The 57671-nt window shown below is 44.1% G+C and carries 41 protein-coding genes, 2 rRNA genes and 4 pseudogenes (2 of these 47 cut by a window edge); 22 read left to right on the top strand and 25 right to left on the bottom strand.

Annotated elements, in window-relative coordinates:
* The 4 genes from serA to FM037_RS04050 form a co-directional block, all read left to right on the top strand.
* Positions 1 to 1126, top strand: partial view of a phosphoglycerate dehydrogenase gene (serA, locus tag FM037_RS04065; protein WP_144044952.1) — the 3' portion only. Its footprint begins 104 nt before the window's first position; only the last 1126 of its 1230 coding nucleotides appear in the window; its start codon lies beyond the left edge, outside the window; it ends in the stop codon at positions 1124 to 1126.
* 131 nt (positions 1127 to 1257) lie between these two features.
* Positions 1258 to 2238, top strand: a complete 981-nt coding sequence (gene ygfZ / locus FM037_RS04060; protein ID WP_144044951.1) for a tRNA-modifying protein YgfZ — start codon at positions 1258 to 1260, stop codon at positions 2236 to 2238.
* 232 nt (positions 2239 to 2470) lie between these two features.
* The gene (locus FM037_RS04055; protein WP_144044950.1) at positions 2471 to 2830 is read left to right on the top strand and encodes a TraR/DksA C4-type zinc finger protein; all 360 of its coding nucleotides are present in this window, start codon (positions 2471 to 2473) and stop codon (positions 2828 to 2830) included.
* A gap of 798 nt (positions 2831 to 3628) precedes the next feature.
* On the top strand, positions 3629 to 4042 hold the full coding sequence (locus FM037_RS04050; protein WP_144044949.1) for a group II truncated hemoglobin: 414 nt from the start codon (positions 3629 to 3631) through the stop codon (positions 4040 to 4042).
* 487 nt (positions 4043 to 4529) lie between these two features.
* On the opposite strand, the gene FM037_RS04040 is transcribed toward FM037_RS04050, so the two are convergent.
* On the bottom strand, positions 4530 to 4736 hold the full coding sequence (locus tag FM037_RS04040) for a hypothetical protein (protein ID WP_144044948.1): 207 nt from the start codon (positions 4734 to 4736) through the stop codon (positions 4530 to 4532).
* A gap of 216 nt (positions 4737 to 4952) precedes the next feature.
* Positions 4953 to 5711 (bottom strand): sulfite exporter TauE/SafE family protein, encoded by a 759-nt coding sequence (locus FM037_RS04035; RefSeq protein WP_144044947.1) that lies wholly within the window; start codon positions 5709 to 5711, stop codon positions 4953 to 4955.
* Between the two features lie 282 nt (positions 5712 to 5993).
* Between FM037_RS04035 and FM037_RS04030 the strand changes: the two genes are divergently transcribed.
* From FM037_RS04030 to FM037_RS04005, 6 genes and pseudogenes are all read left to right on the top strand, one after another.
* Positions 5994 to 6662: an ABC transporter ATP-binding protein gene (locus FM037_RS04030; RefSeq protein ID WP_144044946.1), complete on the top strand. Its 669-nt coding sequence runs from the start codon at positions 5994 to 5996 to the stop codon at positions 6660 to 6662.
* Positions 6655 to 9183 carry an FtsX-like permease family protein gene (locus FM037_RS04025; protein WP_229381078.1) on the top strand — a complete coding sequence of 843 codons (2529 nt, stop codon included), beginning with the start codon at positions 6655 to 6657 and terminating at the stop codon, positions 9181 to 9183. Before FM037_RS04030 ends, FM037_RS04025 begins: the two co-directional genes overlap by 8 nt.
* 118 nt (positions 9184 to 9301) lie before the next feature.
* Positions 9302 to 10432, top strand: coding sequence for a lipocalin-like domain-containing protein (locus tag FM037_RS04020; RefSeq protein ID WP_144044944.1), 1131 nt, complete (start codon positions 9302 to 9304; stop codon positions 10430 to 10432).
* A 524-nt stretch (positions 10433 to 10956) separates the two neighbouring features.
* Positions 10957 to 11211: a chaperone NapD gene (locus tag FM037_RS04015; protein WP_144044943.1), complete on the top strand. Its 255-nt coding sequence runs from the start codon at positions 10957 to 10959 to the stop codon at positions 11209 to 11211.
* Positions 11212 to 11273: 62 nt separating this feature from the next.
* Positions 11274 to 13757 (top strand): nitrate reductase catalytic subunit NapA, encoded by a 2484-nt coding sequence (gene napA / locus FM037_RS04010; RefSeq protein ID WP_144044942.1) that lies wholly within the window; start codon positions 11274 to 11276, stop codon positions 13755 to 13757.
* Between the two features lie 83 nt (positions 13758 to 13840).
* Positions 13841 to 14265 (top strand): annotated as a pseudogene (locus FM037_RS04005) (nitrate reductase cytochrome c-type subunit).
* A 111-nt stretch (positions 14266 to 14376) separates the two neighbouring features.
* On the opposite strand, the pseudogene FM037_RS29110 reads toward FM037_RS04005, so the two are convergent.
* The 11 genes and pseudogenes from FM037_RS29110 to FM037_RS03950 all read right to left on the bottom strand — a co-directional run.
* A pseudogene (locus FM037_RS29110) lies at positions 14377 to 14460 on the bottom strand (fluoroquinolone resistance protein); the annotation flags it as partial.
* A 55-nt stretch (positions 14461 to 14515) separates the two neighbouring features.
* A complete protein-coding gene (locus FM037_RS03995) occupies positions 14516 to 16873 on the bottom strand; it encodes an Ig-like domain-containing protein (RefSeq protein WP_144044941.1) in 2358 nt (785 codons plus the stop codon).
* 59 nt (positions 16874 to 16932) lie between these two features.
* Positions 16933 to 19044 (bottom strand): hypothetical protein, encoded by a 2112-nt coding sequence (locus FM037_RS03990; RefSeq protein ID WP_144044940.1) that lies wholly within the window; start codon positions 19042 to 19044, stop codon positions 16933 to 16935.
* Positions 19045 to 19282: 238 nt separating this feature from the next.
* Positions 19283 to 20098: a LysM peptidoglycan-binding domain-containing protein gene (locus FM037_RS03985; protein ID WP_144044939.1), complete on the bottom strand. Its 816-nt coding sequence runs from the start codon at positions 20096 to 20098 to the stop codon at positions 19283 to 19285.
* Entirely contained in the window at positions 20046 to 21005 is a 960-nt protein-coding gene (locus FM037_RS03980; RefSeq protein ID WP_144044938.1) for a hypothetical protein, read from the bottom strand. Before FM037_RS03980 ends, FM037_RS03985 begins: the two co-directional genes overlap by 53 nt.
* Before the next feature lie 234 nt (positions 21006 to 21239).
* A complete protein-coding gene (locus tag FM037_RS03975; protein ID WP_221937464.1) occupies positions 21240 to 21779 on the bottom strand; it encodes a hypothetical protein in 540 nt (179 codons plus the stop codon).
* A 9-nt stretch (positions 21780 to 21788) separates the two neighbouring features.
* Positions 21789 to 23522, bottom strand: a complete 1734-nt coding sequence (locus FM037_RS03970) for a CS1-pili formation C-terminal domain-containing protein (protein ID WP_144044937.1) — start codon at positions 23520 to 23522, stop codon at positions 21789 to 21791.
* Between the two features lie 140 nt (positions 23523 to 23662).
* The gene (locus FM037_RS03965; RefSeq protein WP_144044936.1) at positions 23663 to 24238 is read right to left on the bottom strand and encodes a TcfC E-set like domain-containing protein; all 576 of its coding nucleotides are present in this window, start codon (positions 24236 to 24238) and stop codon (positions 23663 to 23665) included.
* A 460-nt stretch (positions 24239 to 24698) separates the two neighbouring features.
* A complete protein-coding gene (locus tag FM037_RS03960; RefSeq protein WP_144044935.1) occupies positions 24699 to 24983 on the bottom strand; it encodes a hypothetical protein in 285 nt (94 codons plus the stop codon).
* 345 nt (positions 24984 to 25328) lie between these two features.
* Complete coding sequence (locus FM037_RS03955) at positions 25329 to 25928, bottom strand: hypothetical protein (protein ID WP_144044934.1); 600 nt, start codon at positions 25926 to 25928, stop codon at positions 25329 to 25331.
* Positions 25929 to 25968: 40 nt separating this feature from the next.
* Positions 25969 to 26562: a hypothetical protein gene (locus FM037_RS03950; RefSeq protein ID WP_144044933.1), complete on the bottom strand. Its 594-nt coding sequence runs from the start codon at positions 26560 to 26562 to the stop codon at positions 25969 to 25971.
* Between the two features lie 237 nt (positions 26563 to 26799).
* Between FM037_RS03950 and FM037_RS03945 the strand changes: the two genes are divergently transcribed.
* Entirely contained in the window at positions 26800 to 27711 is a 912-nt protein-coding gene (locus FM037_RS03945) for a hypothetical protein (protein ID WP_144044932.1), read from the top strand.
* Between the two features lie 319 nt (positions 27712 to 28030).
* Here the strand turns inward: FM037_RS03945 and FM037_RS03940 are convergent, their stop codons facing one another.
* Positions 28031 to 28687 carry a Qnr family pentapeptide repeat protein gene (locus FM037_RS03940; RefSeq protein ID WP_144044931.1) on the bottom strand — a complete coding sequence of 219 codons (657 nt, stop codon included), beginning with the start codon at positions 28685 to 28687 and terminating at the stop codon, positions 28031 to 28033.
* Between the two features lie 386 nt (positions 28688 to 29073).
* Between FM037_RS03940 and FM037_RS03935 the strand changes: the two genes are divergently transcribed.
* Entirely contained in the window at positions 29074 to 29334 is a 261-nt protein-coding gene (locus FM037_RS03935; RefSeq protein WP_144044930.1) for a DUF5062 family protein, read from the top strand.
* A 58-nt stretch (positions 29335 to 29392) separates the two neighbouring features.
* Here the strand turns inward: FM037_RS03935 and FM037_RS03930 are convergent, their stop codons facing one another.
* The 6 genes and pseudogenes from FM037_RS03930 to FM037_RS03910 all read right to left on the bottom strand — a co-directional run bounded on the left by FM037_RS03930 (position 29393) and on the right by FM037_RS03910 (position 39220).
* Entirely contained in the window at positions 29393 to 31054 is a 1662-nt protein-coding gene (locus FM037_RS03930) for a putative bifunctional diguanylate cyclase/phosphodiesterase (protein WP_144044929.1), read from the bottom strand.
* Positions 31041 to 31466 carry a type 2 periplasmic-binding domain-containing protein gene (locus tag FM037_RS03925; RefSeq protein ID WP_144044928.1) on the bottom strand — a complete coding sequence of 142 codons (426 nt, stop codon included), beginning with the start codon at positions 31464 to 31466 and terminating at the stop codon, positions 31041 to 31043. Before FM037_RS03925 ends, FM037_RS03930 begins: the two co-directional genes overlap by 14 nt.
* The gene (locus FM037_RS03920) at positions 31463 to 32812 is read right to left on the bottom strand and encodes a hypothetical protein (protein ID WP_144044927.1); all 1350 of its coding nucleotides are present in this window, start codon (positions 32810 to 32812) and stop codon (positions 31463 to 31465) included. The genes FM037_RS03925 and FM037_RS03920 overlap by 4 nt, the downstream gene beginning before the upstream one ends.
* Before the next feature lie 190 nt (positions 32813 to 33002).
* On the bottom strand, positions 33003 to 33929 hold the full coding sequence (rimK, locus tag FM037_RS03915) for a 30S ribosomal protein S6--L-glutamate ligase (RefSeq protein ID WP_227992701.1): 927 nt from the start codon (positions 33927 to 33929) through the stop codon (positions 33003 to 33005).
* Positions 33930 to 33995: 66 nt separating this feature from the next.
* Positions 33996 to 34397 (bottom strand): annotated as a pseudogene (locus FM037_RS29105) (ATP-dependent zinc protease family protein); the annotation flags it as partial.
* Between the two features lie 266 nt (positions 34398 to 34663).
* Positions 34664 to 39220 carry an ATP-binding protein gene (locus tag FM037_RS03910; protein WP_144048806.1) on the bottom strand — a complete coding sequence of 1519 codons (4557 nt, stop codon included), beginning with the start codon at positions 39218 to 39220 and terminating at the stop codon, positions 34664 to 34666.
* Between the two features lie 119 nt (positions 39221 to 39339).
* Between FM037_RS03910 and FM037_RS03905 the strand changes: the two genes are divergently transcribed.
* The 7 genes from FM037_RS03905 (at position 39340) to FM037_RS03875 (ending at position 46612) form a co-directional block, all read left to right on the top strand.
* Positions 39340 to 40251, top strand: coding sequence for a LysR family transcriptional regulator (locus FM037_RS03905; protein ID WP_144044925.1), 912 nt, complete (start codon positions 39340 to 39342; stop codon positions 40249 to 40251).
* Positions 40252 to 40531: 280 nt separating this feature from the next.
* Positions 40532 to 41698, top strand: a complete 1167-nt coding sequence (locus FM037_RS03900) for a C15 family peptidase (protein ID WP_144044924.1) — start codon at positions 40532 to 40534, stop codon at positions 41696 to 41698.
* 150 nt (positions 41699 to 41848) lie between these two features.
* Positions 41849 to 42397, top strand: a complete 549-nt coding sequence (locus tag FM037_RS03895) for a SprT family zinc-dependent metalloprotease (protein WP_144044923.1) — start codon at positions 41849 to 41851, stop codon at positions 42395 to 42397.
* Between the two features lie 155 nt (positions 42398 to 42552).
* The gene (locus tag FM037_RS03890) at positions 42553 to 43305 is read left to right on the top strand and encodes an endonuclease (protein ID WP_221937463.1); all 753 of its coding nucleotides are present in this window, start codon (positions 42553 to 42555) and stop codon (positions 43303 to 43305) included.
* A gap of 7 nt (positions 43306 to 43312) precedes the next feature.
* On the top strand, positions 43313 to 44041 hold the full coding sequence (gene rsmE / locus FM037_RS03885) for a 16S rRNA (uracil(1498)-N(3))-methyltransferase (RefSeq protein WP_144044922.1): 729 nt from the start codon (positions 43313 to 43315) through the stop codon (positions 44039 to 44041).
* A gap of 183 nt (positions 44042 to 44224) precedes the next feature.
* The gene (gshB, locus tag FM037_RS03880; RefSeq protein ID WP_144044921.1) at positions 44225 to 45178 is read left to right on the top strand and encodes a glutathione synthase; all 954 of its coding nucleotides are present in this window, start codon (positions 44225 to 44227) and stop codon (positions 45176 to 45178) included.
* Between the two features lie 81 nt (positions 45179 to 45259).
* Complete coding sequence (locus tag FM037_RS03875) at positions 45260 to 46612, top strand: alkaline phosphatase (protein ID WP_407695627.1); 1353 nt, start codon at positions 45260 to 45262, stop codon at positions 46610 to 46612.
* 15 nt (positions 46613 to 46627) lie between these two features.
* Here FM037_RS03875 and FM037_RS03870 read toward each other — a convergent pair whose 3' ends face one another.
* The 3 genes from FM037_RS03870 to FM037_RS03860 all read right to left on the bottom strand — a co-directional run bounded on the left by FM037_RS03870 (position 46628) and on the right by FM037_RS03860 (position 50762).
* On the bottom strand, positions 46628 to 49099 hold the full coding sequence (locus tag FM037_RS03870) for a putative bifunctional diguanylate cyclase/phosphodiesterase (RefSeq protein WP_229381077.1): 2472 nt from the start codon (positions 49097 to 49099) through the stop codon (positions 46628 to 46630).
* Between the two features lie 81 nt (positions 49100 to 49180).
* Positions 49181 to 50350, bottom strand: a complete 1170-nt coding sequence (locus FM037_RS03865; RefSeq protein ID WP_144044919.1) for a hypothetical protein — start codon at positions 50348 to 50350, stop codon at positions 49181 to 49183.
* Positions 50334 to 50762, bottom strand: coding sequence for a hypothetical protein (locus FM037_RS03860; RefSeq protein WP_144044918.1), 429 nt, complete (start codon positions 50760 to 50762; stop codon positions 50334 to 50336). Before FM037_RS03860 ends, FM037_RS03865 begins: the two co-directional genes overlap by 17 nt.
* A 397-nt stretch (positions 50763 to 51159) precedes the next feature.
* Here FM037_RS03860 and FM037_RS03855 point away from each other — a divergent pair, with 397 nt between their 5' ends.
* The 3 genes and pseudogenes from FM037_RS03855 (at position 51160) to FM037_RS03845 (ending at position 55460) form a co-directional block, all read left to right on the top strand.
* Positions 51160 to 52209, top strand: coding sequence for a class I SAM-dependent methyltransferase (locus FM037_RS03855; RefSeq protein WP_144044917.1), 1050 nt, complete (start codon positions 51160 to 51162; stop codon positions 52207 to 52209).
* 224 nt (positions 52210 to 52433) lie between these two features.
* Positions 52434 to 54103: pseudogene (locus FM037_RS03850) on the top strand (DUF342 domain-containing protein).
* A 223-nt stretch (positions 54104 to 54326) separates the two neighbouring features.
* Positions 54327 to 55460, top strand: a complete 1134-nt coding sequence (locus FM037_RS03845; protein ID WP_144044916.1) for a site-2 protease family protein — start codon at positions 54327 to 54329, stop codon at positions 55458 to 55460.
* A 1008-nt stretch (positions 55461 to 56468) separates the two neighbouring features.
* Here the strand turns inward: FM037_RS03845 and rrf are convergent.
* Positions 56469 to 56584 (bottom strand): 5S ribosomal RNA (gene rrf, locus FM037_RS03835).
* Between the two features lie 174 nt (positions 56585 to 56758).
* A 23S ribosomal RNA gene (locus FM037_RS03830) occupies positions 56759 to 57671 on the bottom strand (it continues 1992 nt past the right edge of the window).

Here is a 57671-nt window from a genome sequence, read left to right as displayed (position 1 = left end):
CGAATACCACAAAGCATCTCTCGGGGAAGAGGCCTTAGCCACAGCGATCAAAGATGCTCATTTTGTCGGCCTTCGCTCCCGCACCCAGATCACCGAAGCAGTGTTAAGCCAAGCCGAGAAACTTGTCGGTATTGGGTGTTTCTGTATCGGGACTAACCAAGTTAACCTAAGTTTTGCTGAAAAACTGGGTGTACCGGTTTTCAATGCGCCGTTTTCAAATACTCGAAGTGTTGCCGAGTTAGTGCTGGGTGAAATAATTATGTTATTTCGTGGTATTCCACAGCGTAATGCCATGGCGCACAGAGGCGGATGGCTTAAGAGTGCCGTAGGCAGTTTCGAAGCCCGCGGTAAGACCTTAGGTGTTATCGGCTATGGTCATATTGGTACTCAACTCGGTATCTTGGCCGAGACGCTCGGCATGCGCGTAATCTTCTTCGATATTGAAGATAAGTTGCCACTGGGTAATGCCCAGCAAATTCATTCGATGCAAGAATTAATGTCTCTCGCTGATGTTGTCAGCCTGCACGTACCTGAGACACCGCAGACCAAAGAGATGATCGGTGAAGCCGAGATTGCCAACATGAAGCAAGGCAGCATCTTAATCAACGCCTCTCGCGGCACTGTTGTCGACATAGACGCTCTCGCTTCGGCCATCCGCAGTGAAAAACTCGCTGGCGCCGCTATCGATGTGTTTCCGGTTGAACCTAAGTCTAACAATGACGAGTTCTTCAGCCCGCTACGCGGTCTGGATAACGTCATCCTGACACCTCATGTGGGGGGCAGCACTCAGGAAGCCCAGGAAAATATCGGTATAGAAGTGGCTGGCAAGCTGGCGAAGTACTCAGATAATGGCTCGACCATGACTGCAGTCAATTTCCCGGAAGTTTCTTTGGCTCAGCATAAAGACGCGTCTCGATTACTGCATATTCACCACAACCGTCCCGGTATACTGATCAAGATTAACCAAGCATTTGCAGAGAAAGGCATCAACATCGCTGCCCAGTATCTTCAAACTACTGCGGAGATTGGTTATGTAGTAATGGAGGTCGATTCGGATCAAGCCGAAGAAGCTTTGGAACAAATGAAAACCATCGAAGGCACTATCAGAACTCGCTTACTGCACTAAATACCAGTCTGTGACTAAAAATTAATAACCCGCATAATTTTACTAATTATGCGGGTTATTTCATTTCAAGCATTTGCAGATTCGAGTTACAATCAGCTCTTTCCAGCCCGTTTATTTCCTAGGATCATGATATGACGCTTTCCGTTTCTCAGCCCAGTTGGAACTTGAATGACCCAATTCCATCGCTATTCTTCTCTAATTTATCCCACTTGGGTCTAATGAGCGTGACGGGTGAACAAGGCCGCAGCTTTATCCACGGACAAGTCACCACTGACATCAGCTCTTTAGAAAACGACCAATGGCGCTGGGGAGCCCACTGCGATCCCAAGGGAAAGATGCTGGCAAGCTTCAGAACCTTCGTCCTCGAAGATGCACTGTTCATGATGATGCCGTCTGATACCTTGGCCCTGGATCTAACTCAACTTGCTAAATATGCAGTATTCAGCAAGGCTGATCTCGTCGATGTTACCGAAAAATTCTTACTATTAGGCGTCGCCGGTGAACAGGCGCAAGCTTGGGTCAACGAGCGTTTCGGCCCAGCAGACAATACTAGCATCGACAAAGAAGTCACCGAGATTTCTGGTGGCCTGCTGCTTAAAGACAATGACCGTTTCATCATAGTGATGGACAAAGAAGCTGCTGCACCTTTGCTCACTTCTATCAGTCAAGAGATAGTCGATGCCACCGCCTGGCAAGCTCTGGAGATCCAATCGGGTTACCCTAACCTGGCAGCCCCACATCAGAGCCAGTTTGTACCTCAGATGTGTAACTTACAGGGTATTAATGGTATCAGCTTCCAGAAAGGTTGTTACATGGGCCAGGAAACCATAGCCCGCATGAAGTATCGCGGTGGCAATAAGCGCGCCCTGTATATCCTAAGCGGCACCAGTAGCGAAACTGTCAGTCTGGAAACCAGACTAGAGCTAGCCTTAGACGATGGCTTCAAGAAAACTGGTACCATCATCGAACTGGTTCAATCAGGCGAGCAGATCTTACTAACAGCCGTGCTACCTAATGACACCCAAGACAGTGCCAAGCTTAGAATCGCAGGAGATGAAAGCTCGTCGCTGACGATCAAGCCACTGCCATATTCGCTTGAAGATGAAGATTAAACTATAAGCGACGAGTTGCGAGTTGCGAGTTGCGAGTTGCGAGTTGCGAGTTGCGAGTTGCGAGTTGCGAAAAAACATAGATAAAGGTGCACTGTCAAAGCCCTATTCATGAGCTGAGTGCGCCTTTTTTATATCCTTTGTTTTACCCTTGCTATGCCCACTTGTTTTACGAGAAGAAGTCAGATAATTTAGTTGCTTCTATCCCCAATCATCCCAAATCGGAGACTGACTCTTGAAACAAGCAGATCTCACGTCAACCGAGAAACAAGAACTGCTCACTAAGCTCAGACATGAGCTAATCGACTTAGAGCAGCAAATAGAATCAATCCACGAACGCAGCGCCCCAGTTCAACTAGACCAGCAAGCGGTTGGACGAGTATCACGCATCGACGCGATTCAACAGCAACAGATGGCACAAGCGGGTGAAGTACTGATGCAGCAGCACCTCCTGCGTATTAAGCAGATCTTGCTCGAACCCGAGGAGTATGGTGTTTGTCTTGAATGCGGTGAGAGTATTGGTATCGGTCGGCTCACGATACATGCTATCGCAAAATTGTGTATTCGATGCCAAAGTGAGGCCGAGAACTCATAGATGGTTCTCTTTTATCTCTGTCTATAATTCTACATTTTCTAATATCGGATAATTGATTTGTAACTTTGAACGTTATTTCAATCTATCGCCTGTGGCGCACTTAATGTCCTAATACTTCTGCGAGACGCCGTTAATATGTCCCTATAGGCTCTGCGGCAACATCCATGTTGCCGAAGCTCGCAGCCGCATCAGGACTTGGATGAAGAGCAAATATAGCTTCCACCTACACCGGCTAATTAAAGGCTACTTATCTAGATTTTCTACTCTTATATTGCTTTTTTGCCTTATCAAGCCAATCAGGTTGATTGATTTTTAAGTTAGAACATCAAACTATTGATAGAAAGATACAAGCTAATAACCTTTAAATCTTATTAGCTTGTATCTACAACCAAACGCGGCCTAAAGATACAACTGGTCCCCGTTGGAAGTTGCCGAAGGGCGTTGAAGTTAATCCTGTGAAACTGACAGGACGTCAGTTTAGCTTTCGGGGGGCTTGGACGCCCCATCGGAAGCGTTAAGTATTTTCAAAAACAAACGTAGGGTAACAACTTCGCTAGGGCGTCTGGTACTTTGGTTTACAGAGAATCAAGGAGGCTTTGGACGAGCAGTCCTCCTTGCCCTACCTCTTACCAAGAGTGGGGGAATGGAATTCCACGACCTTAATCCAAACTGAGTTTGGAATCCCTTCTCTGCCGCTAGGCCCCACACTTCAAACAAGCTAACCGTGATAGTCTTATCGCCATATAAAGAAACAAAACTCTATTGGCGCTACGTTCAAACTAGGTTTAGATAATAATTATGAAATCAAAAAATGGTGAGTTTGGGGTTGGCGACAACTCCTACCAAATGGCGGGTGGCTTAGCAGGTCTGACTCGCTTGGTTGATGAGTTTTACCAGAATATGGATGAATTCTCCTCGTCAAAGAAGATCCGGGATATGCATCCTGGTGACCTTACTGATTCTCGTCAGAAACTCGCATACTTCCTTTCCGGCTGGCTTGGCGGCCCTAAACTGTATTCTGAGCATTACGGATCCATCAATATCCCGGCCGCTCATAAACATCTGTCGGTGGGCCATAAAGAAAGTGAAGCTTGGTTGTACTGCATGCAACAAGCCGTAGAAAATCAGCCTTACGAAGCCGATTTCAAAATTTATCTGATGCAGCAGTTACGCGTCCCGGCAGAGAGAATTAGACAGGTATCCGGCAGCTGATAGTTATACCAACCGGTATAAGAAAGTGGCCAACTCAGAGTTATTTTTGGCTGCATAATTCAAGGCGGGTGAGTGAGGGAATGGTGATCCCTTTCGAACTCATTCAACACAGAAGTAGGCTGCCAAAAACACTCCTGAAAGGCGAGTTTTAGCACTTCCGATACGGCGTTAACGAGCTTAAACGTAGAATAACTATGTTCCTCACTCGTTGCCTTGCCTCTGAAGCGCTAAACTCTCGCTGAGTGACCACACTTTTATACCGATTGGTATTAAGCACATCTGTAAGTTAAAAATTCTTCGCCAAGGCTTCAGGGTACTGACGCCGCCTCGCCAAGAGTTCGGCTCTAGCCGTCACTTCTTCTTGTGTACATTGTCCATCATCAAACAAGCTTGGGGTTACAATTATTCCCAGTAGGAAGGTGAATATGGCGTAGCCATGAGCTTATGAGCGAGAAGTATGGATACTGAACTGACCTTGTAAATGGACTTATATGCCGAAATACGTAAATGAAAATGCCGTGTAACCATCAAGGATGATGGTTAAGACTCGGTGGATTGGCCGTTCTTTGGCATCCATGCCACCACGGCATTTGTGAATCTGACCTATAGGGCCTGCGATACTCCAGATATCACTCAGGCATTCCCCACGTCCTTGTGGGTCAGATAGGAAATGTCTTATGTATGTCTGGAACATACAAGACCATTCACTTCAGCTAGCAGTCCTCCTTGCCCTACTCTTTACCAAGGAATGGGGGAATGGAGACCCACGACTTACCTTGGCCGTAAGGCCGTATATTCCAAAACTAACTTTAAAAAAATAAAGAGCTGGATTCCGGCTAAAAGCATTGCCAGAAAGACAGAAAATGAATGTGTAACAAGTCAAAAAAGAACAAAAAGTTAGCGTTCATTGCTAACTAAAATAAGCTGCTATACAACCCACCAGCGTCATAATAAACAGGAACCACTTCATAGCCTCAGGCCTAGCCTTGATGGCCATTTTAACGGCTAAATGAGCCCCAAACATGGTGCCGAAGGCGAGTATCACTCCGGGGAGCCATTGGATCAGGCCCTCAATCATAAACAGCACTAAAGCCACAGAGGTAAAAACGAGAGTGCAGAGCATTTTGAGCGCGTTGGCACGAACCAGATCATATCTCAGCGACCCCGCCAATGCCGCCAGCAGCACAAAGCCAACTCCGGCCTGAACGAAGCCACCATAGAAACCTGCGACACCCAGCCACCACCAGGAGCTCGGTGTCTGAGACACCTTATTCACCGATGCGCCGTATTCCGGCGCTATCATGGAAGGTTTGACTAGAATCACCAGTGCCATCAGCAGCATGGTGCCCAACAGCAGAGGCTTTATCCACTCAGTAGGCGCGTAGGCCGCTCCCGCAGCCCCTAATAAGCCACCGATAACGGTGGGAATAAGGATGGGCACTTTATCGTCTGTGTCTAGCTTGCCATGTTTCTTAAAGCCAAATACGGCGACTATCGACTGCATCAAGACGCCGACTCGGTTGGTCGCGTTGGCGACTTCCGCAGGCATGCCCATCATCATCAAGGCTGGCAACGTCAAGTTTGAGCCTCCACCGGCGAGGGTATTGATGATACCCGCGAAAAAACCTGTCACGAGTAACAAGATTGCATGGGTGATAGTGATATCCATCAAGACAAGGGCCCCCTTTAACACTGGCTAAAACAATGACGAGTAAACGACTCAAAATTTGTGCAGTGGACAGCTTACCGATTAATATCAGTAATTCAAATTATACTTTGTACCCAGCCTGTTACCTCTAAGGTAGACTAATGATTAGTGCAGCCATCTTGGCCCTGTAAAGGTCTGCAGACCTTAGCTAAAAATGATGTATGATTCGGTATGCTAAGTGGGTCAAAACTATTGACCCATAGTTTTGACCCACAATGGACTAGCCTTGGCGAATGGAGCCTTATGACAGAACAGATAGTTCAACTGCAAGGGAGCAGCAAAGAGTTTATCGATGGTGGAGTCGGTCATAAGGTCCTCGACCGACTCGACTTGCTGCTCACCCAAGGTGACACCATTGCGCTCACTGGTGCCAGCGGGAGTGGCAAGAGCACCTTGCTTAATCTGATCGCCGGATTTGAACGCCCCGATGCAGGCACCCTTAGCCTGCTGGCCGAGAACACCACAAGATGGAACGACAATCACTGGAGTCATTTCAGGCAGGTTTATTTAGGTGTGGTCTTTCAACAATTTAATTTGCTGACCCCGCTGAATGTCGAAGATAACATTGCATTCCCACTCAGACTCAATGGATTAGATTGGAATAATTGGTGCGATCACCTGATCGATAGCTTAGGTCTAAGGCCATTACTCAAGCGCCATGTCGAAACCTTATCCGGAGGTCAACAGCAGCGAGTCGCCATCGCCCGGGCATTGGCCCATAAACCCAAACTCCTGTTAGCCGATGAACCCACCGGCAACTTAGATCAAGTCGCCAGTTTAGAAGTGATGAAGCTCTTATGTGAACTGGCAGCAGAGCAAGACACCGGCATAATTATGGTCACCCACAGCATGGAATGCGCCGAATTTATGCAGCGGCGCTGGCATCTGGATAATGGCCAGATCCATGAGTAATACCAAACTCATCCGCATGACCCGGCTTTGCCTTGAGGTCTTCTTCGCCCATTATCGCCAAGCCCCCCTGCAGGCTGCTGCCATCAGTATCGGTATTATTCTGGCTGTCACCTTGTTGATCGGGGTTCGCACCACCAATGAAAACGCCATTCAGAGCTACAGCTCTGCCACCGAGCTACTGAGTCAGCAAGCCAAATGGTCTGTCACCCCGCCACTTGGCAGTAAACGTCTGGATGAGAACCTATACTTCGACATGCGCGCCGACGGTTTCAACAATAGCCTGCCAGTCTTGCAAGGCGTCGCCAGCGACTCAAATGGTAAACGTTGGCGCATTCAGGGTAGCGACCTTATGGCCGCCCTCACCTCTTTCTCAGGCTCCGCTTCTCAAGTAAATAATGGAGCTAAAGCTGGCGGCGGGCTTTTCTCTTTAAATATTCCCATGGGAGATATCTTATCCGGCGATCCCATAGTACTGACCAGCAAATCATTGGCAGAGCAGATCTCCCAAGACGGTAACTTGGTACTCGGAGGCGTAAAAATAAGTGTTATAGCCTTAGATGATGCCAGTAATTTGGGCTCGGATATCTTAATGGATATCTCTCTGGCCCAGCGCATACTCAAACGACCCAATGAACTCAGCTATATCGCTCTCTTCTCTGACGTCAGCAGTTACAAGAGTCATTTAGAGCGGCTTATTGGAAATCGAGGCATGTTAATTGAGAGTGATCATGGTGATGGCCTCACCGCCCTCACCGAGAGCTTTCACCTTAACCTGACCGCCATGAGCCTATTGGCCTTCGTGGTCGGCCTATTTATCGCCTATAACGGGGTTCGCTATAGCTTACTCAAGAGGCAAAGGTTACTAACACAGCTTCAGCAGCAAGGCATAGCCAAGGCCCCCTTGATGTTGGCTCTGTGCATCGAACTTCTGCTCTTGGTCATAGTCGGTTCTATCATAGGTTTTATGCTGGGATTGCAGCTCAGTCATTGGCTACAACCTATGGTGTCGGTCACGCTGGAGCAGCTTTATGGCGCTAAGATATTTCCGGGTCACTGGCAATGGAGCTGGTTGTTTCAGGCCATAGGGCTGACTTTCCTAGCCGCCCTGGCAGCCTCAGCGTCATTATTTATTCAGCTCATCCGTCAGCCTCTGGCCGGGAATTCGGGTCGCTTCACTCAGCAAAAAAGTGCCGATAAAATCTATCGATATCAATTATTAATAGCCATCACACTCGGATTAGTGGCAGCGATATTACTGCCTTTTAGCCAAGACTATCGCTATACCATGCTCCTGCTTGGTCTAGTGGTTATCGCCATCCCCTTAACCCTGCCTTGGTCTCTGGCATTTATGGTAAGTCAGCTATTAAAGGTGACACCTAAAGGTTTATTACATTATCAGATCGCCGAAACCAAGGAGCTAATCGCCCCCCTGTCGCTGGCCATGATGGCCATCTTACTGGCGCTAACAGCCAATATATCCATGAACACCTTAGTGGGCAGCTTCGAGAGCACCTTGAAAAACTGGCTCGATGCCAGACTCCACGCCGAGATCTATATCAGGCCTGCATCGAATCAGATGGCCGAGGTAGAAGCGTTTCTGAAGCAACACCAGGATGTGGATGCCCTCTATAAACAGTGGTACCTAAGCAGTAAACAAGACAAGCTGCCGATCAATATCGTCACTCGAGATAAGCAGTCCTTAGCCCAGACCACAGTATTTAAAGAGACGCTCGAGAATATGTGGCCAGCTTTTTTTGCTAATAAACTCGTGCTGATCAGCGAGCCCCTCGCCATCAAGTTAAATCTCAAATTAGGTGACAGCATAGACTTACAGGCTCTGCCAGATAATCGCTTTACCGTGGGCGGCGTGTTCTACGATTACGGTAATCCCTATGGCGAGGTCATCATCTCCCCCGAGACTTGGCGAGCCAATGGATTTCCAGAGGCTCCGCTGAGCCTGGCCATTAACGTCAAGGGAGACACTGACAAATTAAAACAGGAGCTTCAGCAAAAACTGCGACAAGAATTACAGCAGGTATTCTCAATACCCGACGCCATGATTTTCAACCAAAAGAAGATTAAGCAGCAGGCAATCATCATGTTTAAGCGCACCTTCTCTATCACTCAGGTATTAAATACCTTGACCCTGCTCGTGGCGGCCATCGGCTTATTTAGCGCTTGTTTCATGCTCACTCAGGCGAGAATGGCCCCCATGGCCAGGCTCTACACCATGGGAGTTAATCGCCGTCAACTCACTACACTAGTCTTCGGTCAGATGTTGATTATCGTGTTGTTTACCTGCCTGGTCGCCCTGCCAACGGGTGCTATTTTAGGTTATCTGCTGATCAATAAGATCACCCTACAAGCCTTCGGCTGGAGTATCGCCATGGAATGGAACTGGCTCGCCTACGGTCAGGTGGTCTTGCTGGCACTGGTCTCCAGCTTATTGGCCGTGGCCTTACCCTTGTATCATCAGACCAAACGTCCGCTGGTCTCTAGCCTGCAGAGGGAAGTTATATGACGCCTAAGCCAATCCTAGTCATGCAAACTTCCTTATTCTTATTGCAAGCCGTCGCCTTTCTGCTTTATAAGCACCAGACTATGCAACCGCTGATCTCTAGCCTGCAGAGAGAGGTTATATGATGTCTAAACAAATACTAGTAGTGCTAACATTCTGTGCGCTGACTATCACCATGCTAACGGCCTGCTCTAAGCCATCGACACTTACATCTACACCTATGGCAAGCCTGTTAGGCGATAATGCTGCAGGCTATACGGTCGTAGAGAAGCATAGGAAGATAAGCTTTCCCGAAGATCATCTATCCCACGATGATTTTCGTCAGGAGTGGTGGTACCTCACGGCGAATTTAACAACCCAAAAAGGTGAAAAACTAGGGCTGCAATGGACCCAATTTCGTGTCGCCTTATCCCCAAAAGAGTCGCCTGAAAAAGCAGCGTCACCAACTAAGCTCTCTGATTCGAATTGGGCCTGCAATCAAGTTTTTATGACCCATGCGGCCATAACCACTGAAACTTCACACCTTGCCGAAGAGAGATGGTCGAGACGCCATCCAAGACTGGCCGATGTCTCAACCAATCCCCTCACCATAAAAATAGATGACTGGCAGTGGACCGGCACGGGAGCAGACTTGTTCCCAGCCCAGCTTAAGGTCGACGCAGGACAGTTTAGCTATCAGTTAACTTTGAAAACGAGTGCCCCCTATCAGCTCCAGGGGGAAAATGGTTACAGCATTAAGAGCGCAGACGCCTCTGTAGCCTCCCATTACTACAGCCAACCTTTTATCCAGGTTTCAGGCTCGGTGACTATCGATGGAGTAGACCATGAGGTCAGTGGCGATGCCTGGTTAGACCGAGAGTGGAGCTCGCAGTTTCTCAACAAGACACAGGCTGGCTGGGACTGGTTTGCCCTCAGGTTAGAAGGAGGGTCAACTTTGATGTTGTTCCAGCTAAGAGGACAGGACAAACCTAGCTTCTATAGCGGCCGCAGAATGTTTGCCGATGGCAGCGGTCGTAATATAGCCTCCAAAGATATCCACCTACAGGTAGCAAGTTGGCATGAAATAGACTCAGTTTCCTACCCTGTTGCGTGGAATATTTCGATACCCTCTGAAAATATTGATATTCGCACCGATGCGCTCAATCCCAATGCAAAAGTGCCCTTAAGTATCAGCTATTGGGAGGGGCCGGTCATGGTCTCGGGGAGCCATGGAGGTGAAGGCTATATGGAGCTGACGGGATATGAGCACTGACGATTTGTAAGCTGGAGATACGGTAAAGACAATCATACTCGAGCAGATATCTTAGTGCGTAACCGTCTTCCCCCCTCACCGACGACTTTCATGCCTACATTATGGGCTAAATTGATAATGGAGGTGACGATAGCGGCAGAGGCTGAAAATAAAGCTCGAACTCATGATTTTTATAGGCAGAGTGCGGATCTTGCTCCAACCCTATCTACGCTTCCAAATACCAACAACCAAAGGTTAATGATTATCATTAACCAAGCTGTTGTTTTAATAAGTATTTACTAAAGTATATCGGCTTACCCTGCTTTGATAATTAAGAGATCACTCAATAAAGTGCCTATTTATTAAACTGGGAGTTAGATCACATCGAAAAAGATGATCTTGATCTATAAACAGATCCAATACCTCTTGTTAGGTATACCCACAATTATTTTGGGGTCTAAACTCGAAGAATACTTTGACAGTTAGCTCTCCTAAACCCATCCCCGCAGCTATCTGTCTCTCTCTGATTGAAGGTAAACGAGCTGATGAGTCAGGAATACCATATTACCAGCCTAGTCGTGCATGCCGCACCTAAGGCCATTTCTCAGGTTGAATCCCAAATCAATGCACTCACAGGCACGGATATCCATGCCGTTACCGAGCAAGGCAAGTTTGTGATCACCCTAGAGGGTGAAACCCAGACATCTATTCTAGACAACGTCGAAGCCATCAATGCCATAGAAGGCGTGCTTAATAGCAGCCTTATCTACCACCAGGTCGATAACCTAGAATTCAAATAAAAATCAAATCTAATCAAAGATTACCGTCAAATTAAACAATAGAAAAAAGAGTGAGGAACACCATGAGCATTAGCCGTCGCGAGTTTCTGAAAGCCAACGCCGCCGTTGCCGCTGCAACAGCCGTTGGTGTCACTCTGCCAGTGAAGTTAGTCGAAGCCGCTGAGCAGAAGGACGATATCAAGTGGGATAAAGCACCATGCCGTTTTTGTGGTGTGGGTTGTAGCGTCTTGGTCGGAACCAAAAATGGCAAAGTCGTTGCCACACAAGGTGACCCAGAAAGCCCAGTCAACAAGGGCCTAAACTGTATCAAGGGTTACTTCCTATCGAAGATCATGTATGGCAAGGATCGTCTAACCACGCCGCTGCTGCGTATGACAGATGGTAAGTATGACAAAGAAGGTGAGTTTACTCCGGTGAGCTGGGATACCGCCTTAGATACCATGGCTGAAAAGTGGAAGCACACGTTAAAGACCAAAGGGCCTACAGCTGTGGGCATGTTTGGCTCTGGCCAGTGGACGATATGGGAAGGCTACGCCGCCTCTAAACTACACAAGGCAGGTTTCCTCACCAACAACATAGATCCTAATGCACGTCACTGTATGGCATCGGCCGTAGGTGGTTTCATGCGTACTTTTGGCATTGATGAGCCAATGGGCTGCTATGATGATTTAGAGGCTGCCGATCATTTCGTGTTGTGGGGCGCGAATATGGCTGAGATGCACCCAATCCTATGGGCTCGTCTGTCTGATCGTCGTCTGAGCAGCCCTACCAGTCGTGTGCATGTACTGTCTACATTTCAGAATCGTAGCTTCGACTTAGCCGATAATGCCATGGTGTTCCGTCCACAAACTGATCTTGTCATCCTGAACTACATAGCTAACTACATCATTGAAAACGATGCGGTGAATAAAGAATTCGTCAGCAAGCACACTAAATTTGTTCTTGGCACGACTGATATTGGTTATGGACTGCGTCCCGAGCATCCGCTCGAGCAAAAAGCCAAGAATCCAGGTAAGGGCTCATCGACGCCTATCAGCTTCGATGAATATGCCAAGTTCGTTAGCACTTATACTCTCGAGTACACCGCTAAGATGAGTGGCGTCGAGCCTGAAAAATTAGAAGAGATGGCCAAGGCGTACGCCGACCCTTCTATCAAGGTGATGAGCCTGTGGACCATGGGAATTAACCAGCACACACGTGGCGTCTGGGCCAACAACATGCTCTACAACATCCACCTCTTGACTGGCAAGATAGCAACGCCTGGCAACAGTCCGTTCTCGCTAACGGGTCAACCATCGGCTTGTGGTACCGCCCGTGAAGTAGGCACTTTCTCTCACCGCCTTCCTGCCGACATGGTGGTTAAGAATCCTAAGCACAGAGCCATCACCGAAAAACTCTGGCAGGTTCCAGCAGGCACGATTCCACCTAAGCCGGGATATCACGCCGTACTTCAGAGCCGTATGCTCAAAGATGGCAAGCTGAACTGTTACTGGACCATGTGTACTAATAACGTCCAGGCTGGCGCTAACATCAATGAAGAGATCTTACCTGGTTTCCGTAACCCGGAAAACTTCATCGTAGTTTCAGATCCATACCCAACGGTCTCGGCCATGGCCGCCGACCTTATTCTTCCCACAGCCATGTGGGTAGAAAAAGAGGGCGCCTACGGTAACGCCGAGCGTCGTACTCATATGTGGCATCAACAAGTGAAGCCACCCGAAGGCGCTAAGTCTGATCTTTGGCAGCTAGTAGAGTTTTCTAGGCGCTTCAAAGTCTCTGAGGTATGGCCAAGCGAACTTATCGCTAAGCAACCAGACTTGGCAGATAAGACACTCTATGACGTGCTCTTTGCTAACGGTGAAGTCAATAAGTTCCCCACTTCAGATTGTAAGGCCGAGCTAAATGATGAATCTGAGGCATTTGGCTTCTACTTACAGAAAGGCTTATTCGAAGAGTACGCCCAGTTTGGACGTGGTCATGCCCACGATTTAGCCGATTTCGATACTTATCACGAGACTCGCGGTTTACGTTGGCCTGTGGTCAACGGCAAAGAAACCCTGCGCCGCTTTGTCGAAGGTAGCGATCCTTATGTTAAGGCCGGCGAAGGCTTCAACTTCTACGGTAAGCCGGACGGTAAGGCGGTGATCTTCGCCCTACCCTATGAGCCTGCTGCAGAGGAACCAAACGAAGAATTCGATCTCTGGCTATCGACCGGTCGCGTGCTTGAACATTGGCACACTGGCTCTATGACGGCTCGTGTCCCTGAGCTACATCGTGCCTACCCGGATGCACAGATCTTCCTTCATCCAGAAGACGCAAAAGCGCGCGGGGTTAAGCGTGGTGATGAAGTCCTAGTGGCCTCACCTCGCGGTGAGATCAAGACTCGTGTAGAAACTAAGGGCCGCAACAAGCCGCCGAGAGGAGTGGCATTTATGCCATTCTTCGACGCTCGCCAGCTGGTCAACAAGTTGTTATTGGATGCCACGGATCCCCTCTCTAAAGAGACGGATTTCAAGAAGTGCCCGGTCAAGGTGATGAAAGTCTAATTGAGATGAATCACTCTAAATAACACTAGAGATTCATGCACCTACACAGAGGACGGGCGCTTGCTCGTCCCCTAGGAGATAAAATGAAAAAATTACTTACTGCCGTCGCCATGCTATTTATGCTCAATGCATGCTCGGGACAACAAGCTGACACTCAAGCGGATCCTGTTAATATCGCCTCTCTTGGGCAATCAGAGATCACTGAAGTGCGCGCCGCCGATGTAGCGCCTACTTACCCCAAGCGTGGTAAGTCAATCGAGCGTACGTTTGTGCATCAGCCTCCTTTGATCCCCATAAGGCGCAATACCCGATCAACCTCAAGAAAAACAGCTGTATGAACTGCCACAGCCCGGCGAAAGCTAAGCGCATGAAAGCTACTGAGATCGATGCATCTCACCTGCTTGCCGATAGCAAGTTGAACAAGCACTACTACAATTGTACTCAGTGCCATGTTCCTCAAGCTGATAACAAGCAGCCCCTAGTCGAGAATGATTTCTCGGCTAAATAGGCTAGAAGTTGCGAGTCATAAGCTGTAAAGCATGAAGATTAAAAGCAAAAACCACCTTTCGAGGTGGTTTTTTTACTCTTTATACCAATCGGTATTATTTAGCATTTCAGGCTAGTCAGATCCCACAATCAATCCAAGCAGCTCGAGTAACTGTTCCTGCTGCCACATGCAGGTTTTAACGCCGCTCAGCCTTACCTATTTTGGTTCTTCCCCTAGTTTATCACCGCAGTATTCAAGCATAACTTCAATTTTAATCAGAAGAGTAACATGTAATATATTGCCAAGCTTTCCAAGGGTTTTGTGGATTGTATTGATATCTCATGCGATTGTTATCTACATCCTGATTCAATTGGTGTGTAATTTTATCTTGGAACACAAAAACGCCCTGACCAACGTCTGCTACACTGAGCCCTGTTGCATCACTCATCCAGCGCGTAAGTTCTGCCGCTAATGTACCTTCTAGATTTTCAAACTGTTCACGCGAAGGAGGATTTGATATGCCTCCTTGCTGATACCATATCCAATTATCACGCCCACCCACTTCAGCGGCATTAAGAATATCGCAGTAGTCTTGTGCGTATAGACCTATGGATTGTTTAATGCTTGACTCTGATTGCCCTAAAATATCGGTACGGTAATATGAGTAAACAGGAGTTGTATTTGACGTTGTAAGATAAGGAATGTCATCACCAAATAGGTCCAATTTATACCCCAAGTTAATCAGGATATGGTCGGCTACCGCTGCTGTGTATTTTTCACTAGTCTCGTTATTATCCAATACAGGGATACAGCCTAAATATTGAGTATCATTCACAGTGACTCCATTAGGACACGCTCCAGTCCCAACAATTAACGTGGTTGTGTCTTGTAGACTTCCCTGCACATTATTGGGGTCTGTGATTTCTAAAACAGCCTGAAATACGCGAGTAGAAGCTTGCTTAACAATTATATTATTTTCTTGTACTTCAACAATAACTTGGTCAGCTAGATTGGCCGGATTAGTATCTACAACTTTATACTCTAATTCATATTTACTCGGAGGCAATGGAATATGGTTCCCGTTAACCTCAGCAGAGGCTAACACTATGCTATTTTCATTCCAATCAGCGCCTAAGTACTTTGAACTAAAATTATAGTCGCTGGGCAACTCGACTTGCTCTATACACGATACATACCCCACTTGCCCCTGTGTTAAACTGCTAGCTCCATCAAATAACGAAAAGATTCCATCGATTGCAATATAGGATGAGCCTGAGGGCCATTTGTATTGACTAGTAAAAACTGAGCTATTACTTAATGGGTCTGTATATAAACTCCGAAGTTGAGAAATTGCTGGCAATACCAGTCCTCGGGTTACACAGTAAGCATCGGCCAAATCTTCATTAAAAATAGGATATTGACCAGCCTCTCCTTGTGTTCCATTTTCGGTGTATGTACCACTAAATGATCCATTGGTACTAGCAACCTCCTCTAATGTATAAGTGGGATAAAACGTTACATCTTGATCGTCATCAAAAATAATCCCATATGACCGAACCTTAAAATTCAAGGTGCCAATACCATAACCGCCACGATCGTCAGTCACTATGTATGTAAGATATTGCATGCCACTTAGGTTAGGATTATATTCAAACGTATATTGAGTTAGATTAGTCGCCCAGCCTAAACCGTTAGTAAAAACCTCGGTCAGTTGTAGCTCATCTCCATCAGCGTCGGACACATAATCTTCTATATTTATAGTAAATGAATCAGTCGGACTGTCGGCTAATATTTTATCCTCAAGTGCCACGTTAATACTGACTATCGGGGCTGTATTAGCTGTGTCACTAATCGTGACATAAATGACACCAGGAAGAATATCCATTAGATCGTTAATGGCTGAATAATAAATTGTAACGACCCCTAAAGCCTCATCAGGAGCAGTATAAGTGATGCTATTCCCCTGAGATTCAAAAGCACCAACATCTCCTGTGTCAGTATATCCAACCAACTCGATACTGGTATTATCAAGAGAAAAACCTTCAGGTAAATAAGACGTTAAATCAATAACTAGCACCTCTGACTGATACGCCGTTTTGCTGATAGGAGGCAAGGGAGAAGATACTGTACTTTCATCGGAGACGACAATTTGGCTGATACCTGACTGACTACCTGAAAAATCACCACTCGCAGGCTCAACGGTATAACGGAAGCGGCAAACTTGGGCTTCCTCAGTTTCAATTCTAAACTTAAGTCCACTCACATCAACAAAGTCACAGTTATTGTAATCTGACAGCGGTGTAATATCTGTTATATGTAAATCTTGTCCGCTATCGGATCTGACTTTACTGGTTAAATCCACCGAAGTTAGGACGCTTTCAGGTACAAAGTCCAATGTGCTCTGCGTATCAATAGATATACTCTCGGCTGGCTTATTACCACCGTTATCTGTATCCGATCCAGTCTCTTGGCCCCCACATCCGAGTAAAATGAATGACAGCAGAGCTAGAATAGTAACTTTATTTAAGTAAATCAATTTATTAAGCCTCACACTATAGTTGTGAATGGATAGAATATAAACGCCGGTAGAGGTGCTAAAAAATAGACCTAATAACAAAACAAGCCACATTAAAAATACACCCAAGTCCCTCGATTGTTATCCAAGGATTTAGATCATGACTTGAGTTTTCAATCTGGGGAGTAACATGTGATGTACTGCCAAGCTTTATGATCGCTCGATCCTCTAGGTTGATATGCTATAGCCTGAGTATCAACATTCTGATTAAGCTGGTTTGTAGTCTTGTCTTTAAAAAAGAACACCCCTTGCCCTGACATGGCAAGATCGATACCAGCCTCATTAGATATCCATCTAGTTAGATTTTGAGCCATCGGGAAAGTAGCATCAGAAAACCACTCTTCTTTCATCGTATTATCTGGATTCTGGATGTACCAAGTCCAATTGTCACGCCCAGCTAATTCGACTGCGTTAGCAATATCGCAATAATCTTGCGCATACTGATTAATCGCGGATTTCATCACTGACTCAGAAATGTCAGAAACATCATTGAGATCATAATAGGAATAGTCTGGGGTTGTATTTGACGTTTTAAGGTAAGGAATCTCATCACCAAATTGATCCAATTGATAGCCGAGGTTAATCAGGATATGGTCGGCTACCGCCCCTGTGTATTTTTCACTAGTATCTCTATTATCCAGCACTGGAATACAGCCTAAATACTGAGTATCATTCACGCTTACCCCATTAGGACACGCTCCAGTCCCGACTATCAGCGTGGTAATATCTTGTATGTCCCCTTGCACCATAAGGTCTGTGATTTCTAGGACGGCCTGAAATACAGCATCAGAGCGCTTCTTTACAACGATATTATTCTCGTGTACTTCGACAATGACTTCCCCAGCTAATCCTTCGGGATTGGTATCTACAACTTTATACTTTAATCCATATTTACTTGGGGGCAGTGGTATGTTGTTTCCGTCAACAGCAGCAGAAGCCAGCACTATGGTATTTTCATCCCAATCAGCACCTAAGTACTTTGAGCTAAAATTGTAGTCACTGGGAAATTCAACTTGCTCTACACACGATACATACCCTTCTTGACCACTTGCAGCACTGCTAATCCCGTCATTTAATGAAAAGGTTCCATCGGTTGCAATATAAGAGGAGCCTGAGGGCCATTTGTATTTTGTTTCAAAAACAGAGCTACTACCTAATGGATCCGTATATAAACTCTGAAGTTGAGAAGCTCTTGGTAATACCAGCCCTCGAGTGACACAGTAGGCATCAGCCAAGTCTTCATTAAAAATGGGGTATTCACCAGCTTCACCTTGCGTTCCATTTTCAACATATATATCACTAAACGTGCCCTCGGTGCTGGCAATCTCCTCTAATGTGTACGTCGGGTAAAACGTTATATTTTGATCAGCATCAAAAATGATGTCATATGACCTAACGTAAAAATTTAAGGTGCCAATACCATAGCCACCATGATGGTCAGCCACTATGTAAGTGATATATTGCATGCCACTTAGGTTAGGACTATATTCGAACGTAAATTGAGTTAGATCGCTAGCCCAACCTAAACCGTTAGTATAAACGTCGATGAGTTGTAGTTTGTCTCCGTCAACATCGAAAACATAATCTTCTATATCTATTAAAAATGAATCTGTCGGGCTATCAGCTAATATTTTATCTCCAAGTGTCTCGTTGATACTGGCTATCGGGGCTGTGTTGGCGTTAGCGAGATCACTAATAGTGACATAAATGACACCGGGAAGAAGATTATCCATATTACTAATGGCTGAATAATAAATTCTGACTACTCCCAGAGCCTCATCCGGGGCCCTATAAATTATGCTACTCCCCTGAGACTCGAAAGAGCCCAATTCTCCGGTGTCAGTCGTTCCGGCTAACTCGACACTTTTAGTATCAAGAACAAAACCATTAGGTAAATATGGAGTTAAATCAAGAGATAAAACCTCAGACTGATAAGCCATTTTGCTGATAGGTGGCAAAGAATCAGGCAATATATTTTCATCACGTGTATCTCGTACATCGGAAACAACGATTTGACTGATGCCCGACTGACTTCCCGAAAAATCGTCACTAATAGGCTCAACGGTATAGCTGAAGCGACAAACTTGAGATCCATTGGTTTCAATTCTAAACTTAAGTCCGTCCATATCAATAAAGTCACAGTTATTACGATCTGAGAGCAAGGCAATATTTGTTATGTGTAACTCATGCTCGCTATCTGTTCTGACTTTGTTTGCTAAATCCACAGAGGTTAAGACACTTTCTGATGCAAAATCCAATGTATCTTGTGTATCAATAGATATACTTTCGGCTGGCCCATTGCCACCACCTCCCGTGTCTGATGTCGCCTCATCCCCCCGCATCCAATTAAAAATAATGACAGCATAGCCAAAACCGTAAATCTCTGTAGATATATCATTGGTTTAATTTCTCGTTGTAGTTTCCGATGGATGAGATATATATGATGATTAAATGTTAATATTTCTACTTTAAAATTAAACGCGTACAGGGGTAAATCAGATCAGGATTATTAACAACACTAACATTCATTGATATTAACTTTGACAGTTTAATATTAAATCGTTCTGATATATCCCATAGTGTATCCCCTTTAACTATGATATAAAATTCATTTGATTCATTGTCAGAATTGTCAGAATTGTCAGAATTGTCAGAATTGTCAGAATTGTCAGAATTGTGATCAGAAGAATTTAAATAATCAGTTTCGATGATTGATTCTAAAGCTATCTCACCTGATGTTTTAATAGGAATCGAACTAGTCATACCTTCATTTCCGAACTTATAACTCAAACCAATAGAAAACTGATATTCAGAAAACTCTTCAGTACTTCTCATCGTACTCTCTATATTAAATATTATATTTCTAAATAAGTGGGCTGCAATGCCAAAGCTTGCCTTAGGTACAAAGTTATCATTCATAACATCCCCACCTAAACGTGCAAAAACATCGTAGTCATCACTGACCTTATAGGTATAATCAAGGCTTCCGCCAAAATATAAATGTGAGTCAACTTCATCTGAAATATAAGTATCCAAACTGATACTAAATGAATCAGTTAGTCCGTATTTCACTCCTAAATTAAAATATGACTTAAAATACTCTTGCTGAATACCATCATCACCTTTAGGGTTATATAAACCAGCACTAACCTTATAATTTATATCATCAGATTGTGCATACAACATTGGTGAAAGTAACAAGCCAGAAAACATCAATAGCCTAATGTTATAAATCAAGTTCGAAAATGATGGTGATGGCATCGCTATAATCTCCTTCATCTACTTCTCCTGCATATACATTATTAAACCTGAAATCTAAAATGAAATTCAAATTATTACCTATAAATCCAATTTTTGCATATTCATCACCCATAACGCCATTGCTGATAACGAGTCTATCGTTACATTTGTCACATAATAATTCGTATGGGATTTTACTTGATGTTTCAGTATGTTCTAGAGAAAAGTCATCCTCATCACCTGAGGATAGGAAGGACATCTTTATACCTGGGTTTATGTATCCACTTACATTAACAGCATATTTTGTTTGTCCTTTTACACTATGTTCCTCAGTATCATACTCTAGTTCAAACTGGCCATCCCCTATTAGATTAATGGACGAAATAAAGCTAGGTTTATAATCAATAACTATTTTAACCTGGTCATAATAAATTTGGTAAGATTCAACTTGTTGGTGTTCATAAATTAAGAAATATGCAACTGGTTGACTGAAAGAAGCAAGATAACGACCCGCTGGTACATTAGCTTGAGTAAAGTCAGCTAATAAGTCAGGTAATTCAAAGAAGGTACGATAAAAATCAAACGGTCTTAATTTTTGCTGTTGAACTAAGGTAAAATCAACACCGCATGATGAAGCCGATTTTAGCAAAAAATCACCTCCAGAATCTTCCCCTATTTGACATTGTGGTCCTGTATTAAGACCAGCATCGATACCTCCATTGACAGTGTTATAGGCATTTGCAGTGCGAAATTCGATCCCGGTATCTTTAAAAGCAGTCTCTACCCTTGCCCCTAATTGGGAAGTAAATGTTAATGACCTTAACGCGTTTTGATAAAATGCTGGACTCCAGCGCAGTACTGGTAGTAAATTGAACGAGTTACTAGACTGCCATACTGATTGCTGTACTTCATTACCATTGGTGGTAGCATTCGTCCACTGAATCATGTTCCCAGTGACTTTCGCATGAATTATCGACGCATAGGTATTTGCGCAACATGATATAAATAGCACTATGCTAAAGAGTAACTCTCTCATGAACAACCTCGTTAGCATTAATTACTGAAAACTTAAGTGTTGATTGTTCCTGGCTCTTAAGAGGTAATTTGAACTCTCGTTTGGAATTAGGCAACAAGCGGTACTCATAAATACAATCAGAGTTAAAGTTCTTTGTGCATAGATTTAAAACAGCATTAAGCATAGTGTTACTTCTATTTTCAAAGCTAATATTTTTTTTGAAATTCGTTTCAAATCATAATCGATTCTAACTTCTGACGCGGGGTCAATAAAGTAAACCTTGTAGCCAAAAGCCACTGCTACAGCCGATTTTCGCCCTTCACTGTAAGGAACTGGAGTCACTGATACCGCGTAGACTTGATCTTCAGAAAACTCACAGTCTTCATCACAATCATTAAGCATTCGAATTGTTTTTCTTTCTCCCGGCTTCAATATCATTTGTGATGGAGAAACACGAAATGTCCAATCCCCCACATTGTCCTTGTTAAGTTTCTCCTCCACTTTCTTACCATCAATATAACGGACTTTTGACATTTCAAGATTAATAAACATATCTTTACCATCATTATTTATCACTTGTATATCTGCGAGATGAGTGTTTAAATCCGCAACTTCAAATAAGCTACTAATTGCAATAGCCTTAGATTGACAACTAAACATTAGAGTCATCATTGCTATAACAATTTTTAGTGTTTGTTTATACATTTAAAATACCTACTTAAGTGCGAAGTTATTGTCTTCACTATCATTGCTTACGTATGACTGTAATTCATTGATAACATTCATTTGAACAAGGGTTATTAATTCCCCCTCCCTCTCACTTATACTTTTCAACCTTACAAATAAATGAGTCTCTTGTGCAAATTCATACTCTATATATTCAATATTAGCCTTCTTCAAACTTATAATAATTCTATCTGGGATATCCTCGTCTAATGCACCTAAGTAGTAGATATAATCACCTTGTTTTCCTAATCCAGAGGAAACCAATTGCATACCATCATCAGTCGTTTCAATAGTTGGAAAACACTTTATTTTAGCTTGATGGCCTTGTATGCCATCAGGTCCTACAAAACAGAACTGATCATTGGATACCATTTTAAAAGGTTGCTCTTTAATCAGTGATATTGAATAAATCCCATCACCGACCTTGCTAACAGAAATACAAGCTTCACCTAAACACTTAATATTATTTAAGGATTTATTATTAAAATCTTCAAAATAACTAAGAAAAGATGTGACCTCTTCAACATCATTAGAAATTGTATGCACAGAGCCAGGGTAGGAAAACATCATCTCAGTTTTAGATTTATCTCGATCTCGTGATGAATAGCCACTAATCTCATTATCTAAATTTATTTTATAGCTCTTAAAGTAATCCAACCCAATTAATGTTGTTTCTCCAGTGATATTTCTATCCATGTATCGGCCATTGTTAACTTGTAATCCTAGCACCCCAATATTTTCATCTTCATCAATACCATCTAAAAAATCATCACTGTTAACAATAATATATGAATCATTAAAATCTTTAGACTGAAAAAATCCTTCACTCGAGATAACTGATGTTGATTCAAGAGTCATGGATAAATTACTATTCCCTTGGCTTGAATAATTCCCATATCCACTAGCATAAAACTCATCACTGTTTAAACTAATATTTCCATTTAAACTAGTCTCAGATTGCTCTCCATCGAGGTAGTTACTTAAAGAGCTCCCACCGCTTGAGTCAACAGATGAAAATAATCCTAACTCGTTTTCATGATAGCTAATTGTGTTAGTAATCCTTCCATTACTACGATCCGATGATTCATAGCCACCAGAGTAAGATAAATGATCGTTTCCTAATGGAATTGAGACATTTAATGAAAATATACCGTCTCGTTTATTTCTAATTTGATCACTCATTGATAATGAATAACCGATATTTAATGATATATTATTAAATATATTCGTTTGATAATTTACGGCTAAATTAGTACTATCAACCTCCCCGGTATAATACTCACTAACATCGGGAGACAAATAGTCATCATTATTACCCATTGAATAATCATAATTATCCCTATACATCGAATCCTTACGGTATAAATCATTATCATAGCGATTAAATGAGCCGGCATCACGATGTAATTTACTACCATAAATACTTACACTGCCACTCGCAATAGGAAAAGAATACGACAAGACTATCTGATCGTAGGATTGCTGACCATACACCGCCGACACAAGATTACTTAATGAATCTACACCATTAATATCTAGAATTTCATAATCTAAGTTTAAGCCAAACAAACTCAAGGAAGACTGATAAAAAATGCCACCCGGCAGTTTATTGTAATAAATGGCAGCGCTTAAATTAGGATTTGAATAAATAGCAGCCGCACCAACATCAATAGAGTCTCCATCGCTTCGACTGTTGGTTCCTAGCAGGAGTGTATCGTTCAACAAAGATTTAGTGATAGATACTTCAGCATACGCTAAAGTATCTTCACCTTGCTCAGTATCATATTCAGACTGGCGGAAGCTGATATTATAGTCATAGCCTTTGTGACTTGTTTTACTGATGTTATTACTTATTCGTCTTATTATTCTTTCTTCAGCATAACCATCTGCGCGGATCCATGTTCACATTCATCATAATTACCCCTAGGTAATTTAGCATAACTGATTGAATGCTGCCCTTTAGGGTACGACTGGCTAAACAAGGTTTTACCATCTCGTATAACATCAATCGTACCCGAGTTCTTTATGTCAAAATATAACTGCTTCTGTTGAGAATCATTGATGGCCAATAGATTATCGCTCGAAGATAAACTAAGGTAATAACTATTTTTACTACGTGAAAAATCTAAAAGAGATGTAGAGTTATTTTTCACTACATTATATGATGAATAACCTAACTGTAAAGAATGCCCTTCAAAGTTAAACTCATACTTCAGGTTGTTGACATCAAAATCTGTGCTTGTATGACCTTCTGAACTTGCAAATAAAGACACATCAGTCTCTATATAGCCTTTACCTAAACCAATTATAGTTCCGTTATTTAACGTCGCATTAAAGTCTTTATCATAATAACTGGTATAAAGACGATTATTAACGATAACTGCACTGGGATCTGGAGATATTTGTGTATAGTATACTTTCCCTTTACCTTCACTCATGAAATTTGAGTTACACTAAGCTGTAAGCTATTATTTTGTAAGAATATAAAACTGAACCTCGCTGGGATTGTTCTCACTTAAAATAGCTGCCACAACCTCTTCAACTCGATCTTGTTTTATTCCAGAATCCATCAGAGCTTCATAAAAACATCCAAATTTTCAATTTTATCAATTGAATAATAATTAGCATAGACTTTTGCCTCATAATAATTATTGTTAGGAAGTGTGAATAACACCGTACGTTCTTCATATTCATAAAAATGTTGAAAACCTTTAGGGCATATTGACTATGTGCTGTTCCTGTCAGAAATAATAGTAGAACACAATAATATTTAAGCATCTGTCATATTCCGCTAAAAACTTAGAGCCACATATAAAGTTGCACTTCCCTTGCAACGAGATTTCCACACATCAAGTCCAGGTGTAGGAGCGAATTCGATAGAGAATTCTCTTGTATCACTTAAAAACTGAGAACTAGAATTATTAAAAGAATCAAAAACAATTGGCTTTTCGAGAAATAGAACTTGCCCCCCATATAATATGTCGCAAACCCTTCTACATCGATACTACCATCAACATCAGTACAGCTACTTTCTAAAACTGTAGGAGTTATTTCAAAGCCAGCACTAAAACCAACAGGAATATCTGTCTTTATAAAAATCTTTGTAGACTTAGATATAAACTTCTCTTCACTTTGGTTATATTCAATATCTAAGGTTGGTTGCTTAAAACCAAACTTAGTCACACTATAAGAGTAAAACTCTTCATTGTTAATGTGGGCATATAGGAAAATATTTTCTCTACTCCATCAGCTGAATATGATAAGTTGCTCATCAGTATCAAGAGTGAAATAGACATTGTTTTAAATTTCATATAAAAATGTAGGAACACCTTGAAATATAAATCGACCTAATTAAACACAGACGTTACTTGTAGATAGCCCCCAAGAACCTCTACTTACCATTTAATATCATATAAAATAAAGCGGCCAAGCCCGCTTTATTCCCAGTAACTATAAATGAAATAGTGAATTGGTGCTCATAAATAAAATTAGTTTTTATGTGCACACCCATATTTATCTATGTAACTATTAATGAGCGAAAATTACATCTGCATATACCACTGTTGTTGCAGTCACCGTATCTCCAGCAACTGCATCTTCTATACCTGAACCCAGCTTATTCTTAATAGACCAGCTGGTCTTCCAAGAATCAGCATCAGTTTCCACTATATCAACGTTAGACGAAACTGGTGAGTTATTCATCAAAACTTGTGCCTGAGTACCTGATAAATCGTTATCCAGCTTAGAGGTCAATTGAACTGTACTCACTCTATAAGTGATTGTATTTGCCTTCACAAGTCCTAAGCCTGATGCATCCTCACCAACAATCACTCCAGTTCCAATATCGCCTGTTTTATCGTCATAATAACGAAGTTCTAGTAACACTGGGGTGGAAGAAAATTTGCCATTGGCTTGGATATCAAGCATACCATCTTTTATTGGGCCGGAATTAGCACCGGTAAATGTAATAAATTCACCTGGTACAACTACAGGGATATTGGCTACCCACTGAATTGCCGCACTGCTTGAGTCTGTCGTTTCAGTAACAGAGTCAGCCATTACGGTATCAGCTGTTGTGGGTAAAGAAAATAATGAAGTTATGGCTGTAAATATTATGAGTTTTTTCATCTTGTAACTCCTATTTAATTCAGCCATATATTCATATCATTTATACGGCTGGTTCTACAAAAGAGACTTGTGCAAATACGACAGTTGTTGCAGTAACAGTATCACCAGCGACAACATCTTGTATACTTGATCCTATTCCATTCTGAATCTTCCAGTTTGTTTTCCAAGACTCTGCTCCAGATGCTGCCAAGTCTTTATTAGAATCAACTGCAACATCATTCATAAAAATTTGTGCAGTAGTAGCAGATAGATCAATATTCTGAGCAGATGTAAATGCAACTGAATTCACTGAGTAGGTGATAGATTCTGCATTTGAAGCACCACCAGCAGTATTTTCACCAACCAAGACTCCGTCACCAACGGTGTCTGATTCTTCATCATAATAACGAACTTCTAGCGCTATAGAGCTAGAAGAGAAAGTACCATCCGCATTGATATCAAGAACTCCAGCTTTTACTGGTCCACGGTTAGCACCAGTAAGTGTGATGTACTGGCCAGGTACAATTACCGGTATATCTGCTGTCCATTCAATAGTTGCACTGGTTGAATCAACCGTACCAGGCGTTGGATCTGCAGCCACTGCTGATAAAGAAAACAGAGAAGTGATAGCTGCAGAGACAATAACTTTTTTCATCTAATAAACCTTTATTTGCACGTTTAGTTTTGTTATTTACCTAATGGTAAGAACATTAATATTTAACCTATCCAGTCTAAACTTCGTAGGTTCATTTATTATATCGGATATATAAACTAGATAATTAGCACTTATTTTTTATAATTAAAAACATGCTAACAATTATATTCACTCTATTTTGAACTAAACATTATGAGTAATATAAGCGCTTATATTTTGGAGTGAAATGAGAACGGAATGATATTTCATCAGTATTTGCAACATGTATTTAAAAAAAATGGCATTCGTCAGATAGAGCTTCTATCCCAACTTCAGTCATCCCACTCCATATTTTCAGGCCTAGATGCCATAACCCTAAGTCGATGGTGCAACAATAAAACAACTCCATCTTACAAGAAACAATTGTTAATATCTAAACATTTTGAAAGAGATTTAAGTTATTTTATTCAACATATTGATCACCCAAAGATAACAAAGGTGTTTTTGAAAACGTACGACACATTATTTAATAAGCTCGAAACTTCATACGCTCGCATTGGATATTTATCAATTGATAACGGACCTGCTACATTGTCAATGTTAAATCTTACTACTGAGACACATAGGAAATTATTTGGTGTTTTTTATAAGCATATGGAAGCGTACAGGTTTATTTATTCAAAACTTGATCAAAATAATGTGATCTCACAAAATTGTGTATTTACGATCAAACAGGGTGTTCAAATTGTATCCCATCTCGGATTTGTTAAAGATATGACAACATTCTCCCGTTATTTCAAGAAAAAATTACCCACGCAGCCTACAGCTAATTCCATTGTCATTAATGTAGGACATTTTTCCTGCCGAAATTATTTCGAATCACTTATTGGGCATCTATTTAACCATCTTGTAGACAGCTATTGGGATATTGAAGAATGTTACGTAGCAACCCGAAGGGCAGATTTTCTGACTTTTTGGGAGCAAATGGGAGGAACTCAGCTATTGTCGGTGCAAGAGTCTCGCTTTGTCGGTAATGTTTATATTGTCCAATTCAATTTAAAACAATTGTTAGCTTCTCCCTTTATATTTCTTCAGATTCAACGAACTTACTTAAGTTATCTGAAGTTAAAACAGCATCTCACCATTCCCATTTTAGTTCCATGCGAATAGACCACTACAATGTTTGCTACAGCCCCATCTGTATTAAAAACAGACAGAACATAGTAAATCTGTTGATATTTAAGCGATAGTTATCGTGAACACTTGATGAACAATGTCTTTTGTCATCGGGTCTGCATGCAGGAGACTCTAACGAGGACTGGCTGGCATGAATGCTAAACAGGTCAACCTCGCCAAAACCTTTAATTCTGTCGAATCTATTACCAAATGAAACAGTCCCTTGACAGATATTCTATAAGTCATTTGCACTGTTTCAGCCATCTGCTGGGACAACAATATTGATTCGAGAATAATTTCTCGAATCAATAGGCTAGTCAGGTCCAACAATCAATCCAAGCGGCTCGAGTAACTGTTCCTGCTGCCACATGCAGATTTTAACGCCGCTCAGATCCACCTTTCTCGGATCTAAACCAGAAAGCTCAGTATGGGAAAGATCGCACTCCCTTAGATTAAACTGACCCCAAGCGTCACTGGAAAACTCACCCCTGCTCAAATCAGAGCCTTTAAACGAAGCCCCATACAGATTTGCACCTGTCCATTTGTTTTCAAATAGATCGCACTTTTCTATACATTGCCGCTCAAAATTGGCATATGACAAGTTGCACCCCGTCATATACAAAGAGCAAAAATACACTTGTCTGCTTATCTGATTGGCAAAACGTGTCTTGAGAAAGTTAGCCCCTTTCAAGTCACAGTTCCTAAATTCGGCACCGAAGCAATTAGCACCTTTGAAATTAACCATAGATAACTGACAATCTTTAAAGCTCGCATCTTGTAAATTAGCGTACTCAAAACCACAACCACTCACAGCACCTTGCTCTATAAATGAGCAGTTAACAAAATGACTGTCACTGAGATTTGTATGGTTAAAATTACAGTTATAAAATTTACACTGCTCAAAATGTGAATTTCTTATGTCCTGATGACTAAAGTTGACCCCTTCGAACACCTCATTTTTTCTATTCAATTAACGCCTCTTGCTACATCAAACCAGTTACCAGAACTGAAGGCTAACATTCGCAAGCTAAGAAACCAACAAAAATAAACCCAACAAAAACAACAGGTTAAAAGCAGCTGAATTGGCAACTTTAAGGCCTCAAACAGGTCTGTAGACCTAGTTGAAATTTATTGAGAATATGCTGAAACCAAGGAAAAAGTTTAACTCAACCTAAGAGCTTACAGAGAGTCGAGCATAGGAGATCGAAGACAAGATGAAATGCAGGTTTAAAAGATAGAAGTTCCTAGATTCTAGGAACTAGACCCTAGGCGTTTAAACGTGAAACCACTCCTTGCTATATCATTCAATTCAGGTAATTTGATTAAAAGACCAATACACCTTTTGAGAGACCTCATATGAAGCAAGGTAAACATGACCCACAACTGCTAAAACTCGCCATGGAAATAGGCGTAGGCTATGCTAAGAAGCGTGGTTTTGACGATTTCGGCAAAGGAATTTCACCAAAAGATAAAGTCGAATGTATCTATCGTCTACTCGTTACCGATAAGCTCATTCAACCATTAGCAGTCGATAAAGAAGACGGGCCAAATATGAAACACAAATTGGTTTTATGGATTAGTAGGCAGCTCCCCGAAAATCATGAACTGTTAAACTAGTCACTACACACTATCTCAACTCATTTATCGATAGCATCTTGCTCATTTTGCTCCCTAACTAAGATTTAGTCTCTGGGTCGTTCCTAGGACAAGAATCAGACTCAATCATAAGTTTAGGATCGAAGATGCTATATTGATTTCGCCCTCTCTGCTTCGAAATATACATAGCACTATCGGCGGCCTTCAACACAGACTCCAGATCTCTCCCATGCTGTGGATACATAGCGATGCCTATGCTACCGCCTATGTTAATATCTTCGCCACACCTCAGCTTCACATCTTGATTTAACGCACACCTGAGTTCAGAAGCCAGCTTCTCAATCGCTGGTAGGCAGCGTTCCTCGAATCGGGCGTTATCGAAATAACAACCTACGACAAACTCATCGCCTCCCCAGCGAATACAGAGATCATCGTTTCTAAACACGGCCATCATGCGGAGACCAACCTCGATCAGCACAAGATCGCCAGCTTCATGACCACGAACATCATTTATCCTCTTAAAATTATCCAGATCGATATTCATGATCACGGCAATCTTGTCATTTTCTTTGGCACGATCAAATAACTCGATCAATGCGCGTCTTCCGGCCCTCCTGTTCTTAAGATGAGTTAAGCCATCATGATCGGCTTCGAAGCGAGTATTGATCTCCCTCTCTGTGCGCTCAGTAACATCGTACATCAGCACTTCTATCATCAGGCTGCTCTGCTTTCCTTCATCTAAAACCTTTGAAAATAGACAATGTACCCAGCAATCTGACGAGCCAGGCAAGGTCTTCATCTTCAGATCCAGTGCAACCGTATCTAAATGATGACTCTGTCTGATATCAGCAAGAAAACTCTCTAATTGTTGTTTATTGTAAAACCAATCAGTGAGTCTTAGACCTATAGCATCTTTGATGGAATGTGATTTATAGATAATTCGCTCAAAGGCAGGATTAGCTGTGAGCAACAAGTTATCACTATCAATTAAGCAGATACCTGCACTGGCTTGTTCGAAGATAAGTCTGAACTTCTTCTCCAAAACTTCGGTCTTTTCTCTCAAATTACGTTCCGAGTCTATAGACTGATTCAGAGATGAGACCAGAGTGTTAATCCCACTAACCAGGCGGCCTATCTCATCTTTTTGATGGAACCTAGGTACTGAAATATGACTGTCCTGGCCAGGTATTATCTCTTCAAACTTATTAGTGATCCTATTTAACGGAGAAGTTAGCGCCTTATGGACAATAAAAGACACAAGAATCGCTGTAACAACAGTTAATAATGCCAACATACGGGCCTGATTTACGGCGGCATCCTTGGCATTATGATGAATAAATGCCTCATTAGGCAGTATTTTAAGTTGGCCTATCACCTCATCTTCAGAGAAAGGGTTGTACAGGATAAGAGTCGAGAGTCCCTCCCTGCCGATGAGCCTTTTCTCACCGGAATACACAGAAAAGCCTGGTTCACTGATCAATTCAGCTTCGGAAACTACATCATTAATCGCCAAGCCATCGATAATCTCCCTGGCTAACACCGAGTCCTGTACATACACGGCAATAGATGCCGTCTTCTCTATGGTTCTGGACAACTGATCCACATACTCCCTCGAAGCCTGCTCATTTCTTTCGATCTCTTCAAAATAGAAAAAGTATGAACTCAGCACAGCAACTAGGGCCACACTCAGCGCAATGGCGAGTGCAACCTTAAAATACAGCTGATGCCTAAAGCGCCTCAAATCTATATACCACTTTTAATGAGTCTGTTAAGTCCTGACTAGAAATATAGCCTATAGCATGGCTCGAGCTCATAATCTCATGAATTAATTGGCCCGGAGACTCGGTTTTTTTAGGGGGAGTGTTACGGCCGGAGAATAGTAACCTAGCCCAATAGGCATCGATTTGCGCCTCGGTTCGGTTCACCAACCTTTGATAAAATAATCCTTTGATCTCAGATTTCGGCGCGAGATCGAACACCTTGGCCTTATCACCATTAGGAAAATTCACATACCGCCCCATAAACAGATCCACCACTTCGCTCTTGGTCAATGAATCGACACGACTCTCACGGCTAACCACCACCAGCAGCTCGCCTTCGGCTCGAATGGGCTGAGTGAGCATCAAGATGAGTAATCCTACCCAATACTTCATAGGTTAAAGATAAAGTTGAAGTTAAGTGACAAGAGATCGACCTCAGCATCTCCAATTTGTTCCTGAGCCTGAGTCCACAAGGCCGTACCTCTACTATCGACCCAGGTATGATCCCATTGAAATTTCACACAGGTATTGGGATAGAGATCCCACCTCATCCCTAAACTGAAGGTTGTCTGTTCTATCTGGCTAGCACTAAGTGCCTCCACGGCCCCTTCATACAAGGTCTTGATTCCTCCAGAGAGCTCAGGGGGCAGGTGATCAGGTAATAGCGGTGAAACATAGCGAGTGGGTTCTTCAGAATTATCGATATGGGCCAGTACGCCATAGAATGTCATCTCATCGACACGATAACCCACACTCAAGTAGCCATTATAGAAAGATTGTGTTATCCCCCAATCAGAGTTGATATAACCAAGCTCCGATTGAATTACCCAATTCATATGATCATATTGCAAGCCCAGCGTATAATATTGTAACTTCTGACCCGGTCCATCTATGTTCTGTGCCAGCACACCAGCTTCTGGCCATAAGGTATCAGGCACAAGATTAAGCCCCTCGACCAATTCATTGGTCTGAAACTCCAATTCATCCACCTCAACCGAAGCGGCAGCGAGTCGAAATATCCAGTTTTCCCACGTATAGATGGAAGTAAGCGCAAAGACATTTTTGAGGTTGACATCAAAAAAACCAGCCTCCACAGCCAGCACTGAGTGCGTAGTGCCGTAGGCCAGCTTAGTTTCCCAACTCCCTCCGCCGAGTTCATGGGTATAACTAATGTCGACACCATCAATTTTCGCGATAGATGAGGTGATAGCATAAAACTCAGGAATAGGCCTAGACCAAAGATAGGCATAGCTGACGTTTCTGTATTCCGACAGCATATAGAGATCTGTGCTGGTCCTCCCCAGCCTGATTGCCCAATCACGATTTGGTCGATAGCGCAGAAACATCAACTCTAGGCTATCCAGAACAGTATCACTCGCCCTGTCCTTTAGCACCACTTGAGCGATGGCATCCAGGCTCTCTGTAAAGTCCACATTGACTTGTAGGCCCAATAAGCTGTCTGGTTTAAAGGAGTACTCGGAATCACTGGCATTCATGCTGAGTTCGCGATGAAAATAAAGCTCATCGCTGGATCTTCTCACTACACCTAAGGTACCGAAGCCACTGAGGCTCAAGTTGAACTCAGACTGCTCCGGATGATCATGGATACGGGCTTGAGCCTGGCCCACCACACTAAGATAAACTAATAACAGCAGAACGGTTCCACCTATGACCCAAGGAGAATTATCGACAATCTTGTCTGCGATCCCATTTAGCTTCTTAGTTATTTTTTCAGGCATAGCGACCTTAAACGGGCATAGAGGAGCCCTATTTAAAAGTAGAACAGTTATTGCTGAATCTACAATGTACTCGTTATAAATAGTCTTAAGTATTTGAGGGTTGAGGTTCTTGACTAATAAGAAATGAAGCAGTGAACTTTTAATTCCAGATTAGTCACCGTAGCGGGACTAATCTGGGTATAAAGAGGCTTTAGGCTTGAGCATCCTCTAATGATACTCGCTTCCAGCCCAGCTTTTTCTCTATGGAGTCAATCATGGCGCTGGCGACATCTATGCCAGTTGCCGCTTCTATGCCCTCTAAGCCTGGCGATGAGTTAATTTCCAGCAACAGAGGTCCCTTGCTCGAGCGAATAATGTCGACGCCTGCAACCTGAAGACCCATGGTTTTAGCCGCCTTGATCGCTAACTTCTTCTCTTCAGGGCTGATTTGCACGATAGAAGCTGTGCCGCCCTGATGGATGTTCGCCCTGAACTCACCCGGCGCGGCGGTGCGCTCTATCGACGCGACAATCTTGCCGTCAATCACGAAACAGCGCAGATCTTTGCCCTGGGCCTCCTTGATAAACTCCTGAACCAACAGGTTAGCCTTCAGGGATTTAAACGCATTGATCACACTCTCTGCAGCCTTTCGGGTCTCGGCCAGAACAACACCTTTACCTTGAGTTCCTTCGAGCAGTTTAACTATTAACGGCGCCCCACCGACCATATCGATTAAATCCGTGGTATCCGCCGGCGAATTAGCAAAACCACTGGTGGGTATCGCTAAGTTATTTTTCTGCAATAACTGCAGAGAGAACAACTTGTCTCGCGACTGAGTGATCGCTGCCGAATTATTCAATGCCATGACCCCCAGGCTCTCGAAGTGACGCGTCAAGGCGCAACCATAGAAGGTCATGCTAGGACGAATTCTGGGAATAACCGCATCAAGGTCATTGAGGATCCTGCCGCCTCGGTAATGTACTTCAGGCTCTGAGGCATCCAGCTTCATATAACATTGCTGTATGTTATAGAAAAACATCTCATGACCACGCTGTTGACCCGCCTCCATAATACGACGATTGCTATACAAGTTAGGATTACTGGCAAGCAAGCCAATTTTGAGGCCTGTACTCGGCATATTTTTATTACCGTATAAGAGGTTGGTTTCATCTTCGGTATAGTCACCAAAATTAAAGTTAGCCGAAGGGTCAACCAAGATCTTCTGCCCCATGGCCTCTCGACCTAAGAGCATTCTAAAGCCCATATTGGCGCGATTTGATAAGGTCAGATCCACATCCCAGCTTTGATTGCCAAGCTGCAGTTGTTCACGGATAACGTAGCGTCTCTCAGTTTCACCATTGGAACTCTTAATAACCCGGCGATCGATTAGCTTAGACTCACAGAGTAAGGTCACCTTTCGGCTGCCCTGAATTGGGTGGACTTCATAACTGACCCAAGTGCTTCCATTACGCTTAAAAGTCTTAATATTGATTGCGTGAATGGAGGATGTTGTAGCCCCGGAGTCAACACGAGCCTTAACCGCCTTGATACCTAGCCCAGGTAAAGAGCACCACTCTTCACTGCCAACAATGATTTTATTAGTCATCTATTTTTGCTTCATAAATAGGTTAGAAAAAACGAAAGTACACCCGTTCTGTCACATCTCAAAGATATATATTCTAATGAAGCAAAATCATTATTAATCAATGCGATGCATGAATCAGCACTCATTAAACCAAGAGTAATTGATTAGATTAAATAATCTATTACTGAGGTAATAAAAAAGGACATAAAAAAATCCCCATCACATGTGACGGGGATCAATATTTTAATTGCGATTAAAGCGCATGCATTGCAGTGCGCAATAAAGAATTAACTCTCGACAGGCGATACTACAAACAGAAGGTCACCTTGAGACACCTGCTGACCATTGCTGTTAAGAACACGCTCGATACGATATTTCTTATCTTCAGGATACAGCACCGCATCTGGACGATTATAACCAGCTAAGCTAAGCTGTGAGAACATCTTCATCGCTTCTGTAAGCGCTAAAGTCTGGCCCACAGTCACTATGTCACCTTCTTTAACGAAATCAGCTTCACCTGGCGCTGGAGAGGTGTAGAAGATACCGGCTCCTTGTGCCATCACTTTCAGCTCGTTACTCTCACCTACGCGCAGTGAAGCGGTATCGACGCCGACAGTTTCCGCAGCGGCTTCCATCTCGGCAATCAATTCAGGTACATCTAACTCGGCCATCAGACGAGGCAAGTAGTTAGTGTCGTATACACCTTCGTTGAAGGTGCCATCTTTCAAGATACGAGTCAGTAGCGGAATGTTAGTCGCAATCCCCTTAATGACCACATGGTCGGCGAGGTAATCGTGCAGCTTATTAATCACATCTTCACGACTCTCACCACGGCAGATTATCTGTGCGATCAAGCTGTCATAGTAAGGTGAAACCTCTTTACCCGCCTCTGCGATAGAGATGATCTCTATGTCATCACGCTCAGGCATCACGTATTCGGTGATCATACCAGGATGAGGAAGCAACTGAAGCACACCATGATTGTCCAGTGCGGCCTTCTCGGCAGTGACACGAACTTCAATGGCGTAACCCTTATCCTGTGGTTTCAGGTCTTCGATCGAGCGACCCGCAGCAATATCGAAACCTGCACTAACGATATCGATACCCGATGTCGCCTCGGTAACTGGATGCTCAACCTGCAGACGAGTGTTCATCTCCATGAAGTAGACTTCGTTAGTATCTAAGTTATAGATAAATTCGACCGTACCTGCGCCCATGTAATCCGTCGCATTACCTAGATCGAGAGTATATTGAAGTACCTTCTCTTTCAGCTCAGGTGGCAGCATGGTCGAACCAGACTCTTCGACAACCTTCTGGTTATTACGCTGAACTGAACAGTCACGGATACCCAATACCTTAGTATTACCAAACTTATCACGCAGAAGCTGTACTTCGATGTGACGCAGTGAAGTGACATACTTCTCCAGGTAGAGGTCGCCATTACCAAACGCCGCAGCCGCTTCGGTAGCAGTCTGTTGGAACAGGCTGATCATGTCCCCTTGACGCTCAACGACCTGAATACCTTTACCGCCACCACCTTGTACCGCTTTAAGCAGGACCGGATAGCCGATTTCATTTGCAACGTTTACCGCCTGCTCTGCATTACTCAAGATACCGTGACTACCTGGAACGACAGGAACACCATTGTCCTGGGACGTCTTAATCGCATTAGACTTGTTACCCATGGTCGTCATGCTGTGAACACTCGGTCCGACGAAGTTTACGCCATTATTGACACAAAGCGCGGCAAATTGAGGGCTTTCAGATAGGAAACCGATACCAGGATGCAGGGCATCGACATTTTCATATTCGGCCACTTTAAGCACAGAATATGCGTTGAGGTAACTCTCATCTGAGGTGTTACCACCGATACAGACAAGTTTGTCGTTGCCTTTAAGCATATCGGCAGGTACCGAATTCATATCTGGATCCGATGCCACTAAAACAACATCGATGCCGTTATCATGGGCCTTACGAATTAGCTTAACCGCGGTACAACCACGAGCATGAATCAATACCTTCTTGATAGGCTTCATGAGTTCACGAGGATCATCCTGAACTATCTCTTCATCGGCAGCCATCATCTCAGGAACTAAGGTAGATAGTGCATTAGCAATCACATCCTCGATCTTAGCCGTTGGCTTAGGCATCAGAGGATCGATACTGCTCAGTTGGTCGTCGATGGTGTCGCTGAATGGATTTATCACCAAGGCATTCATCGCACCAGGCACTTTCGACAGATAGTTAGACAGCGTCGCTGTAGACGGCAAATAAGCCGGAACAACCATCTGACCCGCAAACGGCATATTAGTACCCGATAGGTAATAGGTTTGCACTAATGGATGAGTCACGAAACTCGCCTGAGCACCACCAGTACAGTCACCATAACCGAACATGAGTACAGGTAGCTCGTTATCACGAATGAAGCGAGTAATACGATCATTGACCACAGCCATAGAGAAGAGTGCAGCCGCGCCTTCTTTAGTCTGCATACCACTTGAGCTGATAAAACAGATGACAGGAAGCTTACGCTTAGCACACTCGATCAATAGTGCACTGAATTTCTCGGCGCTGGCCATATCGAAGGCACCCGCCTGGAAGGCCGTGTTTGATACCGCAACACCAACACGCATCTGTTGACCGTTACGCTCGAAATCCGCCATACCTGTGATAAGACCACAAGGACGAATGCCTTTATCCAGTGCATCTTCGATGGAGAGACGGAATCCCGGGAAGTTGAGCAAGTTGGCAGACATCTTATCGCCATTGATCTCATCGAAATCGGTGAAAAACTTGCCGATCACGCTCTCCCAGCCCATCTTACCGGCACGCTTATCATCACGTAGTACTTTCTGGATCAAGAGATCCTGATAGCCCATGGTGAGACGGTTCCAGAAATCTTTGCGGCGACCGATACGTACAGGGTTGATTGCACCTGTGTATTCACCACTTTCCTCTTCACTATCGAAATACTCAGGTAGCAGACGTTCGAAGAAGTAAGTCAGGATCACGAACAGACTGTCGTTTAGCTGTGGGAAACCAACACTCTTCCACTGCTCAGTCTTAGTCAGTAGCTCTGCTCGATTCGACTGACTCATGAAGTATTTGAGCCACTTGTAGAATTTACTCTTATCGTTGGCCGTATCTTGAGTCGATAAAGCGCGGTCAATTGAGCTGTGTAGCAGATTATCAACCGATGCACGTGACAAGCTCTTAGACATCATGGCTTCTTTAGCGATAGAGGCTAAGTTGCCAACGACATTGTCATACAGCGCGTTGAAGATAAGGATGTTGTGACACTGCCAGATAAAGTCTTCGCGTAGTTCGTCATGAACAACCACATCCAGCACTGTTAGCTTGTTAACCTCAGGCCAATCTGCCTGAGTCACTTCAGATGGAAGTGTCTCCAAATACTGAATCAAGCCTTTGAAGTTGTTCTCAGCATTGCCTTTCCAACGGTGGAACAGAGACCAACTGATGTTAAAGATAAGCGCCTTACGGGCCTTCTTATAGTTCTCTTTCGGCTCACCTAAAATCAAACGAGTCAGCATGTTACGTTCGGTAGAAACCTCATCACGCTTAGCGGTGAAGTTCCCCCAAAGTTTGTTTAGCTCTTCGTCATAAACCAGTTTATCAGGGTTAGATAACCAAGACTGGAACACGCGGTCCTGCTCTTGCTGAATACGCGCGAGCAGATCACCTTCAGGCACGCTCACCTTAGACAGACGACCATACTGCTCTTGAGATATAGACTGAATACGGCTACGCAGCGTCAGGTAACGCAGGTAACGGTATGAGCTACCAAACAAGTTAAGATGCATTGTAGGGTTGTTAGCCACCGCAAGCTCTGCGTGGTGCTCAAGGGCTTCCAGGTTTTTAGTCGGATTCAAGAAACGAGTCAAACTGCGATCATAATGCTCACGCAAGTCTTTAGATTCTCTCACAAACTGCACGGCGGCATTTTCAACGGCTTCGATACTGCTGATGATAGCGCGGCGAAGATTATGCTGACGCTCATCTTTGTCCGCCGGAGAAAAGTCGATAATGCCGTCGATACAACCTGAGGTATATAGCTCTTCAGGTGCAACACCTACCGATTTAGCACATTCTTGCCAAGACAAATTGTACTTACGGGCGATGCTTTGCAGGCCCTGAGGTTGAATGGTATTGAAGATACCATCACGCAGTGACAATAAGATGTTAGCCGAAGCAAGTGGAATCGCACCACCCGAGTAACCGGCACCGATCACTATGCCTACGGTAGGCACATCGACATTAGCACTCTCGGCAATTGCCTTCGAGATGCTGTGGGCCTGGTTCTGACTGTTAGCCACTTCACCCGCATCGGCACCAGGGGTGTCGATAAGATAGATGATAGGCATAGACAGTTCTGCAAACTTGCGAATTGCCTTACACGCCGCCAAGTGATGCTCTGGCATCCAGGCACCATTATTAGTGGTACGTTCTTGTGCAATAAAACCGATACGGCGAGTGCGAGTACCGAAGTTCAATTCGATCTCGGCACTATAAAAAGGCCCTTGATGGTTTTCAGCAATGAGCTTGCCTTTAAGATCGGCAATCACACGCTTAGCACCGGCGCGGTTTTTATCTAATGTCGGTTGAATCACCTTAGTGACATAGCCATCTACATCGAGTTGCTCTAACTCTTTTAAGTTCGCTTGAATAGTATCTTCACCCAAGAGACCCTTGATCTCTTCGGCTAGGCTCTGTTTACTGTGTTCAGGAAACAGTGAAAAGTCTTGTGCCAGATGTTCTGCTTTCAGAAAAAGCGGGTCGGCAGATTGAGCCTGAGTCTTGTTTGTGGGCTGATTTTTGCTGGTCATCATTGATCCTCTGCTTAGCCTCTAAAATTTTTAGCGAGTAAATATAACTTTGTTAAGGTGTCAAATACCATTAAACTAGGCTAGACGCTTTGTTCCATATTTGAGACAGTGATAAAAACATGCCAGATCTTAACGGTATGATGCTGTTTGCGGCGGTAGTTAGAGCCAAAGGTTTCTCTCAAGCGGCCCGCGAAACAGGCATGCCAAAATCAACCATAAGTCGTAAGGTTGCTCAACTCGAAGAGCAGCTTGGTGTACGTCTGCTACAGCGAGATACTCGAAATTTGAGCCTCACTCAGGTAGGTGCGCTCTTCTATCAGCATTGCATCAGCATTCGTGACGAAATAGAGGCTGCCAAGGCCACAATAGAGAACACTAACAACGATGTTTCCGGCTCCCTACGCATCGCGATTCCCGTCTCATTCAGTCAAGAACTTATCGCCAACCTATGTAGCAGCTTTATGCGCCTCTACCCTAATGTAGAGCTGGATGTACAATTTACCGACAGCGAAGTGGGTTTAGTCGGTGAAGGTTATGATATCGCTATCAAGTATGGTCCACTGCAATCCTCGGACTTAGTCGCCCGCCTTTTGTTCGAGCGTAAACCTATTTTAGTTGCCAGCCCGGGTTACCTGAAGACCAATGGCACTCCGGCCACACCGCAAGAATTAGCCAATCATGATGGTATTTTACTGGGTACCTCACGCTCTGCGCCCATCTGGCCCCTGGGAAAAGGCAGCAGAAAAACCATGGTCAGCTTCAAACGTAAAGTCAGGGTAAACAGCGCCGTAATGGTAAAAAAACTGGCTCAGGATGATTTTGGTATCGCCATGTTATCCAACTCGGTATGCAAAAATGAACTGGCCAGCGGCTCCCTGGTACCTATTCTTCAGGAATGGCCCATCGAGGCATTTAAAGTCTATGGTGTTTACTCGAGCAGAAGGCAGCTTGCCACTAACATCAGTGTATTCTTGGACTTTTTCACCAAACGCTTCAGCAGTCAGGAATCACTGCAATCCTTGATGATGTAGGTTTAAATCCTTCCTAGGGTCTAGAACCTAGGAACAATATGACTCGGTTCAAAGGGTGATCCAGAAACAAGATAGTGGTCAAAAACGACTATTTCCCCTGATAAAAAAGCAAATAGTCGGGTACTTTATTTGCACTCGTTTGTCGTGCATACTCATTGGTATCAAGCCTTGACTATAATCAATTCAAATTGATAACCCGCTAAGATTGATAAATCATCATCAAAAATAAAAACAATCTTGTCCTAAAAATGATTGTCTATCACAGAAGAAGGAGCAAGCCATGACGAAATCCTGTTTAGCAGTTGCAGGACTCATCACAGGTGCAATGTTCAGCACAATAGCTATGGCTAGCCTGGATATAGAAGAGGCTCGCGTCTCCACCGCGACTCAAGCCATGCCTGAAGTCGTCGGACGCTATCAAGCTTTAGTCGATAGTCTCGAGGAACAATACAAGCAGCAAACCGATGAATTATTAATGACTCAGATGGTTGCCAGACAGGGAGAGCGCCTCTGGCAGCAAGCTGTCAGAGATGTGCAATCGGGAGGGCAAGATGACCGCCCTCTGTACTGGGGACGCCTGGCCATGAAGACCTTGCTTAAGCAGCAAGCCCCTTCGTTCCAGATAGCTCCCTGGCAACGCAATATCAACCTGAGTGCAGTAGAAAAGTCTTCCAGAGGCTTCAGTAATATTAGCTTTGCTGCCGATACTCAGGTCAAGATCTTGCTGACCGGATTCGATCCCTTCTTCCTCGACCGAAATATCGATCAGAGCAATCCTTCAGGCTTAGCGGCGCTGGCACTGGATGGCTATCAATTTTCGGTGAATGGCAAGAAAGCACAAATACAGACGGTGATGATCCCTGTACGCTTCGCCGACTTCGACCAAGGTATAATCGAATCTCTGCTTACTCCTTATTACCGCGAAAATAGCCTGGATATGATTATCACCGTCAGCATGGGAAGAGACGATTTCGATCTCGAGCGCTTCCCTGGGCGTAATCGCAGCGCAGCAGCACCGGATAACTTAAATGTATTAACCGGCGGCAACAATGAAAAGCCGATAGCGCCTATGTTTAATGGTAAGACCCTTAACGGTCCCGAGTTTGTTGAGTTTTCTCTCCCGGTTGCAGCCATGCAAACGGTTCAGGGAGATGCGGCTAAATGGAAGGTAAACGATAACCACAGTGTCACTACCCTGGCTAGAGGCAAGTTTAACGCTACCTCCTTGTCCGAGTTGCAAGCTGCTATTTCAGTTGAAGGCTCAGGTGGTGGTTATCTATCGAATGAGATCTCATACCGCGCCGTCTTATTACAGCAGCAATTTAACAGTAAGATCCCTGTCGGTCATATCCATACCCCTAGAGTGGAGAGTTTCGATGCTAAGACTGAAACCGACATCGTCGAACAGATCAGAGCCATGGTAATCGCTGGGGCTAAGAGCTTATAGCCAGTCCTAGTTGCTAGCGAGTAAATGAAACTGCTCAATGATAAATTGAGTCGTTTCATTATTCAGATCTGTCTAGTTAACCTATACCAATTCCAGCACTGGCGACTCTCAACACTCATTTTTAGACCTCTAGTTGTAAATCAGGGCAATATGTTTAACTTATTCGGATCAAAAAACACAGCTCAAGCAGGCTCGTTTGAAACAGCTCACTACGAATTTGAGGATGAACGTCACCAGCAGATCGCTGAGCAGGTATTAGACTATTACCGACAAGCAGAGACCCACCTGAAACGGACTTTTCCACATCCGGAAATTAGCTTTAAGCTCAGGGGTAAGAGTGCCGGCACAGCGCATCTGCAACTCAATCTACTCAGATTCAACTCTACTTTACTCGCAGAAAACCATCAGGCCTTTATCGATCAGGTTGTGCCACATGAGATCTGCCATCTGCTCGCTTATCAGTTATACGGCAAGGTCAAACCCCATGGCAAGGAATGGCAAGCTCTGATGATTAAGGTTTATCAACTAGAGCCAGCCACGACTCATACTCTAAATACTGAATCAGTATCAGGAAAAACATTCGATTATTTATGCGATTGCGGTAACATCCCACTGAGTATTCGACGTCATAATAAGGTGATCCGTGGTGAGACTCAGTATCGTTGCAGATGCTGTAAGCAGGAGCTTAAGAGAGCCTAACGGCTTATAAATTTCTAATACCAATCGGTATTACCCTGCCAAGCTCTTGCTTCTATTCCCATTCATCCCGTAAAATCCCGCAAACAGAGCAGACATAAGTTCTGCCTATCGTCTTTGGGCAAAAAACGCACATTTGCCTATTTTAGGGAACACCATTGAAATTTTTTACGACACTCAACGCTGCCTTCATAGGTTTAGCGTTAAGTTTACTCCTATCATCGCCTTCATTCGCATCTCCTTCTCATCCCACCAGCTTTAGCCAAGCTAAACGACTGGCAAAAAAGATCTATAGCAGTGAGCTGCCACACACCAGCTTTTATTGTGGCTGTGACATCAAAATCCAAGGGAAAAAATGGCAGCCTGATCTACAAAGCTGTGGCTACCAAGTAAGAAAGCAAGAAAAACGCGCGGCACGTATCGAATGGGAACATCTAGTCCCAGCCTGGGAGTTAGGCCATCAAAGAAAATGCTGGCAAGAGGGTGGACGGAAAAATTGTGGTAAGAATGACCCCAAATATAAAAAGATGGAATCAGATCTGCACAACCTAGTGCCCGCCATCGGCGAGATCAACGGCGACAGGAGCAATTATCGCTTCAGCCAATGGAGCGCTAAGCCAGAACAATATGGCCGATGTGCCATGGTGGTCGATTTCAAATCTCGTAAGGTTGAGCCACCAGGCTACACTCGAGGCCGCATTGCCCGCACATATCTCTATATGCAGGATACCTATGATTTAAAAATCGCCAAAAGCCAATTAAAACTGTTCAAAGCATGGGATAAAACTTATCCAGTTGATACTATCGAGTGCAAGAGAGACGAAGCGATCGCCAGGACACAGGGAAACCATAACCCTTTTGTCAAACAAAGATGCGACTCACCTGCTGTAAATACCCAGATTGCGGAGTAAGAAATAGATGAGAATTCCAAGAATATATCAAGACTCGCCCTTAGCAATCGGTGACAGCTTGGCCCTTCATGATGAGGCAGCTTCGCACATAGGTAGAGTATTACGAATGACCCCAGGCGAACAAATCAGTCTATTTAATGGTAGCGACCATGACTACTTGGCTGAGATCATCTCAGCCAGTAAGAAAAATGTCTCCGTTAAGGTCTTATCTTCGAGCGCTAACGCCAGTGAGTCACCACTTCATATTCATCTGGGACAGGTTATCTCCCGTGGCGACCGTATGGACTTTACCATTCAAAAATCGGTAGAGTTAGGCGTCAACACCATTACACCTCTGTTTTCAGAGCGTTGTGGCGTAAAACTCTCCGGTGAAAGATTAGAAAAAAAGATACACCAGTGGCAGAAGATTGTCATCGGCGCCTGTGAGCAATCAGGCCGAAGTCGGGTTCCTGAAATCAGGCCAGCCATGTCATTAGAGGCCTGGTGCGGTGAACAAACTGACTCGCTTAAATTAAATCTACACCCAAGGGCTGCACACGGTATCGGAGGATTGTCCCTCGAGGTTGCTAAAGTCAGACTATTGATAGGCCCCGAAGGCGGGCTCTCGGAGACTGAGATATTGAAGACAGAGCAAGATAAATTTACCGATATCTTGTTAGGGCCAAGAGTACTGAGAACAGAAACTGCGGCACTAACGGCAATCAGTGCCCTACAACTCAAATTTGGTGACTTATAGGTTCTAGGTTCTAGGTTCTAGGTTCTAGGTTCTAGGTTCTAGGTTCTAGGTTCTAGGTTCTAGGTTCTAGGTTCTAGCAAGAAATTGGTGCAGAAATGCAAAAATTAAAGCCTAAACCTCAGACAAAGCACACACAAAATTCAATTGTCCCATCGGAAGATGGCGAAAGAAGGAAGCGAATAGATGATCAAGCTCGGCATAGTAATGGACCCAATCAGCGACATTAACATCAAGAAAGACTCTAGTTTCGCCATGTTACTCGCGGCTCAAAGCCGTGGATACCAGCTCTTCTATATGGAGATGCGAGATCTGGCCATGGTCAATGGTAAGGCGATGGCTAATATGCGCGCCTTAACCGTCAAGTCTGATCCTCAGAATTGGTTCGAGCTTGGAGAGACTATCGACACTCCCATGTCAGATCTTGATGTCGTATTAATGCGTAAAGATCCACCATTCGATACTGAGTTTATCTACGCGACCTACATGCTCGAACGGGCCGAAGAAGAAGGTGTGCTGATCGTCAACAAGCCCCAGAGCCTTCGTGACGCCAATGAGAAACTATTTACAGCCTGGTTCTCCGAGTTTACCCCTGACACAATTGTGACCAGAGATGAGACCCGTATCCGTAATTTCTATCAGGAAAAAGGCGATATCATACTCAAGCCACTTGATGGCATGGGCGGTAGCTCCATCTTCAGAGTCAAGAAGAATGATCCTAACTTAGGCGTGATCATCGAAACACTGACCGATCACGGCCAGCAATATGCCATGATCCAAGCCTTTATTCCCGATATCACCTCAGGTGATAAACGTATCTTGGTCATCGATGGTGAGCCAGTGCCTTATTCCCTGGCTCGTATTCCGCAAAAGGGCGAGACACGCGGCAACTTAGCCGCCGGCGGTCGTGGTGTAGCTCAACCTTTATCTGAGAGTGACTGGCATATTGCACGCAGCATAGGACCTGAACTCAAGAAACGCGGACTCATCTTCGTCGGCTTGGATGTGATTGGCGATAAGCTTACCGAGATCAACGTCACTAGCCCGACATGTATCAAAGAGATTGAAGCGGCTTATGATGTGGACATTACTGGTATGCTAATGGACGCCATCGAAGCACGAATTAAAGCACGGATTTAAGCACGTTATAGGATGTGGACATTACTGGTATGCTAATGGACGCCATCGAAGCACAAATTAACGCAAGCTAGGATGTTGGCAATGGGCATGACGCAAAAAATGAAGATATTCAAACAATGTATGTTGGCAGGAGTGGCACTGATCGGCAGCATGGGCGTCGCAGCTCAGGCAGTGACTCCTGTGCAAAACCTGCTAGGCGACGCACCCAGTGTCCCTAAAAATATTGTGATCATGATAGGTGACGGTATGGGCCCAGCCTATACCAGTGCCTATCGATACTATAAAGATAACCCGGATACTCAAGAGATAGAGCAGACGGTATTCGACCGACTACTCGTAGGAACTTCGAGCACTTATCCCGCTAGGGTGAGTGGTTATGTCACAGATTCGGCAGCCTCGGCAACGGCATTAGCCACTGGGACTAAAACCTATAATGGCGCCATCTCTGTCGATACCAATAAACAGCCTATTGCCACCATAATGGAAAAAGCCAAAGCCCTGGGACTCTCCACCGGAGTGGCCGTGACATCACAGATCAACCATGCTACTCCAGCAGCATTTCTCAGCCATAATGAAAGCCGTAGCAATTACGATGAGTTAGCTTATAGCTATCTTAAAACCGATGCCGATGTGATGTTAGGTGGCGGTCAGAAGTACTTCCCTACCAGCCTGATAAAAAAGTTCGAGGCTAAGGGTTATCAGTACCTGTCGGACTTTAACCAGCTCGACTCGATCAAGCAAGGTAAGGTCATAGGCCTGTTTGCCGATGTTCAACTGCCATGGGCCATCGATGATAGTGACAGTCATAAGCTGAGCAAGATGACAGCTAAGGCCTTAGAGTTATTATCGCAAAATGACCAAGGCTTCGTGCTTCTGGTCGAAGGCAGTTTAATAGACTGGGCCGGACACAATAATGATATTGCGGCGGCTATGGGAGAGATGGAAGAATTCGCCAACGCCATCGAAGTCGTAGAGCAGTACATCAGAAAAAATAACGATACTCTGATGGTGGTAACGGCAGATCATAATACCGGCGGCTTAAGCATAGGTGCTAACGGCGAGTATAGATGGGACACGAGTATCATCAGGGGTGTACAAGCCAGCCCAGATTTTATCGCTAACGATACCCTCGCCGATGGTGACTGGCGAGCTCGAGTCTCATTAAATTTAGGCTTCGAGCCTAATGAAGATGAACTATCTCAATTATCTCGAGCAAGAATGCAGGGTAAAGAGGTGATGACCACAAGTATCAAACACCTCATAGATAGCCGTTCAAACACAGGCTGGACTACTGGCGGTCACACAGGCGTCGACGTACAGGTATTCGCAACGGGTCCAGCAGCCAGACTATTTGCAGGTTATCAGGACAACACAGATATCGCGACTAAGCTAATCAGTTTACTGCCTAAGGCTAAGTCTCAACCAAATAAATAACCACAAATACCAGCGTTAACTCCCCAGCTTAGCGAGCTGGGGCAGTGATTCTACCGGCCACACCCCATGCCCCTCTATCTCATTGAGAATTCTGAACGCCTTCCTCTCTTCTAAAGGTTTCGAGAACAGATAACCCTGAGCCAATTCACACCTGGCAGCGGCAAGAAAATCACACTGTTCCTGGGTTTCTATGCCTTCGGCTACTACGGTTCTACCCAGATTGTGTGCCAGATCTATGACTGTGGTGACGATATGAGTATCGACACTATTATCGAGTACACCAGAGGTAAAGCAACGGTCGATTTTCAATACATCGAAGGGTAGCTGCTTAAGGTAACTCAGGGAGGAATAGCCGGTTCCGAAATCATCTATGGCAATCCGCACACCCAGACGCTTCAATGACTTCATCGCAGACAAGGCGAGATCCACCTGCTCAATCACACTCTCCTCTGTGACCTCTAACAGTAGACTCTGGGGCGGAATATTGTATTTTGATAAGATACGTTGAACCAGAGGGATCAGACCAGGATCCATATAGTGTTTCGCCGACAGATTAACTGCAAGGTAGAGATCGTCCCAGCCCTTCTCAATCAGACGGGATAAGATGGCTCCTCCTTCTTCGAGTACGTAATTGCCCACTTGTATGATGGCTTCACTATCCTCAATATCGGGTATAAAGTTACCCGGCATGATCAAACCCCTCTCCGGGTGATGCCATCGGATTAACGCTTCGAATCCTTTCACCTTACCATCGGGGAGTGACACTATCGGCTGCAGGGAGAGTGACAACTGCTTCTCTTCGATTGCAGCACCAATATCTTGCTCTATCATCAACTTGTTATTCGCCCTTTGTAGCATCTCCGGGGTAAACACCCGGTAATTACTACGCCCCGCGTCCTTCGCCTGATACATGGCCAGATCGGCGTATTTAATCAGCTCTTCGGCCCTGACATTATTACTCTCACAGTAAGCGACGCCGATACTCGTGGTCACAATCAACTTATGCCGCCCTAACACAACAGGCTGTTGCAGGGAGGCAAATATCTTATGAATAACCTTGCGGACATCCTCTTCCGAGCGGATCCCCCTGAGCAGAATAAGAAACTCATCCCCTCCTTGCCTGAACACTGTATCCATAGCACGAACGCTATGATTCAACCTCTTGGCCACTATTTTTAATAGCTCATCTCCCTGACTATGGCCTAATGTATCGTTGATCCGTTTAAATTCATCGAGATCGAGAAACATCAAAGCTAACTTATCGTGAATGCGTCCGACGCAGGCGATAGTCTTCTGCAATTCATGATTGAGCATGGCCTTATTAGGTAAACCTGTCAGAGTGTCTAACATGGCGAGCCGCTCTAATTCACAAGTATATTCGTCAACTTCCAACTCCAGATTCTGCATCCGCTCGGCAAGGTTTAGCGTCGCAATATTGATTAAGTCCACCTCATCGACGATAAATGAAGAGGTCTTAGGTGACAAGGATTTCAGAGCCTCGAAATCATGTTCTGCGAGCATAGGGAGTAGAGTCGCATGACGACTCAAACTCACCACAGGTGCCCAGGCAGCCAATATGACTAGAGCCCCGGACAAGACTAAACTGAACAGGAGAGTCCCCAACATACTCTCCTGAAATTCATTGAGCAGAGACTGCCAATCACTGATATTGTTGATCACCAGTATCGCCGGGGAGACACCCCTCAGCCAAGGGAAATATCCACAGAGCAGAAAGTTCACCACCCACCTGATAGACGCCCCCCTATTCTCTATCTGCTCCCAGGTAAATCGAGCCGCAGCCTGTTCTAACTGAATTAAACTGGTGTGTTTATTACTAATACTATAGACCTCTCTCCCCCAATAACTTTGTCCCTCCCCCACATCAGTAGAAGGGGCTAACACAGCTAGCTCAAATGTTTCATTAATTCTAAACCTTGCCAAAATATCCGTCAGGCCAGTCTCCATAAATAAAAAGTGCGGTTCGCCTTGTAACAAGTTCGGCACTAAGACCTGAATAACACACTCTTGTAAGCATACGATGCGCCAATGTGGCTCCAACTTCACCGTAACCGATTTAAACCAGTCCATCTCAGTACTTTCCATTAACTTACCAGCATGAGCGAGTACCTCGCCAGATAGCGACATAAGACTCAGCCGATCAAGCTCCCAGTAGAGCTGTAGATCGGGCCAACGAAGCGCTAACATGGCTTGGTAGCCCGAGGGAGTTTGCTGTTTTTCAGTAACCAAGAGTGCGATCTGTTGGGCGGCGGACAAGGAGTGTTCGACACTCAAGGAGATGGAAGTCTCCAGATTCTGAGCTAATTTACCTCGCTGAGATTCCAGTAAATAATTCTGCTGATTGATGAGTTGCCTGTATGCGAAACCACCTAAGAGCCCACCTAAGATGGTGAGTATAATCAGTACCGCAACTAGCAGCTTCCATTTTAAACTGATAAATATTGTCCGACCTTCTGGCAGCATAGTCATATCATCACCACTGGAACGAGTAGCAGCTTACATTTAAGACTGATAAATATTGTCCGACCTTCAGGCAACATAGTCATATCATCACCACTGGAATCGATAAGAAATCTGCAGCGCAAACATGGACCAATGTTTCGACTGCGTGGATGGATCCGGTGCCACTATCGGGGTCACCCAAGATGCACCTTCGACCAAATGATATTCTGCGGCCAACAACCAATCATTATTCAAAAAGCAGCGAGCGCCGAAGCTCCAGTCATCTGTGTAAGAAAAATAAGCGGGGAGACCCGTAACAGCCTCGAACTCCTTGCCATCGGCATCATCTTTATCGACTACATGTTTATCGAATCGCACAAAAAGTTCGATTTCATGGGGAAGATAGGCTCTTAGGTCTAGGTAATAGCCTATGCCAGAGTCGACTAATTCATCTGCCATTGGAGGAAACACCAGGCCATTAGTCAGCCTGTCTACGGTCATATATTCGGCGGTAAACTCAAAGTTCATATATCTAAATTGTCCCGAGAACACCCAATTTTTTAATCTAATATTACCGGGGTAATAATCTTCCAGAGATGGGAGGTAGCTGACTTCAGCGTCGTAATAGCTAAGGCCTAATCTAAGATGGTCATTTTGAAACTCTATATCTCCAGAGTAATAACTCTCTGAATCGAAGGCGCCTAACTCCACATTACCCATCACATTTCGATCTAAATCTTCGGTGACGTCAACCTTACCGACAGACACATGCCAGTCTAAGGCTCCGTTCCAGATTTGATGCATACCAAACAGGTCTGCCCCCTCGATATGCAACTGAGCATCACGAAAGTAATCACTATAGATAGACTGGGGCAACATGATACTCGGCTGGGTAAAGGGAACATCTCTGGTGCTGGAATAGAAGCCAGTTTCATTCTTAAATCGCCCTCCTCGAATACCTAGCGTCCCTTCACCCACCTGATGGCTGTATTCGACAAAAAGATAGTCAAAATTAACACCACCTTCAGCGAGGCTCCCCCACTGCCTGTAGCTGAGTGCACTGGCTATACGAATGTGCTCGATAGGCTTCCATGACACAGCAAATGCGGCTTCGGTAATATTAAAGGTACTATCATCCTCTCCTACGACAAACTGAGTGTCGTCAGCAGTAACATAGCCCTGACTAACAAAACCATTAAATTGCCATTCGGAAGACCAAGAATAAAAAGGTACGAGAAGAAGTACTAAGCTGATAAACCAATTAGCGACTAGCTTCATAAAGACTCCTAGCCACTCTATTGTTACCACTCAATGCGGGCTCTGCCAAATAACCTATCGAACCAGGTGTTTTTGCAATTTTTTCCTGCATCTCAACTTCATTTTTTAATATGATGGGTCGCTCTCCAGTGCCAGAATAAACTAAGCGGTCCCATCTTCGCTGTAACATATACGGCATCATATCCAGCTGTTTAAAACAGAATTCTTTATGCAGTTCAGAGCTGGGAGAAAGAATAAATACTTGAATTTTTTGACCATCGGGCCAATAGATTTTTTGCATCGAAAAAATCAGGCGTAACTCTTGAGCAGGCAAGGGGAAATCAATGGCTGAACCATTCACTATGACCTGAGCTGCGGTAGAATGAGCACAAAAAAGATACAGCACTAACATCCATGTGGCCAAGAGGCGCATTAACTAGTCTCCTTACTATCCTTTATCCACACATAAAATAAGCCATGCTGCTGCATCAACGAATCAAGCGGATACTAATACCTCACGTACCTACAGCTTAGGCAAAGAATACTTATGCCGCTCAAAATTTATTTCATAGAAGCTGATAATTTACACTTGAAAAATATGATTCAAAATCTTTCAAAAAAAACAGTGATCAAACTCTCTGACCCAAGTCACTATTAGCCATAATGATTTATTTGAAATACACCTGATGATTTTTGTCATCAGGTTCCAGAAATATTCAATTGCCTAAAGTCTTAACCGACTCAATATCTGTATATATCAGACTAAAAACTGATAGAGATGTATAAATTTGGGATATAATAGGCGCTCAAATTTCCTAACTGTGGTCGTCGTGTTAACTAATCCATCTCAAGTCATTCTCAGAAATAGCAATTTATTCGAAAATCAAAATGTATTAGTAATCAATTATGAAGACGATCGGCTTCCTAAACATCTGTTAGAACATGCCAATAAGGTCACCGCACTGGCACTGGACTTCCATCATCACCTACAGATGGAGCCTGAGGCCAGCCAAGAACTGTCGCTATTTTTTAGCCATTGCCTTCCCAATGACGAGCTGTTTGATACGGCAATCATTTATTACCCTAAAGCGAAGGCGCTTGCCGCCTACCTCCTAAACTTAGCCGGCCAACACTTGAAGCCCGGTGGACAGCTTGTCGTAGTGGGTGAAAATAAAGGTGGAATTCGCTCCCTGGTCAAACAGATCCCCGCCTATTTTGATAAGCCTTTTAAACAAGATAATGCTCGCCACTGTCTACTTTATATCAGTGAGCTTATCGAGCAGGCTCCCAAAGTCAGACTCGATGAGTGGGTCAGTCAATATCAGTTAGATACCCCCCAGGGCGAAATTACAGTGTGTAACTTAGTCGGGGTGTTCAGCGAGAAAAAATTAGATGAAGGCACTAAGTTATTGCTATCAAATCTGCCAAGAATGAAAGGTAGGGTATTAGATTTTGGCTGCGGCGCCGGCGTCATTACCGCCGCTCTACTCAAGGAACAACCCCAATTACAAGTCGAATGTATCGACATCAATGCCATGGCGCTAGCTTCATGTGAGCTGACATTAACAGCCAATAATTTTATCGCCACGACTTACCCATCAGATGGTTTAGCCCAAACCCAAGATAAATTTGATGGCATCATCTCTAATCCACCATTCCACGATGGACTTAAGAGCACGACCGACATAGCCAAAAATTTTGTAAGCGATAGTGTAAAAAAACTAAAGAAAGGCGGTATATGGCACATTGTAGCCAATCGACATCTAGCATACAGCGACACGATTGAGGATAATTTCGGTCAAGTAAACGTCATAGCCGAAAACAACAAATATAAAATTTACTCAAACAAGTTCAATAAAATCAATAAACAAACTCGATAAATACGGGTTTAACTCAATTCACTGTCAGGCCGGATAAAACACTTCTGGCCCTTTTATTGCTCAAAATCAATTTTATATTAATCTTATTAGAGTCCATTCACTTTTCAGTCAGTTAGGGCTTCTTAGCCGAAACTTTATACTGTTATACTCGTACAGTAGTAAAACAAGATTAAACAAGATAAAACACATAAGAATAATAATGAGTCATTACATCGGAATTCACTATGCTATCTCCTGAACTGATTGAACTAAGTGCTGATAATAGTTTTGCCGAATTTAAGGTGACGCCTAATACGCATGGTCCACTCACCGAAGAGGCTATCTTCACCCTCTTAACGCTCCCCGATTTCGATTGTCTTTTCCCTTTAGAGCCTAGCATTCAGAAGGCCGTGATCCAGGTCAATCAACTCTGTGGCCAAGATGACGGTCAATTCGAACAATTTTTTCAAATTGCCGAGCGCCGCAATGGTTTAATCGAAGTAGAGATAAGTGAAGATAAGATGAGTGCCCAGATGCAACTCACAGCAGCCTGGGGGGGGAGGAAGTTACCATCCAGGATATCTTGAAATCACTAAAAACCAATAACGTTGGCATGGGCTTAAGTAAAGTTAAGATTCAGACGCTATTGAAACAACTAACACAGCTTCAGTCAGGTAAGACTTGTCGTAGTGTCATAGCTACAGGCAAGCCCTGTGTCAATGGCACTAACGCCAAGCTTGAACGTAAAGTCCCCCTAGCCAGAGAACGCTTACTGCAACCCCAAGAGCGAAAAGATGGCACCGTAGATATGCGAAATTTAGGTTCTGTCATCATGGTGAAGCCTAAAGATCTCTTGATGGTGAAACACCCGGCAACACAAGGGACTAAAGGCTATAACGTACATGGTGAAGTGCTAGCTCCCGTACCCGGAAAAGATCTCAAGCTCACCGAAGAGGAAGGAGCTGGGCTGGATCCTGCAAACCTGAATCACCTGATCGCAACGGTTGCTGGCCAGCCCGTTGAGACTAAGACAAGCATGAAAGTCGATGATGTACTCAATATCAAGGATGTCGATGTAGGCTATGGCAACGTTGACTTTAAAGGCAGCATAATGATCACTGGAGATGTACACGAGGGCATGGTAGTAAAAAGCTCCGGGGACATTACCGTTATGGGGTTTGTCGATTCATCGACCTTAATTGCCGAAGGTGATGTAATTGTCAGTAAGGGGATCATAGGCAGGCAGCTCAAAGAAAATGAGTTGTCGACTAAGATTCTAGCTAAGGGTCAGATTTGCGCTCAATTCATCCAATATTCAGATCTCGATGCTCAGGGTGAGATTCTCGTCACTAAACAACTACTTCACAGTCATACCAAGACCAAACAGAAACTCACAGTTAGCGATGCCAATGGACGAAGAGGCGATCTCGTCGGCGGAATAGTTAAAGCCGATAAGGGACTTAAAGCCGTTATCATAGGTGCTACTGCCGGCACTAAAACGGAAGTGTTTTGTGCCATGAAACAGGGAGATCTGAAGAAAAACCTAAAAGAGCTAGATCAGGGAATTAAAGCTATGGTTGTGGCTAAATTAGAGATCGCTGCCCGGCTCAAGAAGTTGCCCCCAAAGAGCGAATGGCAAAATGATGAAATGATGGTAGAACAAGTCAAAATGATGCTGGATGAAAAGCAACGCATCATAAATGAACTTGCAAGGGAAGAAATTGAATATGAGACCATCAAACAGGAAGTCGATGCCTATTACCAAGACAACCGCATAGAAGCTCATAAACACATTTTTTCCAATGTCGAAATTCATATAGGTCAAGCCTTTAACCGAACCCAGAGAGAACACGGTACCTGTATAGTATTCAATCAAGATCAAGAGATAACCTTCGATTATAACAATCGCGGCTAATGACTTAGTCTTAATGCATTAAACTTAATGGCCCAGTTCTAATCAGTCTGTCTTAATGACTAAAAATAGAGGCAAGAGCAGTTATACTTTCTGCTCTTCACCTTATGTTTTAGCCACCTCTCCCCATTAAAGTTGGCTTTTCTTCTCTCGCTTCCCTCAAACTTTCCATGCATAATCTTTTTATAAAAACTAATTAATAACCAAGAAAGCTAAGAGAACATTTGTGGAATTATTAAGAATTGATTGTTTAGGTAAAGAGCTGAGATTAGAAGGCTCTATGGCCGGTTGGCAACAGCTTTTTTGGGGAGATACCCTAGTCTCAGTCAAACAGGCTTCTGCAGATAATGAGGGGCTAAAAACTCATGAGTTTGAACTCGCTACACAAGTCAATCAGGTCAACACCAACCCGGATACAAACATTGAAAAATCAATAGCCAGCCAAGCTATAAAGATAAGCCTTGAGATCAATCTTACTTGGCAGCCATTTAGCTTAGATTATCGCTTGATAAAGGATGATCAAATCATCAATAGCGGTACTAGAGACACCAAAGATATCGAGCGGCAGGTCCCAGTCAAGCCTATCGAAGCAAAGCGAAAAGTCAGTTTAGTCGGCTTAGCTTCCTTAGGGTTCAAGCTGCTAAAGAGCGCAAAAGTCATCAAGGTAGTTTTAGCTGGCGCCAGTGTTGCCGCATATTCCTGGTTATTCTCCTTCCAATTTGCTTTAGCCTTGATCGCCTGTCTGGTATTTCACGAATATGGCCACATCAGAGCCATGAAACATTTCGGCATGAAAACCAAGGGCATCTACCTAATCCCATTCATGGGAGGGCTGGCACTCAGCGACGAGAAGATCAATACCCGTTGGCAGGACGTGGTGATATCTATCATGGGACCAACATTCGGCCTACTCATGTCCATCATGGCTTTGATAGCCTACTGGTTAACTGGTAACGTGTTTTTCGCTGGTCTGGCCGCCTTTAACGCCCTTTTAAACCTATTTAACCTATTACCCATACTCCCACTAGACGGTGGACACATCTTAAAGAGCATTAGCTTTTCGATGAACAGCGTCTTGGGTCTGGGCGCCTGCGTCGCTGGGGCTGCCGTTGGCGTTTACTTGAGCTACACATTAGGACTAGCACTATTGGGATTCCTGCTTCTCATCGGCAGTTTAGAAATAGTATTCGAGTGGAAGACACGCCACCAGAGTCATTTGTTACCTCTGGACAGGTATGGACAGATATTCTCCACCATATGGTATTTTCTCACCGTGGGAGCACTTATAGCCATCATCTGGTATCTAGCCGGTTCTGGAGATAACATGTTGGGCTTACCGCTGAAGATATTGCAGAGTTAGAACAAGATTCTGAAGTAAATACTGGTATAAAATGGGGAGGCATAACCTCCCTTTTTACTGCCCGGAATAAAATGATGAGACGAAATTGCAAACATTAAAAAGCAGGTTATCTATTTCCAGTTCTGTTGCAAATATTGAAAGTAGCCCAAAAGGGCTCTGATAACCTGGCTGGTTATTAGTAATTAACCAGTGTATTGGTAATTATACCAATCGGTATAAAAAAGTGGCCAACTCAGAGTTATTTTTGGCTGCATAATTCAAGGCGGATGAGTGAGGGAATGGTGATCCCTTTTGAATTCATTCAACACAGAAGTAGGCTGCCAAAAACACTCCTGAAAGGCGAGTTTTAGCACTTCCGATACGGCGTTAACGAGCTTAAACGTAGAATAACTATGTTCCCCACTCGTTGCCTTGCCTCTGAAGCGCTAAACTCTCGCTGAGTGACCACACCTTTATACCGATTGGTATTATACGGCTCTCTCCCCCAATTCCTTGATCGCATAACTAGGTTTTGAATTGTCCTTTTTGAACATGTGCGTGACTTAAAATCCTTTGCTAGCTGTCTTCATCGATTTAGGCCCGATAAGGAATGCTTTGCATGCGCTGTATTTAAAATGACAGAGAGATTTAATAGATCAGCAAGGCTGGTCAAAAGTAAAAATGACGAACATACAGTCGTAGCGCGTAGCAGGTTTGCTGCAGCTGGGGAGCAAGCCACATGGGTGTCTGGAAATGGCCCGGCTTGGAATCGTCATGATACTTGCCGAAGGCCGAACCACATGGGGGCGGAGAAGTAGCGCTTTGGATGCGGAAACAAAGAGCGGAGGCGCCTTCCAATGGCCCGGCTTCGGGCAAGAGCTTCCCCCTACTAGCATATAAAAGGATGCATGCTGCGCATGCGCTATCTATATTCCCCATGTGAGAAGCTCATTTCAAAAGCTGTTAAACGAAAAAATCCCCAACACTAAGTGCTGGGGATTTATCGACTCTCTTTACGAGAAATTAGGCGCCTGGAAATGACCTACTCTCACATGGGGAGACCCCACACTACCATCGGCGCGATTGCGTTTCACTTCTGAGTTCGAGATGGATTCAGGTGGGGCCACAATGCTATGGTTTCCAGACTAATTTGACGATTACTTTCAGCTTTTTAAAAAAGCTAAAGGTAAAAGAATTTAGAAAGCTGTATCTAGATTTCTCTAAATAATAAATAATTAGGTTCGACTTAAATCAAGTTCGTATTCTTTTGTGCTTATGAAGTAATACACACACTAACTACACAAACCCATCTGGGTTGTATGGTTAAGCCTCACGAGTCATTAGTACAGGTTAGCTCAACGCCTCACAACGCTTACACACCCTGCCTATCAACGTCCTAGTCTCGAACGGCTCTTTAGAGGAATTAAATTCCTAGGGATGACTCATCTTAGGACTCGCTTCCCGCTTAGATGCTTTCAGCGGTTATCGATTCCGAACGTAGCTACCGGGCAATGCTATTGGCATAACAACCCGAACACCAGCGGTTCGTCCACTCCGGTCCTCTCGTACTAGGAGCAGCTTCCTTCAATCATCCAACGCCCACGGCAGATAGGGACCGAACTGTCTCACGACGTTCTGAACCCAGCTCGCGTACCACTTTAAATGGCGAACAGCCATACCCTTGGGACCGACTTCAGCCCCAGGATGTGATGAGCCGACATCGAGGTGCCAAACACCGCCGTCGATATGAACTCTTGGGCGGTATCAGCCTGTTATCCCCGGCGTACCTTTTATCCGTTGAGCGATGGCCCTTCCATACAGAACCACCGGATCACTATGACCTACTTTCGTACCTGCTCGACGTGTATGTCTCGCAGTTAAGCTGGCTTATGCCATTGCACTAACCGTACGATGTCCGACCGTACTTAGCCAACCTTCGTGCTCCTCCGTTACTCTTTGGGAGGAGACCGCCCCAGTCAAACTACCCACCAGGCACTGTCCTCAACCCCGATTCAGGGGCCTGAGTTAGAACATCAAAACTACAAGGGTGGTATTTCAAGGTTGACTCCATCAGAACTAGCGTCCCAACTTCAAAGTCTCCCACCTATCCTACACATGTAGGTTCAATGTTCAGTGCCAAGCTATAGTAAAGGTGCACGGGGTCTTTCCGTCTAGCCGCGGGTATACGGCATCTTCACCGCAATTTCAACTTCACTGAGTCTCGGCTGGAGA

Source organism: Shewanella psychropiezotolerans, from assembly GCF_007197555.1.
Taxonomy (GTDB): Bacteria; Pseudomonadota; Gammaproteobacteria; order Enterobacterales; family Shewanellaceae; genus Shewanella; species Shewanella psychropiezotolerans.
The sequence above is the reverse complement of the archived record's forward strand: the minus strand, read 5'-3'. Positions and strand labels throughout refer to the sequence as shown.

What these genes read in the sequence shown, in the direction of transcription:
- FM037_RS04020 (WP_144044944.1), top strand. Translation starts at nt 9,302, where the DNA reads ATGATGTCTAAACAAATACTAGTAGTGCTAACATTCTGTGCGCTGACT.
- FM037_RS04015 (WP_144044943.1), top strand. Translation starts at nt 10,957, where the DNA reads ATGAGTCAGGAATACCATATTACCAGCCTAGTCGTGCATGCCGCACCT.
- rsmE (WP_144044922.1), top strand. Translation starts at nt 43,313, where the DNA reads ATGAGAATTCCAAGAATATATCAAGACTCGCCCTTAGCAATCGGTGAC.
- FM037_RS03975 (WP_221937464.1), bottom strand. Translation starts at nt 21,779, where the DNA reads ATGTATAAACAAACACTAAAAATTGTTATAGCAATGATGACTCTAATG.
- FM037_RS03860 (WP_144044918.1), bottom strand. Translation starts at nt 50,762, where the DNA reads ATGCGCCTCTTGGCCACATGGATGTTAGTGCTGTATCTTTTTTGTGCT.
- FM037_RS03920 (WP_144044927.1), bottom strand. Translation starts at nt 32,812, where the DNA reads ATGCCTGAAAAAATAACTAAGAAGCTAAATGGGATCGCAGACAAGATT.
- FM037_RS03875 (WP_407695627.1), top strand. Translation starts at nt 45,260, where the DNA reads ATGGGCATGACGCAAAAAATGAAGATATTCAAACAATGTATGTTGGCA.
- FM037_RS03905 (WP_144044925.1), top strand. Translation starts at nt 39,340, where the DNA reads ATGCCAGATCTTAACGGTATGATGCTGTTTGCGGCGGTAGTTAGAGCC.
- FM037_RS03870 (WP_229381077.1), bottom strand. Translation starts at nt 49,099, where the DNA reads ATGACTATGCTGCCAGAAGGTCGGACAATATTTATCAGTTTAAAATGG.
- FM037_RS03935 (WP_144044930.1), top strand. Translation starts at nt 29,074, where the DNA reads ATGAAGCAAGGTAAACATGACCCACAACTGCTAAAACTCGCCATGGAA.
- FM037_RS03910 (WP_144048806.1), bottom strand. Translation starts at nt 39,220, where the DNA reads ATGACCAGCAAAAATCAGCCCACAAACAAGACTCAGGCTCAATCTGCC.
- FM037_RS03995 (WP_144044941.1), bottom strand. Translation starts at nt 16,873, where the DNA reads ATGTGGCTTGTTTTGTTATTAGGTCTATTTTTTAGCACCTCTACCGGC.
- FM037_RS03965 (WP_144044936.1), bottom strand. Translation starts at nt 24,238, where the DNA reads ATGAGTGAAGGTAAAGGGAAAGTATACTATACACAAATATCTCCAGAT.
- FM037_RS03955 (WP_144044934.1), bottom strand. Translation starts at nt 25,928, where the DNA reads ATGAAAAAACTCATAATATTTACAGCCATAACTTCATTATTTTCTTTA.
- FM037_RS03945 (WP_144044932.1), top strand. Translation starts at nt 26,800, where the DNA reads ATGATATTTCATCAGTATTTGCAACATGTATTTAAAAAAAATGGCATT.
- FM037_RS03985 (WP_144044939.1), bottom strand. Translation starts at nt 20,098, where the DNA reads ATGAAGGAGATTATAGCGATGCCATCACCATCATTTTCGAACTTGATT.
- FM037_RS04025 (WP_229381078.1), top strand. Translation starts at nt 6,655, where the DNA reads ATGAGTAATACCAAACTCATCCGCATGACCCGGCTTTGCCTTGAGGTC.
- FM037_RS04035 (WP_144044947.1), bottom strand. Translation starts at nt 5,711, where the DNA reads ATGGATATCACTATCACCCATGCAATCTTGTTACTCGTGACAGGTTTT.
- napA (WP_144044942.1), top strand. Translation starts at nt 11,274, where the DNA reads ATGAGCATTAGCCGTCGCGAGTTTCTGAAAGCCAACGCCGCCGTTGCC.
- FM037_RS03925 (WP_144044928.1), bottom strand. Translation starts at nt 31,466, where the DNA reads ATGAAGTATTGGGTAGGATTACTCATCTTGATGCTCACTCAGCCCATT.
- FM037_RS03865 (WP_144044919.1), bottom strand. Translation starts at nt 50,350, where the DNA reads ATGAAGCTAGTCGCTAATTGGTTTATCAGCTTAGTACTTCTTCTCGTA.
- FM037_RS03950 (WP_144044933.1), bottom strand. Translation starts at nt 26,562, where the DNA reads ATGAAAAAAGTTATTGTCTCTGCAGCTATCACTTCTCTGTTTTCTTTA.
- ygfZ (WP_144044951.1), top strand. Translation starts at nt 1,258, where the DNA reads ATGACGCTTTCCGTTTCTCAGCCCAGTTGGAACTTGAATGACCCAATT.
- FM037_RS03900 (WP_144044924.1), top strand. Translation starts at nt 40,532, where the DNA reads ATGACGAAATCCTGTTTAGCAGTTGCAGGACTCATCACAGGTGCAATG.
- FM037_RS03980 (WP_144044938.1), bottom strand. Translation starts at nt 21,005, where the DNA reads ATGATTCAGTGGACGAATGCTACCACCAATGGTAATGAAGTACAGCAA.
- FM037_RS04030 (WP_144044946.1), top strand. Translation starts at nt 5,994, where the DNA reads ATGACAGAACAGATAGTTCAACTGCAAGGGAGCAGCAAAGAGTTTATC.
- rimK (WP_227992701.1), bottom strand. Translation starts at nt 33,929, where the DNA reads ATGCCGAGTACAGGCCTCAAAATTGGCTTGCTTGCCAGTAATCCTAAC.
- FM037_RS04040 (WP_144044948.1), bottom strand. Translation starts at nt 4,736, where the DNA reads ATGTTCCAGACATACATAAGACATTTCCTATCTGACCCACAAGGACGT.
- FM037_RS04050 (WP_144044949.1), top strand. Translation starts at nt 3,629, where the DNA reads ATGAAATCAAAAAATGGTGAGTTTGGGGTTGGCGACAACTCCTACCAA.
- gshB (WP_144044921.1), top strand. Translation starts at nt 44,225, where the DNA reads ATGATCAAGCTCGGCATAGTAATGGACCCAATCAGCGACATTAACATC.
- FM037_RS03895 (WP_144044923.1), top strand. Translation starts at nt 41,849, where the DNA reads ATGTTTAACTTATTCGGATCAAAAAACACAGCTCAAGCAGGCTCGTTT.